The sequence below is a fragment of the Ruegeria sp. YTSC002 genome (assembly GCF_059609845.1).
Window position 1 is genome coordinate 171,197 of sequence record NZ_JBXWML010000002.1, and the last position, 56,218, is coordinate 227,414.

Annotated in this window: 56 protein-coding genes (2 of these 56 cut by a window edge); 26 read left to right on the plus strand and 30 right to left on the minus strand. The window is 58.2% G+C overall.

What is annotated here, in order from left to right:
- The 4 genes from AC2FFD_RS05980 to AC2FFD_RS05995 all read right to left on the minus strand — a co-directional run.
- Positions 1–531, minus strand: the 5' portion of a protein-coding gene (locus AC2FFD_RS05980; RefSeq protein ID WP_170345382.1) for an MBL fold metallo-hydrolase. 354 nt of this gene lie to the left of the window's left edge; only the first 531 of its 885 coding nucleotides appear in the window; the start codon lies at positions 529–531; the stop codon falls past the left edge of the window.
- Positions 532–630: 99 nt separating this feature from the next.
- Positions 631–987 carry a hypothetical protein gene (locus tag AC2FFD_RS05985; RefSeq protein WP_496872457.1) on the minus strand — a complete coding sequence of 119 codons (357 nt, stop codon included), beginning with the start codon at positions 985–987 and terminating at the stop codon, positions 631–633.
- 151 nt (positions 988–1,138) lie between these two features.
- Positions 1,139–1,804: a Crp/Fnr family transcriptional regulator gene (locus tag AC2FFD_RS05990; RefSeq protein WP_170345252.1), complete on the minus strand. Its 666-nt coding sequence runs from the start codon at positions 1,802–1,804 to the stop codon at positions 1,139–1,141.
- Positions 1,801–2,271 (minus strand): Rrf2 family transcriptional regulator, encoded by a 471-nt coding sequence (locus tag AC2FFD_RS05995; RefSeq protein ID WP_170345251.1) that lies wholly within the window; start codon positions 2,269–2,271, stop codon positions 1,801–1,803. Before AC2FFD_RS05995 ends, AC2FFD_RS05990 begins: the two co-directional genes overlap by 4 nt.
- Before the next feature lie 133 nt (positions 2,272–2,404).
- On the opposite strand from AC2FFD_RS05995, the gene AC2FFD_RS06000 reads away from it, so the two are divergent.
- Positions 2,405–2,827, plus strand: a complete 423-nt coding sequence (locus tag AC2FFD_RS06000; protein WP_496872459.1) for a redoxin domain-containing protein — start codon at positions 2,405–2,407, stop codon at positions 2,825–2,827.
- A 107-nt stretch (positions 2,828–2,934) separates the two neighbouring features.
- Here the strand turns inward: AC2FFD_RS06000 and AC2FFD_RS06005 are convergent, their stop codons facing one another.
- From AC2FFD_RS06005 to AC2FFD_RS06025, 5 genes are all read right to left on the minus strand, one after another.
- Entirely contained in the window at positions 2,935–3,186 is a 252-nt protein-coding gene (locus AC2FFD_RS06005) for a hypothetical protein (RefSeq protein WP_170345250.1), read from the minus strand.
- Positions 3,183–3,773, minus strand: a complete 591-nt coding sequence (locus AC2FFD_RS06010) for a TetR/AcrR family transcriptional regulator (RefSeq protein ID WP_496872461.1) — start codon at positions 3,771–3,773, stop codon at positions 3,183–3,185. The genes AC2FFD_RS06005 and AC2FFD_RS06010 overlap by 4 nt, the downstream gene beginning before the upstream one ends.
- 4 nt (positions 3,774–3,777) lie before the next feature.
- Positions 3,778–4,350, minus strand: a complete 573-nt coding sequence (locus AC2FFD_RS06015; protein WP_496872462.1) for a DUF2141 domain-containing protein — start codon at positions 4,348–4,350, stop codon at positions 3,778–3,780.
- 29 nt (positions 4,351–4,379) lie between these two features.
- Positions 4,380–4,958 (minus strand): lyase family protein, encoded by a 579-nt coding sequence (locus AC2FFD_RS06020; protein ID WP_496872464.1) that lies wholly within the window; start codon positions 4,956–4,958, stop codon positions 4,380–4,382.
- 296 nt (positions 4,959–5,254) lie between these two features.
- Positions 5,255–5,842: a TetR/AcrR family transcriptional regulator gene (locus AC2FFD_RS06025; RefSeq protein ID WP_496872465.1), complete on the minus strand. Its 588-nt coding sequence runs from the start codon at positions 5,840–5,842 to the stop codon at positions 5,255–5,257.
- Between the two features lie 87 nt (positions 5,843–5,929).
- Here AC2FFD_RS06025 and AC2FFD_RS06030 point away from each other — a divergent pair, with 87 nt between their 5' ends.
- From AC2FFD_RS06030 to AC2FFD_RS06045, 4 genes are read left to right on the plus strand one after another with little or no spacing between them, the layout of a single operon-like run.
- Positions 5,930–7,036, plus strand: coding sequence for an NmrA family NAD(P)-binding protein (locus AC2FFD_RS06030; RefSeq protein WP_496872467.1), 1,107 nt, complete (start codon positions 5,930–5,932; stop codon positions 7,034–7,036).
- Positions 7,037–7,083: 47 nt separating this feature from the next.
- On the plus strand, positions 7,084–7,656 hold the full coding sequence (locus tag AC2FFD_RS06035; RefSeq protein ID WP_496872470.1) for a carbonic anhydrase: 573 nt from the start codon (positions 7,084–7,086) through the stop codon (positions 7,654–7,656).
- Between the two features lie 52 nt (positions 7,657–7,708).
- Entirely contained in the window at positions 7,709–8,197 is a 489-nt protein-coding gene (locus AC2FFD_RS06040) for a DUF8737 domain-containing protein (protein ID WP_425079263.1), read from the plus strand.
- 10 nt (positions 8,198–8,207) lie between these two features.
- Positions 8,208–8,402 (plus strand): helix-turn-helix domain-containing protein, encoded by a 195-nt coding sequence (locus tag AC2FFD_RS06045; protein WP_374041630.1) that lies wholly within the window; start codon positions 8,208–8,210, stop codon positions 8,400–8,402.
- 162 nt (positions 8,403–8,564) lie between these two features.
- Here AC2FFD_RS06045 and AC2FFD_RS06050 read toward each other — a convergent pair whose 3' ends face one another.
- From AC2FFD_RS06050 to AC2FFD_RS06085, 8 genes are all read right to left on the minus strand, one after another.
- A complete protein-coding gene (locus AC2FFD_RS06050) occupies positions 8,565–9,554 on the minus strand; it encodes a HupE/UreJ family protein (protein ID WP_496872472.1) in 990 nt (329 codons plus the stop codon).
- Entirely contained in the window at positions 9,551–10,381 is an 831-nt protein-coding gene (locus AC2FFD_RS06055) for a peptidyl-prolyl cis-trans isomerase (RefSeq protein ID WP_496872474.1), read from the minus strand. The genes AC2FFD_RS06050 and AC2FFD_RS06055 overlap by 4 nt, the downstream gene beginning before the upstream one ends.
- 160 nt (positions 10,382–10,541) lie before the next feature.
- Entirely contained in the window at positions 10,542–12,464 is a 1,923-nt protein-coding gene (locus AC2FFD_RS06060) for a DUF3604 domain-containing protein (protein WP_170345239.1), read from the minus strand.
- Between the two features lie 196 nt (positions 12,465–12,660).
- Complete coding sequence (locus AC2FFD_RS06065) at positions 12,661–13,809, minus strand: energy transducer TonB family protein (protein ID WP_496872475.1); 1,149 nt, start codon at positions 13,807–13,809, stop codon at positions 12,661–12,663.
- Complete coding sequence (locus AC2FFD_RS06070) at positions 13,806–14,183, minus strand: ExbD/TolR family protein (RefSeq protein ID WP_496872476.1); 378 nt, start codon at positions 14,181–14,183, stop codon at positions 13,806–13,808. The genes AC2FFD_RS06065 and AC2FFD_RS06070 overlap by 4 nt, the downstream gene beginning before the upstream one ends.
- 4 nt (positions 14,184–14,187) lie before the next feature.
- The gene (locus AC2FFD_RS06075) at positions 14,188–14,514 is read right to left on the minus strand and encodes an ExbD/TolR family protein (RefSeq protein WP_170345236.1); all 327 of its coding nucleotides are present in this window, start codon (positions 14,512–14,514) and stop codon (positions 14,188–14,190) included.
- Positions 14,515–14,545: 31 nt separating this feature from the next.
- A complete protein-coding gene (locus AC2FFD_RS06080) occupies positions 14,546–15,211 on the minus strand; it encodes a MotA/TolQ/ExbB proton channel family protein (RefSeq protein WP_170345235.1) in 666 nt (221 codons plus the stop codon).
- Positions 15,208–15,642 carry a hypothetical protein gene (locus AC2FFD_RS06085; protein ID WP_170345234.1) on the minus strand — a complete coding sequence of 145 codons (435 nt, stop codon included), beginning with the start codon at positions 15,640–15,642 and terminating at the stop codon, positions 15,208–15,210. Before AC2FFD_RS06085 ends, AC2FFD_RS06080 begins: the two co-directional genes overlap by 4 nt.
- Before the next feature lie 528 nt (positions 15,643–16,170).
- Between AC2FFD_RS06085 and AC2FFD_RS06090 the strand changes: the two genes are divergently transcribed.
- Positions 16,171–17,121 (plus strand): FecR family protein, encoded by a 951-nt coding sequence (locus AC2FFD_RS06090; RefSeq protein ID WP_257601081.1) that lies wholly within the window; start codon positions 16,171–16,173, stop codon positions 17,119–17,121.
- A gap of 57 nt (positions 17,122–17,178) precedes the next feature.
- Positions 17,179–19,410: a CHASE2 domain-containing protein gene (locus tag AC2FFD_RS06095; RefSeq protein WP_496872479.1), complete on the plus strand. Its 2,232-nt coding sequence runs from the start codon at positions 17,179–17,181 to the stop codon at positions 19,408–19,410.
- Positions 19,411–19,469: 59 nt separating this feature from the next.
- Here AC2FFD_RS06095 and AC2FFD_RS06100 read toward each other — a convergent pair whose 3' ends face one another.
- The 6 genes from AC2FFD_RS06100 to AC2FFD_RS06125 all read right to left on the minus strand — a co-directional run bounded on the left by AC2FFD_RS06100 (position 19,470) and on the right by AC2FFD_RS06125 (position 25,495).
- The gene (locus tag AC2FFD_RS06100; RefSeq protein WP_496872480.1) at positions 19,470–20,465 is read right to left on the minus strand and encodes an ABC transporter ATP-binding protein; all 996 of its coding nucleotides are present in this window, start codon (positions 20,463–20,465) and stop codon (positions 19,470–19,472) included.
- Complete coding sequence (locus AC2FFD_RS06105) at positions 20,462–21,496, minus strand: Gfo/Idh/MocA family protein (RefSeq protein ID WP_496872481.1); 1,035 nt, start codon at positions 21,494–21,496, stop codon at positions 20,462–20,464. The genes AC2FFD_RS06100 and AC2FFD_RS06105 overlap by 4 nt, the downstream gene beginning before the upstream one ends.
- Entirely contained in the window at positions 21,493–22,332 is an 840-nt protein-coding gene (locus AC2FFD_RS06110) for a carbohydrate ABC transporter permease (RefSeq protein ID WP_170345231.1), read from the minus strand. The genes AC2FFD_RS06105 and AC2FFD_RS06110 overlap by 4 nt, the downstream gene beginning before the upstream one ends.
- A 10-nt stretch (positions 22,333–22,342) precedes the next feature.
- Entirely contained in the window at positions 22,343–23,257 is a 915-nt protein-coding gene (locus tag AC2FFD_RS06115) for a carbohydrate ABC transporter permease (RefSeq protein WP_171169949.1), read from the minus strand.
- Positions 23,258–23,324: 67 nt separating this feature from the next.
- Entirely contained in the window at positions 23,325–24,575 is a 1,251-nt protein-coding gene (locus AC2FFD_RS06120; protein WP_257601085.1) for an ABC transporter substrate-binding protein, read from the minus strand.
- Positions 24,572–25,495, minus strand: coding sequence for an N-acetylmuramic acid 6-phosphate etherase (locus tag AC2FFD_RS06125; protein ID WP_496872487.1), 924 nt, complete (start codon positions 25,493–25,495; stop codon positions 24,572–24,574). The genes AC2FFD_RS06120 and AC2FFD_RS06125 overlap by 4 nt, the downstream gene beginning before the upstream one ends.
- A 158-nt stretch (positions 25,496–25,653) precedes the next feature.
- Here AC2FFD_RS06125 and AC2FFD_RS06130 point away from each other — a divergent pair, with 158 nt between their 5' ends.
- The 5 genes from AC2FFD_RS06130 (at position 25,654) to AC2FFD_RS06150 (ending at position 30,508) form a co-directional block, all read left to right on the plus strand.
- Positions 25,654–26,541, plus strand: coding sequence for a glucosamine kinase nucleotide-binding domain-containing protein (locus AC2FFD_RS06130; RefSeq protein WP_496872488.1), 888 nt, complete (start codon positions 25,654–25,656; stop codon positions 26,539–26,541).
- Positions 26,528–27,283, plus strand: coding sequence for a GntR family transcriptional regulator (locus AC2FFD_RS06135; protein WP_170345226.1), 756 nt, complete (start codon positions 26,528–26,530; stop codon positions 27,281–27,283). Before AC2FFD_RS06130 ends, AC2FFD_RS06135 begins: the two co-directional genes overlap by 14 nt.
- A 12-nt stretch (positions 27,284–27,295) precedes the next feature.
- A complete protein-coding gene (locus AC2FFD_RS06140) occupies positions 27,296–28,324 on the plus strand; it encodes an SIS domain-containing protein (protein WP_496872491.1) in 1,029 nt (342 codons plus the stop codon).
- Positions 28,321–29,454 carry an N-acetylglucosamine-6-phosphate deacetylase gene (gene nagA / locus AC2FFD_RS06145; RefSeq protein ID WP_496872492.1) on the plus strand — a complete coding sequence of 378 codons (1,134 nt, stop codon included), beginning with the start codon at positions 28,321–28,323 and terminating at the stop codon, positions 29,452–29,454. Before AC2FFD_RS06140 ends, nagA begins: the two co-directional genes overlap by 4 nt.
- A 181-nt stretch (positions 29,455–29,635) precedes the next feature.
- Complete coding sequence (locus AC2FFD_RS06150; protein ID WP_425079249.1) at positions 29,636–30,508, plus strand: bifunctional allantoicase/(S)-ureidoglycine aminohydrolase; 873 nt, start codon at positions 29,636–29,638, stop codon at positions 30,506–30,508.
- Here AC2FFD_RS06150 and bhcR read toward each other — a convergent pair.
- Positions 30,486–31,334, minus strand: coding sequence for an HTH-type transcriptional regulator BhcR (bhcR, locus tag AC2FFD_RS06155; RefSeq protein ID WP_496872494.1), 849 nt, complete (start codon positions 31,332–31,334; stop codon positions 30,486–30,488). The two genes, AC2FFD_RS06150 and bhcR, sit on opposite strands and share 23 nt — an antisense overlap.
- Positions 31,335–31,503: 169 nt before the next feature.
- Between bhcR and bhcA the strand changes: the two genes are divergently transcribed.
- From bhcA to bhcD, 4 genes are all read left to right on the plus strand, one after another.
- Positions 31,504–32,694 carry an L-aspartate--glyoxylate aminotransferase BhcA gene (bhcA, locus tag AC2FFD_RS06160; RefSeq protein ID WP_496872495.1) on the plus strand — a complete coding sequence of 397 codons (1,191 nt, stop codon included), beginning with the start codon at positions 31,504–31,506 and terminating at the stop codon, positions 32,692–32,694.
- Positions 32,694–33,662 carry a beta-hydroxyaspartate dehydratase BhcB gene (gene bhcB / locus AC2FFD_RS06165; RefSeq protein ID WP_496872747.1) on the plus strand — a complete coding sequence of 323 codons (969 nt, stop codon included), beginning with the start codon at positions 32,694–32,696 and terminating at the stop codon, positions 33,660–33,662. The genes bhcA and bhcB overlap by 1 nt, the downstream gene beginning before the upstream one ends.
- A gap of 27 nt (positions 33,663–33,689) precedes the next feature.
- The gene (gene bhcC, locus AC2FFD_RS06170; RefSeq protein WP_496872497.1) at positions 33,690–34,853 is read left to right on the plus strand and encodes a 3-hydroxy-D-aspartate aldolase BhcC; all 1,164 of its coding nucleotides are present in this window, start codon (positions 33,690–33,692) and stop codon (positions 34,851–34,853) included.
- Between the two features lie 116 nt (positions 34,854–34,969).
- A complete protein-coding gene (bhcD, locus tag AC2FFD_RS06175) occupies positions 34,970–35,935 on the plus strand; it encodes an iminosuccinate reductase BhcD (protein WP_496872499.1) in 966 nt (321 codons plus the stop codon).
- 165 nt (positions 35,936–36,100) lie between these two features.
- Here the strand turns inward: bhcD and AC2FFD_RS06180 are convergent, their stop codons facing one another.
- The 3 genes from AC2FFD_RS06180 to puuE are packed head-to-tail and all read right to left on the minus strand — an operon-like array spanning position 36,101 to position 39,473.
- Positions 36,101–37,525 (minus strand): uracil-xanthine permease family protein, encoded by a 1,425-nt coding sequence (locus AC2FFD_RS06180; protein ID WP_496872501.1) that lies wholly within the window; start codon positions 37,523–37,525, stop codon positions 36,101–36,103.
- A gap of 53 nt (positions 37,526–37,578) precedes the next feature.
- On the minus strand, positions 37,579–38,064 hold the full coding sequence (locus AC2FFD_RS06185; protein ID WP_496872502.1) for an ureidoglycolate lyase: 486 nt from the start codon (positions 38,062–38,064) through the stop codon (positions 37,579–37,581).
- The gene (puuE, locus tag AC2FFD_RS06190) at positions 38,061–39,473 is read right to left on the minus strand and encodes an allantoinase PuuE (protein WP_368040348.1); all 1,413 of its coding nucleotides are present in this window, start codon (positions 39,471–39,473) and stop codon (positions 38,061–38,063) included. The genes AC2FFD_RS06185 and puuE overlap by 4 nt, the downstream gene beginning before the upstream one ends.
- 146 nt (positions 39,474–39,619) lie before the next feature.
- On the opposite strand from puuE, the gene uraH reads away from it, so the two are divergent.
- A complete protein-coding gene (gene uraH / locus AC2FFD_RS06195) occupies positions 39,620–39,973 on the plus strand; it encodes a hydroxyisourate hydrolase (RefSeq protein ID WP_170345216.1) in 354 nt (117 codons plus the stop codon).
- 5 nt (positions 39,974–39,978) lie between these two features.
- Here uraH and AC2FFD_RS06200 read toward each other — a convergent pair whose 3' ends face one another.
- Positions 39,979–40,899: a LysR family transcriptional regulator gene (locus tag AC2FFD_RS06200; protein WP_170345215.1), complete on the minus strand. Its 921-nt coding sequence runs from the start codon at positions 40,897–40,899 to the stop codon at positions 39,979–39,981.
- A gap of 101 nt (positions 40,900–41,000) precedes the next feature.
- Here AC2FFD_RS06200 and AC2FFD_RS06205 point away from each other — a divergent pair, with 101 nt between their 5' ends.
- Complete coding sequence (locus tag AC2FFD_RS06205) at positions 41,001–42,233, plus strand: urate hydroxylase PuuD (protein WP_170345214.1); 1,233 nt, start codon at positions 41,001–41,003, stop codon at positions 42,231–42,233.
- Positions 42,234–42,287: 54 nt separating this feature from the next.
- On the opposite strand, the gene AC2FFD_RS06210 is transcribed toward AC2FFD_RS06205, so the two are convergent.
- Entirely contained in the window at positions 42,288–43,190 is a 903-nt protein-coding gene (locus AC2FFD_RS06210) for a LysR family transcriptional regulator (RefSeq protein ID WP_257601100.1), read from the minus strand.
- 153 nt (positions 43,191–43,343) lie between these two features.
- On the opposite strand from AC2FFD_RS06210, the gene xdhA reads away from it, so the two are divergent.
- The 8 genes from xdhA (at position 43,344) to AC2FFD_RS06250 (ending at position 55,742) form a co-directional block, all read left to right on the plus strand.
- The gene (gene xdhA, locus AC2FFD_RS06215) at positions 43,344–44,807 is read left to right on the plus strand and encodes a xanthine dehydrogenase small subunit (RefSeq protein WP_496872503.1); all 1,464 of its coding nucleotides are present in this window, start codon (positions 43,344–43,346) and stop codon (positions 44,805–44,807) included.
- 15 nt (positions 44,808–44,822) lie between these two features.
- Positions 44,823–47,141 (plus strand): xanthine dehydrogenase molybdopterin binding subunit, encoded by a 2,319-nt coding sequence (xdhB, locus tag AC2FFD_RS06220; RefSeq protein ID WP_496872505.1) that lies wholly within the window; start codon positions 44,823–44,825, stop codon positions 47,139–47,141.
- Positions 47,142–47,144: 3 nt separating this feature from the next.
- A complete protein-coding gene (gene xdhC / locus AC2FFD_RS06225) occupies positions 47,145–48,023 on the plus strand; it encodes a xanthine dehydrogenase accessory protein XdhC (RefSeq protein WP_496872506.1) in 879 nt (292 codons plus the stop codon).
- Between the two features lie 43 nt (positions 48,024–48,066).
- Positions 48,067–49,668, plus strand: a complete 1,602-nt coding sequence (locus AC2FFD_RS06230; protein WP_496872508.1) for a xanthine/uracil/vitamin C permease — start codon at positions 48,067–48,069, stop codon at positions 49,666–49,668.
- Between the two features lie 527 nt (positions 49,669–50,195).
- Positions 50,196–52,292, plus strand: coding sequence for a hydantoinase/oxoprolinase family protein (locus AC2FFD_RS06235; RefSeq protein ID WP_496872509.1), 2,097 nt, complete (start codon positions 50,196–50,198; stop codon positions 52,290–52,292).
- Positions 52,292–53,944 carry a hydantoinase B/oxoprolinase family protein gene (locus AC2FFD_RS06240; protein ID WP_496872511.1) on the plus strand — a complete coding sequence of 551 codons (1,653 nt, stop codon included), beginning with the start codon at positions 52,292–52,294 and terminating at the stop codon, positions 53,942–53,944. The genes AC2FFD_RS06235 and AC2FFD_RS06240 overlap by 1 nt, the downstream gene beginning before the upstream one ends.
- The gene (locus tag AC2FFD_RS06245; RefSeq protein WP_496872513.1) at positions 53,941–55,008 is read left to right on the plus strand and encodes a pyridoxal phosphate-dependent aminotransferase; all 1,068 of its coding nucleotides are present in this window, start codon (positions 53,941–53,943) and stop codon (positions 55,006–55,008) included. Before AC2FFD_RS06240 ends, AC2FFD_RS06245 begins: the two co-directional genes overlap by 4 nt.
- The gene (locus tag AC2FFD_RS06250) at positions 55,005–55,742 is read left to right on the plus strand and encodes a maleate cis-trans isomerase family protein (RefSeq protein ID WP_480685023.1); all 738 of its coding nucleotides are present in this window, start codon (positions 55,005–55,007) and stop codon (positions 55,740–55,742) included. The genes AC2FFD_RS06245 and AC2FFD_RS06250 overlap by 4 nt, the downstream gene beginning before the upstream one ends.
- A 191-nt stretch (positions 55,743–55,933) precedes the next feature.
- Here AC2FFD_RS06250 and AC2FFD_RS06255 read toward each other — a convergent pair whose 3' ends face one another.
- A protein-coding gene (locus tag AC2FFD_RS06255; RefSeq protein WP_496872516.1) for an MmgE/PrpD family protein crosses the window boundary here: on the minus strand, positions 55,934–56,218 show its 3' portion. Its footprint extends 1,071 nt past the window's final position; only the last 285 of its 1,356 coding nucleotides appear in the window; its start codon lies beyond the right edge, outside the window; the stop codon is at positions 55,934–55,936.

Consider the following 56,218-nt stretch of genomic DNA (forward strand, 5'->3'; position numbering starts at 1 on the left):
ATCGGGCATGAACAGCGTGTCACCCACGAAAGCCGCATCGCCCATCACATGCACCATGCAGGCCGGCGTATGGCCCGGCGTGTGCATGGCAAAGGCGGTCATGTTGCCGATCTTGTAGGTCATGCCGTCGGTGAACAGCGCATCGAACTGGCTGCCGTCGCGCTGGAACTCGGTGCCTTCGTTGAAGATCTTGCCGAACACCTCCTGCACGATCTTGATGTTCTCGCCGATGCCGATCTTGCCGCCCAGCTTTTGCTGGATGTAGGGCGCCGCCGACAAATGATCCGCATGCGCATGGGTTTCGATGATCCATTCCAGCTTCAGACCCTGCTTTTCGATCTCGGCGATCAGCAGGTCGGCATGGTCGAACGTGATCCGGCCGGCCGCATAGTCGATGTCCATCACGCTGTCGATGATCGCGCAGGCGTTCGACGTCGGGTCCTTGACGATATAGCTGATCGTCGCCGTCGCCTCGTCATAGAACCCCTGAACCTCGGGCTTGACGCTCTGGTCAACAGGATAGTTCGCTATCGGCGTCGCAATCGCGTCCGCCATCTTCTGGTTGTGCGTGTCAATGGTCTTCTGATCGTTCATATTCGTGCCTCCTCTTGGGCGCGGGTCCAGCCTCTGTTAACCGCGCGTCATCATCATTTCGTGAACGGCCTCCATGACCCGGGGATCCGATGACCGGGTGACGGTACGGATGCCGTCCGGCAGGTTTTCGACATTTCGCGTGATGGTATCGAAGTTGCGGACCCTCGCCGCCGGTTCGGCGCTTTCCTCGGGCGTCGCATACCGGCCGCGCAATCCCGGCTTGTTCACGTCGTCATGGCCTTTCTCATCCGCTCCGTGGCGACGCTGCGTCGACGCGCCGGCCTTTCCAGGCTTGTGGCCGTATGCATGGGGCCACAGGAAACAGGCGCCGAGCGTACCGACCGCCGCAACGGCAACACCGCCGAGCTTCGGGACGTTTTTGCGGTCATCCATTTCACTCTCCTGGGTTTTGGTCCGTCCGCAACCGAGCTTCTGTTCAGGGCTTCGGCGCCTCGGGCGCGAATCTAAAGTTGAAGAGCAGATATAACTTTCATGACAACAGTTCAGTGACAAAGTCACGAAACCCGCAACCCTTTGGAAATTTTCAGGCGCTCTGCGCCTGTTTTTCCAATGCAGACTTGTCGGTCAAAGTGATCCGTCCGCGCGATTGGGTGATCATCTCGCGCTTCTGGAAATCCTGCAAAACCCGCGTGATGACTTCGCGCGCGGTACCCAGTTCGCTGGCAAGCTGTTGGTGGGTGGCCTGGATTTCATCGCCCCCCTCGGCCAAATCAAGAAGACGCTCGGCCAGGCGCACGTCCAGATGCCCGAAGGCCACATCATCGACCACCCGCAACAGATCGATCAATCGGCGCGAATAGGCCTCGAAGACAAACTGGCGAAAGGCATCCTCTTCCGAGGCCAGACGATCAAACGAGAGCTTCGGCAGAACCACGGCAACGACATCGGTCTCGGCGATACCTTCTGCATTGTAAGCTTCTTCGGCCAACATGCAGGCCGTGGTCAGCACACAGCTTTCACCGGCCTCGACCCGATACAGCACAATCTCGCGCCCGGAATCCGACCTTTGAGAGACCCGAACCCGGCCGTCATACAGAAAGAGAAGGCTGTCGGGCACATTGTCGGGCCCGAATACCTGGGTGCCCTTGGGGAAACGCAGGATTCGGGCGGCTGCCCGCAACCTTTCCCGTACCGGTTTGGGAAGACGGCTGGTGCCGTGGAAACGCTCGGTCCAGTCGGTGATCGTCATCTTGCCTTGCGCATGGGTGCCACGATGCCCTCCTCGATCGGCGCGATGCGGTTCAGCAACTCAGCCCGGTTTGCGGCGATGTCAGCCAACGTCAGATCATCGAGCACCGCCATGAACGCCCGGGTCGCTTTTTGAATCGCTTGGGACAGCTTGCATATTCCGATCAGCGGGCACGTGTTTTTTTCTGGATTGAAACACTCGACCACGTCCAGTGGCCCTTCGGTCAGGCGAATGACATCGCCGATGACGATGTCCTCGGCCGGTTTGGCCAGCCGGAACCCACCACCCCGACCCCGCGTGGTTTCCAGATAACCGGCACGGCCCAGTTCGTGCACGATCTTCACGATATGCGGCCGGGCCAGCCCGTGCACGCGCACGACATCGTCTACGCGGATGCGATTCGGCGCCTTGAGCGCCGCCAACTGCAACGAACGCAGGGCAAAATTGGAATAGGATGTGAGTTTCATGCACGTCTCTTTCAAAAAACTCTATTCAAGATGTAAGTTTTTTGCAAGTTCGGTGGTTTTATCACTGACCGGGATGCGGCGCGGAACGACCTGAGCCGATGAAACAGAACCCGAAAGACCGAAAGGAAGACCAATGACCCTGCTTCTTGGAGACGTTGTTCCCGATTTCCAAGCCGACACCACGACCGGCCCAATTTCCTTCCATCACTGGATCGGCGAGGACTGGGCGTTCTTTTTCAGCCTTCCTGCCGACTTTACCCCGGTCTGCACCACCGAAATGGGCCGCACTGCGCAGCTGGCCGACGAGTTTGCCGAACGTGGCGTGAAACCCATCGGTCTGAGCACCGACACCGTCACCGAACACCTGCGCTGGATCGAAGACGTCAACGACACGCAACACACGACCCTGACCTTTCCCATCGTGGCCGACCCCGACAAGAAGCTGCGCCTGACCATAACCTATCCCATGAGCGTCGGCCGCAGCACAGCCTGCACGGTGATGTATTGGCCCGGCTCGGTGATATCTTCCATGAACCCGGCATGGCGCCATGTATAGGAAAAGATGTCCCGCTGATCACGATCAAACCAGTCCTGACGGGTGTAAGCTTCGGCCGGCAACAGATGGAGCATGTTTGCCATTGGGTGCATTCCTCCTCAGGGAAGTTAGGCCAACGATGGAAAGAAGTCGCCCAGCAGCAGGAAAAAACCCAACACAATCCAGGTGACCTGGATACACCAGAACAGGACCGGCTCAGTCGCCCGGTAGACATCGGTCAACAAGAAAGCTTGTCCAGACGAAATGCCAATGACGGTCCAGTACAGAAACAACAGACCCCAGAGAAATTGATAGCCCAGCAGAATTGAAATCATCAGCAAGGCGAACATGGTGTAGTTTGCGATTTGGATGCGTTTCATGCTGGGTCTGCCAGATTTTCACATAGTGAAACTGCCATCGCCTTCGACCGGTTCACCCACTCTGTCGGCATTTCCAAAGCAGCAAGCGATGCCTTGTTGAAGTAAAGCGCCACTATGCCATGCGCTGCCTGTTGGGTGTCCATCTGTGGGGCCTTGGGATAGTTCCGCTGCAAAACCTCAGCAACCTGCGCTTCAAATCCAAGGATCGAAGCCCGGCAGTTTGCCCTGAGCTCGCCATCCTCACTGGCTCGAGCCGTGAGGGCCGCAAACGCCAGGACCAGATCAGGTGACGAGTCTGACTGATCGGAGAATAGGTGGTTCACCAAGACATGCGCGGGATCTGAGTCCGGCAAAGCGGCAACCAATTCGTTCGCGGCACTGTTGAACTGGTCCAACACGTAATCCTGCAAGGCCACGATCATCTCATCCCGGTTGCCAAGATGGTGACGGATCAGTGGGCGGGTCAGCCCCGCCTCTTTTGCAATCGCACTCAAGGTGGCACCATCCAGGCCCATCCGTGCGACACAGCGCACAAACGCCTCCATGACCTGACCATAGCGCTCATCGCGGTTTGAAGGGCGTCCCATTGTCCTAGTCCCAATACTTCAGCCGCAATGACGACTGAGCGGTGCCACCGGCTGAGACAGTAGCATCCTTGAATTCCGGAGGTCGGCCGTCGGTCGGGACCTGGCCTTTCATGTCCAGGTCACCATCCATGTCCTTATCGTAAACAGCGGCAAAAGCGTCGTCTCCCGGTGGCAAATCATGAAACGTGACGGCGGCCTGTGAGCTGGATGCCGGTATCTGAGCCGTCGTTGCCGCATTGGTTGCGCCCATTGCCTCAAATGCGTCAGCTTTACTGAAGCCGGCCACAAAGACCGCTCCGTTTTCGTTTCGCAGGCCTTCAACGGCAACGTGAAATGGAGCGTTATCCGAGGATTGGGCAAAAGAGCTGTTTGCAATAGCAAAACAAGCTGTCATCGACGTGTACTTCAACAACCGCATCCGATCACCATGAGCTGTGATGTTTATGGAGATGTAAGCGGACGGAGTTTTATTGTCAATAATGACAATAATAAGTTGATCTCTGCCAAACCAAATGCGAAACCCGCGGAATGACACTTTGAGCGCTTCTCGCCTGTGCCGCCATACAAAGAGCGTCATCCAGTGTTCAACTTGCGCTCTCAGCTACCTCATTGAAGTTTCTGTTCCATCCGGTCTTCGTTGACCCTCAATTCAGACAACATCCGCTTTGCCCATGACAAAGCGCCGGACGACAACAAAAACACCTCCGGGACGACAAGCCATTCGCCAACCCAGACACCGCCAGAGCGCTCATGTTGATGCAAGGTCAGTTCTCCGATCTGCTCCGATCTTTGGCGCCCAAGCCTTGCGACGGCTTCGGCAAATTCACTGGCCCGCTGGTTACGCTTGTGATGCATTGAAGATGACGCACCCTTGCCGTTTTCATGGCATTCGTACACCTCACCGATGTCGCTGGACGAAAGCAGATTGATGTTGTGGGCTATTTTGCAGATCGTCGCACACAGCGCGCCAAGTGCGGCAACGATATCGGCCACGCCGTCACGCGCGTTTTGCCAATGTGGTTCTGCAATACCCAGATCAAGCGCCTCTGCCATACGCATCTTGACCTCTGCTTCCGTTCCAACATCGTAGTTGGACAGATCGCCCAGAGGTCCTCCTACCTGCACCAAAAGTCCACGCTGTCCTGCTTCGCTTATCAGATCGTGGCTCTGCTTGGTTCCGGTCATGCGCCGCGTTTGATCCTCTGGATCAAACGCTTAACGCTTTGACCTATCTCATCTTATGGAATGGACGCCCCTTGCACCCAAGCCGATGGTCTTCGGCGGATGTAGCAAGCAGAAGGAGTTCACAGATTGCAGTTACTTGCGATTGATTTAGGCAAACATCTGATCTTTTTTGGTTAAGTGACGCCCAGATGCCGCGTCATCTGTGCATCGGTCAGCCAAAACAAATCACTCATGTCACCGCTCCCTTTGGTCGGCAGTGATTCAGAACTTCAATCCTAAATCAATGGGTCCTGACCCTAGAGCTTATCTTTTGGCCAATGATCTTGCAGCAGTTTTATAGCAGTGCGTCCTGCCTCCAGCGCTCGGTCCGCCTCCTTTTCGTTTTCCGTCAAACGGGCCAGGATAATCGTACCCATCAAGAGCGCCATTGCGGCTATGCCTTGATCCGAGCCGGTTTCCGGCGTGTCCTGCAAAAGGGCTGCCATGCGATCAGACGCCTGCGCGCCCGCGTGCCGGGCAGCACCCTTGGTCCGGGCAAGCTCGGTTCCCATTGCCGCAAGCGGGCATCCATGTCGACTGTCCTGCACATGAGATTGGGATAGGTACTTGGCTATGTAGTCCTGACGTTCCTTCCCTCGCCCTTCGCTGGATTCCTCGCGTTCCATTCCCGAAACGACATCATCGACTGCGTGCCGGAAGGATGCCGCGATCAAATCCTCTTTCGACTCGAAGTGCCGGTAGAAACCGCCATGTGTCATTCCGGCTGCCTTCATGACGTCAGCGACGCTTGTCGCTTCGACCCCGCGTTCGCGGAACAACTGTGCAGCAGCATCCAGTATCCTGTTGTGACTGCGCCTTTTTTCCGCTTCCGACATTCTCGGCATTTTCGCGCTCCCAGACAGGGTTGACAATTAGGATTATATGTATCATCTAAATTATAGATTGCAAGCATCATCTAAAGGAGTATGCCCGTGCCTGCCAAGCCCAAGATCCTCGTCACCAGCGCAAGCGGCAAGACCGGGCTGCAAGTCGCGCTTCAGCTCAGAGCCAAAGCCTATCCTGTCCGTGCGTTCATACGGCAGAGGGATCATCGCTCTGAAATTCTCGAACGCGCGGGCGTTGAACTATTCGTGGGCGACCAGTATTCCCTGAGCGACATGCGCTCGGCGATGAAAGGCGTGCAGCGGGCCTATCAATGCGCTCCGACGGCACCCAATGGGCTCCACTTCAACGCGGTCTTCACAGCTGCAGCTTACGAAGCAAAGGTCGAGCACGTCGTTACACTAAGCCAATGGCTTTCGAGTGCAGATCACCCATCACTGTTTACACGCGAAGTCTACCTGGGCGACATCCTGATCGGCATGCGCCCGGAGATGTCGGTGACAACGGTCAATGTCGGCTGGTTTGCTGAAAACTACCTGATGATGCTGGGCATGGCGGCCCATCTTGGGCAGTTCTCAATGCCGCTTGGCGACGGCGGCCTGAAGAAGAATGCTGCCCCCTCGAACGAAGACATTGCCCGTGTGGCGGTCGGTGCCTTGACGGACCCGGCACACCATGCAGGCAAAACCTACCGCCCCACGGGTCCAACGCTGCTGTCGCCCAACGAAATCGCCGAAGCAATGGGCCGCGCGCTGGGGCGGCGGGTACGCTATGTCGATATTTCCGAACGAATGATGGTCAAAGCCCTGAAGGCCCTGCGCCCAGCAAACTATTCGGAAGCGGCAGTCACCCAACTTGCAATCTATTCAGAGGAGTACAGGCGAGGCGCCTTCGCGGTAAACGCCCCGACCGAGGACGTGTTTCAAGTCTGCGGGCACGAGCCTGAAGCTTTTGAAAGCATCGTACGGCGCAAGATAGCAGATCAACCAGGCCTGGCACGCAGCCTGTCCGGCAGCATTGGTGCGATCGGCAGCTTTCTGAAGATCCTCACGACACGCGCCTTCGATCTTGATCACGCTCAGAAGCAGCGAGACTACGTGCAGCTCTCATCCGCTTCGTACTGCCAGGACGATGCGGACTGGACGGAAAAACACCAACCCAAGGACGTACAAGCCGCACCGATGCGCGTTGCCTAACGCAGCATACGACGAAGGTTTACCCTCCAAGACGAAAGGACCTTTTTATGAACGTTCAAGACGAACTCATCACTCGAAACAAAGAATTCTCTGCGGGCTTTGACAGTGCCGGCCTGCCGATCCTGCCAAAACTGCGAACAGTTGTTCTAACCTGCGGCGATGCCCGGGTCGATCCCGCGCACATCCTCGGACTGGAGCTTGGCGACGCGGTTGTGATCCGAAACAATGGCGGACGGGTTACACGCGCCGCAATCGAAGAAATCGCCACTCTCGCCTTTCTGGTGAGCGCTATGACGGAGGGCCGCGAACAGGGGTTCAACGTCATCCTGATGCAGCACACACAATGTGGAGCCGAGCGGCTGTCCTATCCGGACCTTCAGGACGCGCTGCAAAAAAAGCTTGGGATCGACGTATCCGAAAACGCAATCACGAACCACGAAAGCGACCTTTCGGCAGACATCAAGCGCCTGGCGGCAGCACCGGAGGTGCCTGACGCAATCACAGTCTCGGCCTTGCTTTATGATGTCGCCACTGGAACAGCCCACGAGATTGCTCCGGCCGTTTCGCTAGGGGCAATGCGGGCTGAGGCGAGCGTAAAACGAATTGCTGGTCGAGGGTGAACGTCTGCCCCCGAATTCACGTCAACAGACATATGTCGAAAGGACCGATCAGATGACCCCCACAGTGATATTCCTTCTTCAGTTCGCGATGAGTCTCTTTGTCGTTGCCCTCATTGCGGCGTGGTACGTTGCACCCTGGCTTGCACGGCTGCCGGCGGCGGCGGCGCTCTCAATCCTGCTGCTGCCGCATGCTTTCCGACACATCGGAATGAGCTTCATGGTACCAAATCTCAACAACGGAGGGTTGCCCGAGGCGTTTGCAACCAGCGCCAGCTACGGCGATTTGCTCTCGGCGTTTCTGGCAATCGCGGCGCTTATCGCTTTGCGATGGAGATCAATGGCCACCCTTCCGTTGGTGTGGGGTTTCAACATCCTTGGAACTGTCGATCTGGTGAACGCCTTGCGCCAAGCCGAGGCAATTGACCACTTTGGCCCCACTTGGTTCATTCCCACATTCTTTGTGCCCGTACTTTTGGTCACGCATGTGATGATCTTTGCACGGCTGTTGAAGGCCGAATGGCCCAATACGGCGTCGGCATGACAGAACAAATGTGCTTCTCACAAACGGCCCAAAGGCTTATTACACAAGGCTCCGCCTTAACAGGGTTCGCAGCCTGCTTGCAGAGCAAGGTAATGAAATGTCAATTTCTGACGCTGAAAACCGATATGGCTTTTGGCGTATCGGGCAGTTCTCACAAGATTACAGAAAGTGTTTCGGCGAATTGCCATCGGCCACTGTCGATTGAAAACCATAGGCTTTGTGCTGTTTGTAACCTTGGTCTTTCATGGAAGAAAACCCGAAACGGCGCAAAAGCTCAGCTGGCCAGGTGCGGGCCGTATGCCTTTTCAGGCACATGCGCCGTCATGATCCACAATGTCTTGCTCAACTCTCGCGACTTTGCCGCGGTTCAAAACCCGCTGACGCGTTCAATCAGCCAGTACATTGACACTGACCCGATCCCATACGCGGTCAAGACCGTTGCATTTCTACCAGCTGGAAGTGCAACCAGCCGCCAGGTCGCCAGAAGCAAAGTCAAAGCAGCAATAAAGCTCAACTGCCCGGCTTCGACACCGAGGTTGAAGGCCAGCAATGCCGCGGGAATGTCGTCAGATGGCAATCCAATGTCAGCCAAAGCCCCAGCAAATCCAAGGCCATGCAAAAGCCCGAACCCGAAACAGACGATCCAGGGTTTCTGCCTTGAAAGCCGGAACCGCCCGTCACCGCCTTTGACAATCTCCATCGCCAGAAACACGATGGACAGTGCGATAACGGCCTCGACCGGTGGTCCGGGAACATTCAAAACGCCAATCGTTGCCAGCGCCAGTGTTATTGAATGCGCAAGTGTAAACGCTGTTACTGCCCCCACAAGTTTCCACGGATCACGGACCAGAACAAACAGCGCAAAGACAAACAGAAGGTGATCCCAGCCTTCCAGTATGTGCTCGAAACCCAACTGGGAATACGCGGCAAACACTGACCATGTCGACTGTTCAGAAGGTAAGATTTGGACACTGGCGTCCGGGGTAAAACGAAGCGTTGCAGGTTGGGCATCGAGGGGATGCACACGCGCCAGTACGTCATTTCTCTGAGTCTCAAGGCCTTCAATGGCAATGGGTTGACCTGCGACATCCACCTGGCACTCGACGACCCAGGACGAAACCCACCCTCGACCGTCGGAAACGGGATCAGGGCCACGCGCAGGTGTGCAGCCATCTGGCAATATGGCGTCAATCGCCATCGGTTGGCCATTCACATCAGGCTTTCGCCAATGAACGCTCCAGGTGTCAGAGGCAATTTGACGAATTTCCAGATATCCCGGATCAAGCGCGTGCGCAGTGGCGAAATTTGCAGGCCACAGGAACAGCAGCGCAAACAGGAAGCAGACCAAAACTCTCATTTGGCAGGGCCTGAAAGATCGGGGGCCACAATCTCGTAGTTTTCGGCAAGCGTGTCGTATTGCGCTTGCGCCAGAGCTTCACTTATTTCCCGACGCCAATCCCGCAGCACCGCGTCGTGGATTTCAGCCAAAGGAGGTGTTCGACTGGGCTCGACAGCGACGACCTGAACAAGGTGGATACCGTAACCCGACTGGATCGGCCCCGTCCACCGACCTGTTTCGACCTCTGTGATGCCTTTCGAAAACCCTCCTCCGAAGACCGACTCGATAACCCGCGTCGCGGACAAGGGCATTGACGCCGGCAGCAAGGTTGAACCGCCCAGATCGGAAACGTCTTGCTTGGCGCGCAGGGTGGCCAGCGCATTCTCGATTTCGGCCTCTCCGGGCTTTTCTCCAAGAAAGACCTGATGGAAGGCCACCATGACAGGCGTTGCATAGCGTTCCGCGTTTTCCTGAAGAAATGCCTCCAGGTCTTCGTCCTCCGGAACGATGGAAGTGGCAATGGCTTCGGTCAGATAATCCATTTTTTGGCTCAGCCGGGTCCTTATCAAGGGATCTCCGCGATCCAGACCAAGCTTTCTTGCCTCCCTGACCAGAACCTCTTCACGAATGGATGCATCGACCAACGCTTTCAGTTCCGCGTCGCTTGGCGGGCGTTTCCACTGTGTTTCGAACCGAGAAGACAATAATGCGACGTCATTTTCGTCGATTGTTATCACCTCAAAATCTTCAACGGTCTCGTTGCCCGGCGCAACAATATGGAACCAAATAAAAATAGCCGCTCCAATCAAGAAAAAATGGAACAGAGGTTCTTTCAGTATTCGCATGGAGTCTCCTGCGTAAAACGTGCTCAGGTTCTACATACAGATGCTGTCATCAACCGGTTGGGTTTTGCAAGAAAACGAGCAGTCCGGGTGTTCCGGAAACGTGGTGAATTCGCCGAGGTGGAAATCACCGCCCCGGCGCTCAATTCGTGGGTCGAGCGGATCACTCTGCCGGGGTGTACCAGATCGGGGACGAATAGGCGCGTTCCTGATGCGTAAGCACTGCATCCTCGGGCAATTCGATACCATACCTCAGCTTGTCGTACAGGATCCAACGCGGCGTTGGGATCTCGATGGCGCGGACGTAGTAAAACGCGCGTGCATTCGGATCGAAATCCGGGTCTGACCATACGGTGACAAGTTCGGCCGTTCCGATTGTGTTGGTCCAGCTGGCGGTGTCCACGTCCACAGTGTTCCCGACCGCAGGGACCTTGCCGTTTTGATCGACCTCACGGTTATCCGACCATGCCACGTCGTAGACCTTTTCCTGCAATTCACCTTCTGGGTCGAGCCATCCCTTTATCACTTGAACGCGGTCCAGATTGGCACCAACCGGGTCGCGCAGAGCGGCGATCAGGAAACTTGGCGCAGCCTCACCCTCGCGCGGGCGCAGGTCCGAACCCATTGGCACCCCTTTGGTATAGCCAACATTGGCCAGAAAACGGGTTTCAACATCGGCGTCACTGAAATCCCATCCGCCAAAGAACCGCAGACCAATCCTTGGCCCGGTCGTTGCATAGGTTTCGCGGCGCTTGAAGGCATCAAAGATCGCCGCGCGCGTATTCTCGGTGGCCCAGACCGCCGTGTATCCGGAGGCGACAAGCAAATCGCCGGGAATTTCACCAAGGTCATTTGCGATGAACGGATGCTTAATACGCGAGGCAGAGGGTTCAACGCTGACGGATTTTCCAAAGAAATTGTCTTCTTCGGCGGTGGTCAAAGACGTATGGCTGTCCGTCGCACCCCCCATGCCGAATTTATAGGGGTTCACGCCAAACTTTTCTTCCAGCATCAATCCGCGTTTCAATGCCTCTCGGGCGTATTCTCCGGCCAGCATGTCATCGGTTTTCAACTCGGTAATATCCAGATTGCCGACGTCCCAGTTCTCATAGTCCGCAAATTCGTCATTCGGGCTCAGGAAAGGGTGCGCTTCGCCGTCACCCTTGATCTGCGTGACCTCATAGTGGGGCTCCCATTTCGCGCGGGCAGCGACATATTCCTCGTCAACCTTGCCACCGTGATACGTGTCTTCGGTTGGGAACATCCACCCATTTGACAGGTTTCCGTTATGGGCAAAGGCAACTGCTCGCCCCCCCGTTTTTTCCTGATATTCTTCAAGCCAGGCGTATAGCGCCTTTGGATCCGTATCACCGTAGGGCGGCTGCGTGACCGGCGGCACCATCTGAAGCGCCCTGATTGGCCCATCGCGCAGCATGACATTGCGGTGCAAGTTGAACCCTTTCGGCACCGAGGTCCATTCAAAGCCGATGAAAGCGGTAAAGGTGCCGGGATCATTGTGCCGCTCGGCCGCCAGAACAATGCTTTCCCAGGTAAAGGCAAAAGCATCGGCACCGGGGCTGTACGACTCCAACAGGACTTCTGGCAGAGTCATTTGCGAAAAATTGGTGATGATGTCGAAAGCCGCTTTACCGGCTTCTTCCCCGCCGGCTTTGTACCCCTCGTACCACTCCAGCCCTTTCGGATCGGAAAGAACGCCCGGCTTGCCGGCCTGCAAATCCGGAGCAAACCCCATCAGGTCCGTGTGATCCGTGAGAACCATCCAATCCAACGGTCGTGACAGTCTTACTGGTTGACCCGTCGAAGAAATGACCTGCTCACCCTTTGCGAATCGCCACGCTTCGTCCGGTAGCAAGGTGTTGCCAAAAGCGCCCGCGTCCAACGAAAGTCCAGTGTGGAGGTGAGTGTCACCCCAAAGCGGACGCTCAGGAAATGTGCGTTGAGCATAAGGGGAATACGGTTGATCAGAAAACAATCCCTCGGCAGCTTCTTCGCTGGGTACGGCGTCGGCGACAGCAGCAGCAGGAACCAATACGAGTGAAATCAAACAAGAAGATATCCGAAACAAAGTGACCTCCCAAATCAGGTATACTCAGAGGTGTCGGCGGTTTCATCGCGCCAACATAATATTCACTTTTTCTTATATCACATTCTTTCGACCAAAGAGTTTTTTTTATGAAAGCTGCAAACCCGCGCAATCCGGAAACTCGGCGAAAGCCTCTGGGGCGATCGCAAATCGTGTCCTACAGGCAAGACCCGTCGGGTCATCTTATCTGATAGTAGAAGGAAAGCTTCCGGCTGACGCCCCCCGGCGGGCGCGGGAAAGGTGCGGCGGTTCGAACCTGTTCCTTGGCTGCGCGTTCTATTTCCGGCGAGCCGGAGCTTTCGACGACATCAACCCAGGCCAACGAACCATCCGGGTCAATCTGAAAAAACACACGCGCATAGCCACGACCGGCAACGTAAACGACCGGCGCCCGGTTCAGATGAACAAGAACCTGACCTGCATAGTTCGTGCTGTCCGAATTTCCCGGCCCCCGCCCGCCTGAACGGGTGCCGCCCCGGTTTTGCCGGAAGGCGTCGACACCCTCTCTTTGATACGTCGTCAGAGGTGATTCAATCGTCTGTTCCGGAAATCTCAGAGCGTCAAAGTTGCTTGACGGATCCAACGCACCCCGCAGGGTGGGTTGCGGGCGTCGGTCTGGAAGGCGAGGCCGCAATGACGTGGCTACGGCCTGTTCGGATCCGTCCACGCTTGCATCGGGTACGGTCAGTTCGGCGTCGTCATCCAGAGGTTCCGACGCTTCTTCTGGTATTACAGGTTCAAGTGGGGACGTGTTTTCCGGAACAATAGGAGCCACCTCGACCGGTAACGCGGCAATCTGTTGCTGTTCCTCGGACACCGGTTCTTCGGCAGAAGAAGGCTCAACCGGAGCAACCGCCTCTTCCTTCGGCACCTCGGGTGTTTCGGCCAACGCTTCGGGCCTTGCCGACACAGCGCCTTCAGCTTCGGCGGCTTCGCCTTCGTCCTCCAGGTTCTGGTCTACAGGGTCCACGACAACCTCATCCGGCGCCCTCGGCTGGATAATCGTTGAATCCCCGGTATCGGGCGTGAACGTCTCTTGCGGATTCGGCGAGGCCACGCGGGCATCACTTGTCGGAACTTCTGCCTCCTGCGGCTGGGTTGGCGGTTCCACCGGAGGGGTTGGCGGTTCATCCGGCGCAGGCGGTACGGGTTCGATCGTGGTATCGGCCAACTCTTCGAACGCGTTGCTGAGTTCGATCGTGTCGGTACCGGGTTCCCCGGAAGCCGGATCTGACAACTCTGGCACCGTGACAATCAGGCCGATCAGATGCACCAGTACGGAAACCGAAATTGCAATGATTGCAACAGAAATGGACCGCCTGATCATTCGAGGGCCTGTTCGGTCACCAGAAAAACGGTTGGCGCACCCAACCGGCGCAAATTGCTGGTGATCTCCATCAATCGAGAGGCCGACGCATCCCTGTCAGGTACGATCCGCACGGGTCCCGAGTCATGCGCGGCCATGAAAGCTTCGGCCTCGATCGGATTGCCCCGAAAACTCAGCGTTCCGTCCCGATGAAGAACAAGCGCATCCGGCGGCTCGCGGCCTTCAAGATCCGCAGTATTCACCAAATCCAGATCGGGATCCAACCGCGGTGCAATCGTACCCGCAATCAGAAAAAAGATCAGGATCAGAAAGACGACGTTGATCAGCGGAATGGTGGAATCACGATTTCGACCGGGCCGGATATAGCGGATCATTGCCTCACTCCAACACCCTGACCGTCAAACCTTCGCGCCCGCGCAACGGGACAAGCAGGTCCACAAGACGTTGCGCAGTTGTCCCGGGATCAAGGCTTACCAGCACCTGACCGGCTTTGACCTGATTGAACAATTCCTCAAGCGACAGGGGTTGGCCATTCAGGGCAACACGTGAGGGGCCAAGTTGCACGAAAAGGCGCTCGGGCGGCGTAGCATCAGCATTCCCGCCTGTGGCGGCGCTGCTCAACTCGATCTCGCTGAATCGAGAAAACGTTGAGGACAGCATGAAAAACAGTAAAAGCAGAAAGATCACGTCGATTAGGGGCGTCATCGACATGCGCCGCCGCACAAAAGGCGCAGTGTTACGCATGTTCTGGGGCGACCGGGACTTGTGCGGCCGCCTCTGTGCTTTGGATGGAATGACCGGGAACCAGAACCGTACGCAAAGCCTTGTCCGCAAAAACACGCTCTCGAGCGGTTCGACTTTCAAGCCAGGACAAAACCATCGATGTTGGCATCGCAACAGCCAGACCCACAGCGGTGGTGATCAGGGCCACCCAGATACCGCCGGCCAAAAGTGACGGATCAACCGATGATCCAGCGGTTTGCAAGCTTTGGAAAGCGCTGATCATTCCCAGAACCGTACCGAAAAGACCCAGCAACGGCGCCAGCTGCGCCACGGTGTCCAGCAAGCGAAAACCACGTTCCAGCCCGGCGAGTGCCAGACCCGCTTCGGCATCCAGCCGGTCATCGGCCCCGGGAACACCAGATGCGTTCATCGCCGCGCCCACAATAGGGGCAAGATAGCTGCTGCTGTCCGCCAGCCTGGCGCGTGCCGTACTGTGATCTCCTGCGTCCCAGGCTGCCAGAGCTTCAGACAGCACCCTGTGCCGCCCGACGCCGCAGGCGGCAAATTGCCAGAGCTTGTAGAGAGTGACTGCCAGCGTCAAAACCGACATGGCGATCAATATCGCCACCACCGGCCCGCCGAGTTCAAATATCTCACGAAGTGCGGCTAGAGGATTCATCCCAACAACCCCATTTCCACCCTGCTGCTCAGCGTCAGGGTGCTGTCGCATATGTCACTTTCGGAACCATCCACGACGCAGGAGTTCGCGCCGTTGATCAAGGCTTGCCCAACTGTGTCACATGTTCTGTTGGGAAGATCGAACTGGCGCACCCGGGGCCGGTCGGCGGGCAAATCGCGAAAATCGAACAGAGAAAGGTTCAACACACCACCTTCGGTGTCGAAAATGACGGTTTCGAACACGGCGCCGTCGATCGGCTGCCCGGTTTCATTCTTGACCAGAAACGTCAACCTGCACGCGCTGGCAACATCCTCGGCCGAGTTCAGTTCCACGAAGAGCCGGGCAGAGGATTCGGCCTGGGATTGTGCAGACGCTGTGGACAGCAAACAGCCAGAAAACATGGCCGCGACCATAATGCGACGAAACAGCATGAACAGACTCCGTGTTGCAGCGCTGGAACAATCGGGCAGCGACCGTCAGCTTGCCCAACTGCGTTTCTACCCGAGGGACATGTCACATTAAAGAGCCGCGTAGGGTGGCAAAGCAAAACGGCCTTCAGCGCGGATTGATATACGTACGTTCATGGCAAGACATACGTTGCGCAATTGGAATTTCAACTGCGCCCAAGGTTGCACTGCGCATCAGGACAACCAGCAAGTTGATGTCGGTTCAGTTTTGAAAAGTCGCTCTTTTTCCAAACAGATGCTTAACCCGCAGTAAACGTGCGAAACTGCGCCCGATCAAGCCTTCACAGAAGCGCGCCCAAAGCGACTTTTGAACGTCGTTTTCACATAATTCTTGCTAAGAGCGCGAAAAATAAGCATATTTGTCTACGTTTTTAATGCATATAAAAGATAATAATACGTTTTTTGAGAGGCAAGCGTCGAGCACAGCGCGGTTTCCGCGCGTCAAAACCCATTGGGGGAAGGGGTTCGAGTTTGTCGTTGTTAAAGATTGTAATGGTTCTTTGCGTTGCCGTGGCCATACCGTCGCAGACCATCGCCGACATTGGAAAAATCATCAGCGTCCAACAAGGCGCCCAAGTCGTACGCGCGGGAAAAGCACAACCTGTTTATTCAGGAATGGAGGTTGCGTCCGGCGACGCGCTCAGCACGGATCGGACCGGCGTGATTCAAATCGTTTTTGTGGATGACACCAAGATTGCCATCGGCCCCAACGCACGCATGGTGCTGGATGTGTCCATGCTGCGAAACAACCGCAAAGCCAAGAGCTTTGCCGTTCAGGCCTTGGGTGGCAGTTTTCGGTTTATTTCCGGGAAAAGCCGAAAGAGAGCTTACTCGATCAGGACTCCGTCGGCGACAATGGCCGTGCGCGGCACCACCTTCGACATGTGGATCGTGTCGGAAAAACAAAGCGCGATGCTTGTCCTGCAAGGTACGGTCCGCATGTGTGGCAGTCAGGGCGCGTGCAGATCCTCGGGACGTCAATGCAGCATGTTCGCAACAAGCGGAGACGGAGGTGTCGGACGGCCTGCCGATCAGGCCCAATACGATCAAGCGCTGAAAAGCGGGTTTCCATTCGTTCAGTCCCAGGACGGGCTGCTGCCCCCTTTGCAGGTACGGGTTGAAGGGTGTTCAGGTGATGGAGCGCCCATACGGCGTGTCGAGGTGGACCGGTCGGAAGCCGGTAGAGCGCCTCCTCAGCAACGCGAAGCGCAGAATACGGTCACTGAACCTTCGCCTTCGGCGAACAATGACCCGGAAAGAGAAGAGCCGGACCATGCAGAACCCGAACGGGAAGAACCAGAGCAGGAGGAGCCCGACAGAGAAGAACCAGAGCAGGAAGAACCTGAACGGGAAGAACCCGAACAAGAGGAACCCGAACGGGAAGAACCGGAACCTGAGGAACCCGAACGGGACGAACCAGAGCGGGAAGAAACTGATCCGTAATTGCTCGGGAATTGCTGCTGAACACGCAGTTCCAGTTCCATTTGTCTGGAGGATGGTGTGAGCGACAAGCTGCGGAAATCCAGGAACGGGCGATGGGCCTTCCGCCTCGTGGGGCTGGGTCTGATCCTTTTGGGTTGCTTCATCCGGGCGTGGGATCCGTACCCCGTTCGAATGACGCGTCTGATCTATTTCGACGTTTTGCAAAGACTGTCTCCGCGGGAGTTCAATCCCGAACTCCCCGTGCGTGTCGTGGATATCGATGAGGCTTCGCTTGCCAGCTTTGGACAATGGCCATGGCCCCGCACTTTGGTTGCGCAGTTGGTTCAAAATCTGGGTGGCCATGGCGCCGCGACGATTGCCTTCGACATGCTGTTTGCCGAACCCGACCGGTATTCGCCATCTCGCCTTCTGAACGATCCATCGCTGGCGGGCGTACTGACTGTGGAACGCCACGCCGAAAAGCTGGACAACGATGTCGTGCTTGGGATGGAAATGGCCAACTGGCCCGTGGTTCTGGGCGTGGCCGCGCGATTGTCAGCTGAAGGGGAACCCGTTACGGCCAAGGCCGGGCTCATTGAATTCGGGGAAAGCCCCGCCGAGGGGCTGATCTCGGTCCCGCATTGGACGCCAATCGCGCCACCGTTGGATCTGGTGGCGGCAGGTGTCGGCGGGGTCAATGTCTCGCCCATCGGTGGGACCGGCATCGTAAGACGTGCGCCGGTTCTATGGAACGGTCCGGACGGTCCGCTGCCAAGCCTTGCAGTTGAAGCCCTCAGAGTCGCCCTGGGTGAGACCAGTATTTTCGTGGAAGGCGCGCCTGACGAGGCTGGCATCATGCTGGCGGTCGAAATCGCCGGATACCGTTTGCCGACAACCGAGAATGGCGAGCTTTGGCTGAAATACCGACGGGGCAGCCCCGACCTTTACATTTCAGCCAGGGATGTTCTGGAAGATTCCGAAAACCCCGGGCTGCGATCCGAAATCGAAGGCAGAATAATCCTGATCGGAACCTCCGCTGCCGGTTTGTTCGATATTCATCAGACGGCACTGGGCGAAAGCGTCCCCGGTGTTTCAATTCATGCCCAGATGATCGAACAGATTCTGACCGGTGATATGCTCAGCCGGTCTGACGTGACTGCGGCGCAGGAACTGCTTGCCTTTGCGTTTCTGGGGCTTGTGGTGATTGCCGTCATGTCCAGCTTTGGTGCCATCGCATCCTTCATCGCCGGTGGCATTGCCGCCGCAGCCGTTCTGGCCATCAGCTGGCTGGTTTTTCAGAACCAATCCATCCTGTTCGACGCCACTTTTCCCCTGATTGGAGGCATCGCAAATTTCGGTCTGCTGGCGGGGTATCTTTTCGTATCGACCGAGCGCGAAAAGCGCCAAATTCGAAAAGTCTTTTCGCATTACGTGGCCCCGGAAATCCTTGATGAAATGGAGAATTCGGGTCACCAGCTTCAATTGGGCGGTGAAAGTCAGGAAATCACCGTGATGTTTTCGGATATCCGGGGATTTACCGCTCTGTCCGAGTCCGCGTCGGCAACGGAACTTGTATCCTTGCTGAATGCGCTGTTTTCCAAGCTTGGGGATCAGATCCTGCATGAGCGTGGTACGATCGACAAGTTCATAGGTGACGCCATCATGGCCTTCTGGAACGCACCTTTGCCCGTTGCCGACCATCCATGCCGCGCAGCGCTTGCCGCGCTCAGGATGCGAGGTGCTTTGGCACAATTCAACGCATCCGACATCATGCGGAACCGAAAGCCGATAGCGCTGGCAACCGGAATCGCCACGGGGCAGGCCTGCGTCGGCAACATAGGATCGCAAAAACGGTTCAACTATACGGTTATCGGAGATGTCGTGAATGTTTCGGCTCGGATCGAACAATGCTGTCGAACGGTCGAGTATGACATTGTCGTCTCAGACGGGGTGTATCAAGCCGGTCGAGATGACCTGGCATTTTTGCAGGCCGGCCATGTTGACCTGAAAGGCAAAACCAACCCAGAGCCCGTTTTTGTTCTGGTGGGAGATTCCACTTTGCGGAAGACCGACGCGTTCCAGGAGCTCGTTGCACGGCATGGTGAGTTGATCGCAGCGTTGAGAACCCGAAAACCTCAGGGCGACATCGTGCGCATGTGTCAGCATTGCGAAAAACTTGCCGCAGATATCGAACCGGGATTGCGCCAGTTCTATCGCGCTTTGGCGGGTCGCGCGGCCGATTTCCGCGCGGTCTCGTCATCCGGGCCGGTCATGTTCACCCGAAATACCAGAATAGCCGGTGGTGTTTAGGCGGCACTGCATGGAAAAGCCGGCTGACTTAGGCCCCCAAAGCCCTGCGTCAGTGAGTGTCACGCGAGACGCGCACCCTGGGCGTCGAAGCGATAGACCCTGCCTGGAGAATATCCAAATCGGATGCTCTGACCGGCTTCAACCTGATGCTGCCCGAACAGGCGCGCGGTGATCTGGTGATCCTGCATCATGGCAATTACGTTGGTGTCACCGCCCAAATGTTCGACATGGGTGACGTTTGCGACAACCGGGCCATCATCAGACAAAAACAGGTCTTCCGGCCGGATTCCCGTTGTAATGTCTGCGCTTTCGCCGATCATGCTGGCGGGAAAGAAATTCATCGACGGCGCCCCAAGGAAACCGGCCACGAACTGGTTGGCGGGGTTGTTGTAAAGCTCCATCGGGCTGCCGACCTGTTCCACACGCCCGTCGCGCAGGACGACGATCTTGTCGGCAAGAGTCATTGCCTCGGTCTGGTCGTGGGTCACGTAGATCATCGAAGCGTCAAGCTGCCGGTGCAGGTTCGCGATTTCCAACCGTGTATTCATACGCAGGGCCGCATCGAGATTGGACAGAGGCTCGTCGAACAGGAACAGCTTCGGTTCCCGGACGATGGCACGACCGATGGCGACGCGCTGGCGCTGGCCACCGGACAATTCGGAAGGATACCGGTCAAGGTAAGGTTCGAGGTTCAGCATCTTGCTGGCCCTGGCAACACGCTCTTCGATGACCTGCCTGCTCTGGCCTTCCTGTTTCAGCGCCAATGACATGTTCTTGCGCACGTTCAGGTGGGGGTAGAGAGCATAGCTCTGGAACACCATTGCGATACCGCGTTTTGAGGGCGGTGTGAGGTTCATGAGCTCACCGCCGATGCGTACCTCGCCTGACGTCACATCTTCGAGCCCCGCGATGACACGCAGAAGGGTGGATTTACCGCATCCCGAAGGGCCGACGAAGACGACGAATTCGCCCTCGTCAACCTCGATGTTGATATCCCTGAGGACCTCGACGGTGCCGAAGGACTTGTTCACGTTTTGCAGCGTCAGGGCGGTCATGTGCGTGCCTCTTTCAGCGAAATGGGTTGGCCGGTACGGATGCTTTCATCAGCGGCCAGGCAGATGGCCAGCGATTGCACCGCGTCGTTCATGTGGCGGGACAGATCGATATCTTCGGCGATGGCGCGCAGCATATAGGCTTGCTCGGCGTCGCAGAGTTGCTGATGGCCGGGTTCATCGGGCAGGTCGATCGTCTGATCACCTTCGGGGCGGTGAACCAGAAGACCGCCAACCTTAGTGTGACCGTCGATATCGGCCGATGCGCCCTTGTTCCCATCAGTGATCGAGACCGAGCCGTTGGGTGAGATGATATCTTTCACGAAGAACGCGGTTTCGGACATCATCGGGCCCCAGCCGGCCTCGTACCAGCCGATTGAGCCGTCTTCGAAGATCACCTGGAACTGGCCGTAGTTATACATGTCTTCGGCAATCTCATCACTCAGGCGCAGGCCCATACCATGCACGCGGACGGGATCGGAATCGGTGATCTGGCACATCACATCGACGTAATGCACGCCGCAATCGACGATAGGGGACGTCGTCTGCATCAAGGCCTTGTGCGTTTCCCATTCGGCCCCGCTGCTTTGCTGGTTCAGGTTCAGACGGAAGACATAAGGCCCGCCGAGTTCGCGCGCCTCCGCGATCAGGCGCATCCATGACGGGTGGTGCCGCAGAATATATCCGATCACCAGTTTCCGGCCGGTTTCCACTGCTTTTGCGACCACGCGTCTGGCGTCCGCAACCGTCGTGGCCAGTGGCTTTTCAACAAAGACATGCGCTCCTGCTTCCATTGCGGCGCAGGCGAAGTCTGCGTGGCTGTCGGAATAGGTTGCGACGACGACCAGATCGGGGTTTGTCTCGGCCAGTGCCGCCTGAAAATCCGTATAGGCCGGATAGCCTGACAGGTCGGGATGGTCCACTCGACCAGATCGGTTGACCAGTCCCACGATCCGTGCGTCGGGGTGACGATGATGGGCCAAGGCATGGCTCAGACCCATGTTGCCAAGACCAGCGATCAGAACCCGGGTCATTTGACAGCTCCTGAGGTGATGCCACGGATCAGCTGGCGCGAGAAGATCACGTAGAGCACCAGAACCGGCAGGATCGCCATGCTGAGCGCGGAAAGAACCGCGTTCCAATCGGTCACAAACTGGCCGATGAAGACCTGGCTGCCCAGCGTCAGGGTTTTGGTCTCTTCCGCGGGCGCCAGGATCAGCGGGAACCAGAGATCGTTCCAGATCGGGATCATGTTGAAAACAGCGACGGTCGCCATGGCGGGCCGGACCAGAGGCAGCACCAACCGAAAAAAGATCGTGTATTCCGAAAGCCCATCGATGCGCCCCGCATTCTTCAGGTCATCACTGACCTGGCGCATGAACTCGGACAGGATGAACACGGCCAACGGCAAGCCCTGTGCCGTGTAGACGAAGATCAGGGCCCAAAGCGTGTTCACAAGCCCCGTTGCGACCATCATCTCCAGGATCGCCACTGTGCCGATGCGGATCGGGATCATGATCCCAAGTGCCAGATAGAGCCCCATCAACATGTTGCCCTTGAACCGGTATTCGCTGAGGGCAAAGGCCGCCATGGCACCGAACAGCAGGATAAAGGTCAGTGAAACCACGGTGACGATCAGCGAGTTCTGAAAGTAGAGGAAGAAATCCCCCTGCTTCATCACCGTCTGGTAGCCGATCAGGGAAAAGCTTTCGGCATCAGGCAAGGCAAGCGGTTCGCGAAAGATGGCACGGCGCGTTTTGAAGCTGTTGATGATGATCACGAAAACCGGGAACAGGGCGATCAGAGTGTAAAGGATCAACGCTCCATGCATTGCGGCGGTATTCAGCGGATTCGTGCGCGCTTTGTTCATTGCAGAGCCCTCACAGCTGATACCGGCGCATCCGGGTCTGGATGCCGAAAAGGTAAATGCAAACACCTACAAGGATGATGGCGAACATGGCACCGGCAATGGCGGATCCCATATACGGATCACCCAATTGCAGTTGGAAGCCGAAGAATGTGCGGTACATGAAGGTGCCCAGGATGTCGGTCGAAAAATCCGGTCCCGCCAGCGCGCCCTGAGAGACATAGATCAGATCGAATGCGTTGAAATTGCCCACGAATGTGAGGATCGAGATGATCCCGATCGAGGGCAGGATCAGCGGCAGTTTTATTTTCCAGAAAGCCGAAGCTCCTGTGATCCCGTCAATCTCGCCGGCCTCAAGAATTTCTTCAGGGATCGACAGCAGGGCGGCATAGATAAGCATCATCGGGATGCCGACAAATTGCCAGACCGAGACAAGCGCCAGAGTCGTCAGCGCGTATTCTTCCTTGCCCAGCCACGGAGCAAACAGGGATTTCAGGCCAACAGCGTCCAGCATCGAGGGCGCAATCCCCCAAAGCGGAGACAGGATCAGTTTCCAGGCAAAACCCACAATCACGAAGCTCAGGATCGTCGGAATGAAAATGGCCGACCGGTACAGTGCGGCAAAGCGCAGCCTCGGGTGTGACAGGATCGCGGCCAGGGCGATTCCGATGGGGTTCTGCACCAGCATGTGGATCAGGAAGAACCAGAAGTTGTTGCCCAGCGCATTCCAGAATTGCGCGGACCACAGCGGATCAAGGAACAAGGTTCGGAAATTCTCCAACCCCACATACACACGCGCCTGATCGACTTCGGTGAACAGCGCAAGGCGGAGCGTGTTGAACAAGGGCAGGATCATCACCGCCGTGTAGACCAGCACCGCAGGTGCAAGGAAAACAGCGATGTGCCAGCGTATGCGGCGCGTCTGCATGGGATTCTCCGGGGAAAAGTGCCGGGCGCGGCGCGATGGGCCGCACCCGGAGTGAGTGGTTCAGGTGTTACTGATGCGGTGCGTACCAGCTGGCCAAACCATCTTGCAGTTTCTTGCCCAAAGCCTCGGGGCTTTCGGTGCCCTTGATGGCTGCAACGGATGCACCCCAGGTCTCGTTTTCAAGATTGGGTGTGCCGCGTGACAGGATCTGATAGGTCGAACGGATGGTGCTCTCGCACTCATCCCGCCACCCGACGATTTCCTTGGCAAGGGGATCTTCCAATTCAACCGGAGTGTTGGAAAGAGGGAAGAAACCGGGAACCGCATTGCCGAAGATGCTGGCGAATTCCGGGCTTGCAACCCAGGCCAGGAACGTACGGGCAGCCTCCTGGTTTTCGCTGGCGGCGTTCAGGCCAATGCCGATATCGGTATGGTCCGAGATATAGCAGGTGTCACCGGCATTCTGGACCGGCGGCTTGAAGGCGCCCATCTCAAAATCAGCCTGCGTGTTGAAACCTGCAATCTCCCAGCTGCCCGCCGGGTAAATTGCAGCGCGGCCCAATGTGAACAGGTTCTGGCTGTCGGGATAGGTCTGCGCCTCGTATCCGTCACCCAGATAATCGGCCCATTTCGCCAAAGTGGCAAAGGGCGCGACCCACTGAGGGTCGGTCAGTTTCTGTTCGCCTTTGATCAGAGCCAGGCGGCCTTCTTCACCTTTCCAGTAGTTCGGGCCGATGTTGTTGTAACCCATCGTTGCGGCTTCCCACTGGTCATTGGTGCCCATCGCCATCGGTATATAGGTGCCGTCTTCCTTGATCTTGTCCAACACTTCAAAGAATTCCGCCTCGGTGGTCGGAACCTCCAGACCCAATTCGTTGAACGCATCCTTGTTGTAGATGAAACCGTGGATCACCGATGCCATCGGAACACAAAAGCTGGCCGACCCGTCGTCTGTCTGCCACGCGGATTTGGCAACGTCCGAGAAGTTGTTCATCGCATCCAGATCGGACAGGTCGGTCAGATGGCCCGCTTCGTAAAGCGCCAGAGAAGCATCAAACGGGCGGCAGGTGATCAGATCACCGGCGGATCCGGCTTCCAGCTTCGAGTTCAGAACCGCATTGTACTCCGCCGGGGCTGAAGGCGAGAAAACAACTTTGATACCTGGATTAGCCGCCTCGAATGCAGGGATGATCTTTTCCTGCCAGAGAGCGAGGTCATCGTTGCGCCAGCTTTCGATTGTCAGCGTAGCATCTTGCGCATAGGCACTTGTGACCAGCGCCGTGCTCAACAGAGCCAGGCTCAGAACTTTGCGTTTCATTTGGTTTCTCCCAGGTTGCTATGTTCGTTTTCTTCATTCAGCCGGTTCATCGCATGACGCAGACGGCCATTCGTTTCAGCCAGTCGCTTTTGTGCATCCTCTGCCGATATGGCACCTGCGGCGACAAGTGCCGCGCATTTCAGGTTCCCATCCGCGGCCCTCAGGGCATCATCGGCACGTTCAGGTGATACGCCGGTTAGCTGGCAAACGATTCCGTTGGCGCGCGCGCGTAATTTGTCATTGTCCGCGCGCAGATTGATCATCATGCCGTCCTGAATATGCCCAAGCTCGATGGCCATCAGCGTCGACAACGTATTGAGGGCTATTTTCTGCGCAGTGCCGGCCCCCATCCGGGTGGAGCCCGAGATCAACTCCGGAGGGGTCGCAAGCAGAACGGCGTGGTCCGCCAGTTGCAACAATTGCGAGCCCGCGTTGTTTGCAATCCCGATCACGGGCGTCCCCCTGTCGCGCGCCAGTTTTGCGGCGGCAACGGTATATGGCGTGGTGCCGCTGGCCGAGACCGCAATGAGCGTATCATTGGCAACCATATCCGACACCTCTTGCGCCAGCCCATCAACAGCGTCTTCCACATCCCCTGGCATGTCTGCTTTGGTCGGCATTCCACCCGCCATGTGAATGCGGATCTGCTGCGACGGAATGGAAAAGGTTCCGCCAAGCTCCAGCGCGTCCGAGGCCGCCATGAGGCCGGAAGACCCCGCCGCAAGATACCGAAGTGTGCCGCCCGACCGGATCGTTTGGGCCATGGCCGTCGCCCCGCTGCAAATCGGGCCAAGCGCATCAAGCACTGCCGTCGCCGCTGATACCTGCGACCGCGCCAGCAAGCCGGCCACCTCTGCCAGCGGACGGGTATCAAGCCCATGCGCATCCTGATGCAATTGTTCTGTCGCCGGCGTAATCAAGTGATTCTCCCCCAAGAACTCTCGATATCATACCTTTTAAATACCATTAGTCTACCATTTATTTTTTCTCATAATTTTGGCCATTATAGCATAATATTCGCCGCTTTGGTCACAATTAGGACTTCAAAACGCATGAAAGGTATTATAAAGGTCTTTATATGGTAAAGTCATCAAAACCCATGTTTCTGGCCGCCGACGGGGGTGGAACGCGCTGCCGCGTCGCCGCTTTTGTTGATGGCGAAACACACCGGGTCGAAGTCGGTGCGGCAAACGTGTCCACGGATTTCGAGGCCGCCTGCATCGAACTGCGGCACGGCCTGGAAGCTCTGGCTGTTCAGACGGGCCGTTCGCCCGAGGAGCTTGCGCAAGCGCCCGCCTATCTGGGCCTGGCCGGGATAACAGGTGATGCGATTGCCCGGAAGCTTGCGGCGGCATTGCCATTTCGGCACGTCCGGATCGAAGATGATCGCGCAGCAGCTTTGCGCGGCGCATTGGGGGGCAATGACGGGTTTGTCGCACATTGCGGCACCGGTTCTTTTGTCGCAATGCAAAGGGTTGGCACGATGAAGTTTGCCGGCGGATGGGGCCCTGTTCTGGGCGATCAGGCTTCCGCGCAATGGGTTGGCAAACGGGCGCTGGCCAAGACGCTGGAACACACGGATGGTATGACCGGCCCTTCAGCATTGGCGCAGGATCTGCTGTCTCGATTCGGCGATGCCGCAGGAATTGTACGGGCCGCCGCTGACATGACGCCATCTGACTTTGGCGCCCTTGCCCCGCTTGTGACCGAGCTTTCCAATCGCGGGGACGACTTGGCCAGATCCATCCTTCGGGACGGTGCGGACTATCTGATCGACGAGATGAAGAAAATGGGCTGGAACGTTGACCTGCCCGTTTGTCTGACCGGGGGCATCGGCCCTCTTTATGCGCCATACCTGCCTGCGGACATGCAATCCGCTCTGGTCCAGCCTGCGGGCGATCCACTGTCCGGCGCACTTGCATTGGCACAGGCCTATCTGGAGGAAATCGAACATGAACATAGCTGATTTCCTGCGGCCCGAAGGATGGTTGGGGCAAAGCTCGGGCCCGCGCTATGTACAGCTCCGTCAGCGCCTCGAACAAGGGATCAAGGACGGTATCCTGCCCCCCAACAGTTCGCTGCCCCCTGAAAGAGAAATCGCCGAGATCACCGACCTGTCGCGTGTGACTGTGCGCAAGGCCATTCATGAATTGGTGCGCAAAGGTGCAATCGAACAACGGCAGGGGTCTGGGTCTTTTGTTCGCGAACCCGTGGCGAAGGTTGAACAGTCGCTGTCCCATCTGACGTCTTTCACTGAAGACATGGAGCGGCGCGGGCTCAAGACGACCTCGACATGGCTGGAACGGGGGGTTTTCCTGCCATCTCCGGAAGAAATGATGGCATTGGGCTTGTCGGCAAATGAACAGGTCGCACGTATCTACCGCCTGCGAGAGGCAGGAGGACGCCCGATGGCGTTGGAAAAAGCGGCCCTTCCGCTGGATATCCTGCCGAACCCCACCGAAGTGACGGGGTCGCTTTACTCTGTTCTTGAACAATCTGGCCTGCGACCGGTGCGCGCGATCCAGAAAATCTCGGCCATCAATCTCGAACCACCCGAGGCAGAGCTTCTGGATGTTGCGGAAGGTACGGCCGGGCTTCGGATTCAACGCACCTCGTATCTGCAAAGCGGGCGGGTCGCTGAATTGACCCGCTCGATCTACCGCGGTGATGCCTATGACTTCGTGGCTGAGCTGCGCCTGTCAAATTGAAAGCCTGGGAAAATGTCTGATACAACCACTCAAATGCGGCGCGAGATCGACGAGATTCCCGACGCCGTCGACCGCCTTCTGACCGAGGGCGCGGAATTGATCGCGCAAACCGCCACCGAGATCCGGGCCCGTGACCCGCAATTCCTGATCTCGGTGGCGCGCGGATCCTCGGATCATGCATGCAGCTTCTTGAAATACGCCTCGGAACTGCTGCTTGGTTTGCCGATGGCTTCGGTCGGACCGTCGGTAAAATCCATCTACGGTGTCGACATGCGCTGCGAGGATGCCATCTGCATCTCTGTCTCACAATCCGGTCAGAGCCCCGATATCGTGCAACTCACGCAGTCGCTCACATCCGGCGGAGCTTACTCGGTTGCGATCACGAACAACCCTGCCTCTGCCCTGGCCGAGGCGGCTGCGGCAACACTGCCCATTCACGCGGGCCCCGAACTGAGCGTGGCGGCGACAAAGACATTCGTGACGTCTCTGGTCGCCGGGTTGTGGCTGATTGCGCAGGTGAAGCGCGATGATCACCTGCTACGCGCAATCCATGGTCTGCCCGAAAGCTTGTCGACCGCAATCGCCTGCGACTGGAGCGCCGTGGCAGACGCGGTTGATGGTCGCTCTTTGTTTACTTTGGGGCGCGGCCTGTCTTTGGCCATTTCCAACGAAGCCGCGTTGAAATTCAAGGAAACCTGCCAGATCCACGCAGAAAGCTATTCGGCGGCCGAGGTTCTGCACGGCCCGGTTTCCATCGTGGATCAGGGCTTTCCCGTGCTTGCTTTGTCGTCCGGGGATGCAGCAGAGGACAATCTGGCCGAAGTTGCAGACGCACTGGCGTCCAAAGGCGCTGTGGTTTTCGCCACAACCGGCCGCGTGAAACACGCGACAGAACTGCCGCATGTCCGGACGTCCCATTGGATGACGGACCCGATACCGACAATTGCGTCGTTTTATGGAATGGTGGAGAAGGTGGCCACACAACGCGGGATCAACCCGGACACACCACGCCATCTGAAAAAAGTGACGGAAACGGTATGACCAGTTCTACCATCACCTTTGCCGGCGGCCCGATCTTCGATGGCACTGAATTGCGTGACGGATATGCCGCACGGTTCAGAAACGGTGTGCTGGATGCGTTGGTCCCCTTGGATCAGATCGCGCAGGACGACCAGATCGAGGACCTGCATGGCGACATCCTCAGCCCCGGCTATGCTGATTTGCAGGTGAACGGCGGCGGGGGCGTGATGTTCAACGATGATCCATCGGTTCACACGCTGACCCAAATCGCCCGTGCTCATCGCGCGCTGGGTGCCACTCGCATCCTGCCAACCCTGATCACGGACACGGCCGAGAAAACCCGGGCCGCGATTGATGCCGCCATCAAGGCCGTTCAGACGGGTGTTTCCGGTATTGCGGGCCTGCATCTGGAAGGTCCGCACCTGTCTGAGCGGCGCAAGGGCGCACATGATGCCGCCTTCATCCGCCCGATGCAGCAAACCAATCTGGAAATTCTGATCGACGCTGCAAAACACCTGCCTGCTTTGATGGTCACGCTGGCCCCCGAAAGCTCAACCCTGCAACAGGTTGAAGCACTGAAGCGCGCGGGGGTGATTGTTTCTCTGGGGCATACGGACGCGCCTTTTGAGACCTGCCTCGCATTCTCAAAGGCCGGGGCGCAGTGCGCAACGCATTTGTTCAATGCGATGAGCCAGCTTGGCAGCCGTGAACCGGGACTGGTCGGCGCGGCGCTATCCTGCGGATCGCTATCGGCGGGTTTGATCGCGGATGGTATCCACGTTCATCCCGATACGATGCGGATTGCCTGGGCTGCCAAGCGCGGACCAGGGCGGATTTTCCTTGTCAGCGATGCGATGGCGGTCGCCGGCACGTCACTGACGGAATTTCAGTTGGAAGGACGCCGCATCCGGCGGGAAAACGGCAGGCTGACGTTAGAGGATGGCACTCTGGCCGGGGCCGATTTGTGCCTGACAAACGCGGTGCGGGTTCTGACGGAACAAGCGGAAATCCCCTTTCAGGATGCACTCGCCGCAGCAACAAGCGTTCCGCTCGGGATGATTTCCGGGAAAAGCAAAGGACTGAAACCAGACCTGTCGCAGATGATACGGATTGCCCCGGATCTGTCCCGGGTCAGACCGGTGCAACCCTGACCCAAACGTCGTTGATCCGACTGGCTGCGCAGCGCGAGCGATGACAACGCTGCGTGCGTTTTCTGACGGCCAAATTCTGATTTTTCAAATCTTCGCGAATAGAGCTGTCACCTTTTTGCGGGTGGTCCGCACCGATCCTTCGGCGCATATTTCAGGCATATGACATTTTTCAGGAGCATGCATGACCGCCAAGTATTATTCGCCACACGGTGGGCATCCTGGTCAGGAGCAATTGCTGACTGACCGCGCCGTATTTACTGACGCGTATGCAGTGATCCCAAAGGGAACGATGCGGGATATCGTGACCAGTTTTCTGCCGTTTTGGGACGACACCCGCTTATGGGTGATATCACGCCCGCTCAGCGGCTTTGCCGAAACCTTTTCGCAATACATCATGGAAGTTCAGCCCGGCGGTGGCTCTGACCAGCCCGAGACCGATCCCGAAGCCGAAGGCGTTTTGTTCGTGGTCGAAGGCACAGCGACCTTGACGGCCGACGGCACAACCTATGAGCTGACGCCCGGCGGCTATGCCTACCTGCCCGCTGAATGCAATTGGACCTTACGAAACCGAGGCGGTGAGACCCTGCGCTTCCATTGGATTCGAAAGGCTTATGAAGCGGTGGAAGGGCTTGACCGCCCGGACGTTCTGGTTCTCAACGAAAATGAGATCACGCCGACGCCGATGCCCGGAACCGACGGAAAATGGGCCACGACGCGCTTTGTCGACCCAAGTGACTTGCGGCACGATATGCACGTGACCGTGGTGACTTTCGAGCCCGGCGCCGTCATTCCTTTCCTTGAAACACATGTGATGGAACATGGTCTGTATGTTCTTGAGGGAAAGGCCGTCTACAGGCTGAACAATGATTGGGTAGAGGTCGAGGCCGGCGATTACATGTGGTTGCGCGCATTCTGCCCGCAGGCCTGCTATGCAGGCGGGCCGGGTAAGTTCCGTTACCTGCTGTACAAAGACGTGAACCGACATATGGCATTGCGGCCGGGGCCAGCGGCTTATCCGCAGCACCGGCGCCTCAGGACAGCGGCGCAGAAATAGTCCCGCCGATGGCCAGAGTTAACTGATGCGCCGCCTCGATGACGGGGCGGCTTAGGCGCACGATTTCGGCTTCGCTGACGCGGCTTGTCGGTCCGGATACTGAAATCCCGGCAACCGCCTCTCGGTTGGTATCGAAAACCGGCGCAGCGATACAGCGCATTCCCGCATTCTTTTCTTCATTGTCTATCGAGAAGCCCTGTGCCCTGACCATGGCAAGATCTTCTTTCAGCGCGGTCGGGCTGGTAATCGACCGGTCCGTGAAGGCCCGCAGTTCCGTCTTGGCCAACAGCCGGTCCAGCCGATCTTCATCCATATATGCCAGCAGAGCTTTCCCGATGCCCGATGCGTGCATCGGAGACAGCGTGCCCGGAGGGAAAAACGCCCGGATGCTGGCATGGGTTTCCACCTGGCTCAGGAACAATACCATTCCTTCTTTCTCGACCCCCAGGTTTGCGGTCTCGCCGGTGGCCTCCATCAGCTTGCGCATCACGGGTCGGGCCCGGTCCACAAGGCTGGTGCGACGCAGGAAGCGCGAGCCGATCACGAACGCACGAGGACCGATGTGCCAGACCTGCTCGTCATGATCAAACTCGACAAGGCCCCTGCCCTCTAGTGTAACGAGAATTCGGTAAACTGTGGCGGGCGACTGGCCCATTTCGTCGGACAGCGCGGTCAACGCCTTGCCCTGCGCTTCACTCAGATACTCAAAAACTTCCATCGCACGGTCGAGAGATTTGATCGTGTTTTGCGCTGTCTTGTCGTCCCATCCCCGTGGTCTTCCACGGGCTCTTCTGCGGACTTCGCGAGTATTGTCTTGAGAATCCATAAAAACCCTTTGATCATTCGTGAAAGCCTAATTCATCATATGAAAAATTTAAGGCACTGACAATTATAAATTAAATCCAAATTACCGAATTTTGAAAAGCATTTTCAAAAATGTATCGGGCTGAGCGAGGGACGCTTATTGTGTGGTCAACGACGGAAGGAGACCATCCATGAGCTTTCAAAACCCCGTTTTCATCCCGGGCCCGACCAACATCCCGGAAAGCCTGCGCAAGGCTTGCGACATGCCCACCATCGACCATCGCTCGCCGCTGTTCGGGCAAATCCTGCACCCCGCGCGCGCGGGTGTTCAGAAAGTCCTGAAAAGCAACAGCGCCGAAGTCTTCATCTTTCCGTCGACCGGAACAGGAGGCTGGGAGACCGCGCTGACCAACACCCTGTCGGCTGGTGACAAGGTTCTGGCGGCGCGCAACGGTATGTTCAGCCATCGCTGGATCGATATGTGCCAGCGTCACGGTCTGAATGTCGAGATCGTCGAAACCCCTTGGGGCGACGGGCTGCCAGCCGATCGTTTCGAAGAGATTCTGACCGCCGACACAAGCTACGAAATCAAGGCTGTTCTTGCCACGCACAACGAGACGGCAACCGGTGTGAAATCGGATATTGCCGCTATACGCAAGGCGCTGAATGCCGCCCGTCACCCTGCCATGCTGTTCGTCGATGGTGTTTCATCGATCGGGTCCATGGATTTCCGTTTTGACGAATGGGGTGTTGATGTGGCCGTCACGGGCTCGCAGAAAGGGTTCATGTTGCCTGCGGGCCTTGCCATCGTCGGGTTCAGCCAGCGGGCAATGGGTGCGACCAGCACAGGCACCCTGCCCCGCACCTTCTTTGACGTGCACGACATGGCGAAGGGTTATGCCAACAACGCCTATCCTTATACCCCTGCTGTTGGCTTGATGAATGGCCTCAACCAGGCCTGTGATATGTTGCTGAGTGAAGGTTTGGAAAACGTCTTTGCCCGGCATCACCGTATTGCCGAAGGAGTACGTGCCGCGGTGGGCGCGTGGGGGCTGGAGCTTTGCGCAGCGAACCCGTCGGTATATTCTGACACCGTCAGCGCGATCCGCACGCCAAACGATTTCAACGCCACCGACATTGTCACACACGCGGCCGAAAAATACGGCGTTGCCTTCGGTGTCGGCCTTGGCGAAGTCGCGGGCAAGGTATTCCGCATCGGACATCTGGGAAGCCTGACGGATGTCATGGCCCTGTCCGGGATTGCCACCGCTGAAATGTGCATGGTCGACCTGGGCCTGAACATCCATCTGGGCTCGGGGGTGGCGGCTGCGCAGGAATACTATCGCGGTCATCCCGGTGCAGTTCAGAAGGACGCCGCATGATGAAGGACTTCAACATGTACATCCCGACCTACGAGGACATGCTGGCGGCACATGATCGGATCGAGCCCTTTATCCGCCGCACCCCGGTCCGCACATCAGACTATCTGAACGAGCTGAGCGGTGCACAGCTGTTCTTCAAATGTGAGAACTTTCAGGAACCGGGTGCCTTCAAGGTGCGCGGGGCAGCAAACGCCGTGTTTGGCCTTGACGACGAACAGGCCAGGAAAGGCGTTGCAACCCATTCTTCGGGCAACCACGCCTCGTGCCTGTCCTATGCGGCGATGAAGCGGGGCATACCGTGCAACGTCGTCATGCCGCGCACAGCGCCGCAGGCCAAGAAAGACACGGTGCGTCGCTATGGTGGGAAGATCACGGAATGTGAGCCCTCCACCTCGTCGCGCGAAGCGACCTTTGCCGAGGTTCAGGCCTCCACGGGCGGGGATTTTGTCCACCCCTACAATGATCCGCGCGTGATAGCCGGACAAGGCACCTGCTCGCGCGAGTTCATCGAGCAGACCGACGGTCTGGACGCGGTGGTCGCCCCCATCGGCGGCGGCGGCATGGTGTCCGGCACCTGTCTGACCCTGTCGACGCTCGCCCCGGAAACCGCGATCATCGCGGCGGAACCGGAACAGGCCGACGATGCCTATCGCAGCTTCAAGGCCGGCCACATCATAGCGGATGACGCACCCAAGACGATTGCCGACGGGCTGCTGGTTCCGCTGAAGGAGCTGACCTGGCATTTCGTGTCGAACCATGTCTCCGCGATCTACACGGCTTCCGAGCAAGAGATCATCGATGCGATGAAACTGACGTGGAAACACCTTCGGATCGTGATGGAACCATCTTCGGCCGTTCCGCTGGCTACGATCCTGAAAAACCCGGACGCTTTCAAAGGCAAGCGGGTCGGCGTGATCATAACCGGGGGTAATGTCGATCTGGACAGGCTGCCCTGGCTGAACGCGTAACATCAATCCCGACATAGGAATACGGAAATGAAAGATATGACCAATCTCGACAATTTCGAAGTAGGCTTTGACATTCCGGCCAAGCCCGGAATGGATGAAGCAGATATCCAGACCCCCTCTCTTGTGCTCGATCTCGACGCGCTTGAACGCAACATCAAGAAGATGGGCGACTATGCCAAGGCGCACGGTATGCGCCACCGCGTGCATGGAAAGATGCACAAATCTGTAGACGTGGCCAAGTTGCAGGAGAAAATCGGAGGCGCCGCTGGCGTTTGCTGCCAGAAAGTTTCAGAGGCCGAAGTGTTCGTGCGCGGCGGTATCAAGGACGTTCTGGTGTCGAACCAGGTGCGCGACCCCGCCAAGATCGACCGTCTTGCCAGCCTGCCAAAGCTGGGCAGCCGCATCATCGTTTGCGTTGACGATCTGGACAATGTCGCGGATCTTTCCGGCGCGGCAGTGGATCATGGGACACAGCTGGAAGTCTTCATCGAGATCGACTGCGGCGCTGGCCGTTGCGGCGTGACAACGACCCCGGAAGTGATCGAGATTGCCAAAGCGGTCAAAGCGGCTGACAACCTGAAATTCACCGGCATACAGGCCTATCAGGGCGCAATGCAGCACCTCGACAGCTATGAAGCGCGCAAGGAAAAGCTCGACACCGCCATCGCCATGGTAAAAGACGCCGTCGAGGGCCTCAAAGCCGAAGGCATCGAGTGCGAATTGGTCTCGGGCGGTGGCACCGGTTCATACTACTTCGAGTCCAACTCGGGCGTGTACAACGAACTGCAATGCGGGTCCTACGCCTTCATGGATGCCGATTACGGCCGGATCCTGGACAAGGACGGCAACCGGATCGATCAGGGCGAGTGGGAAAACGCCTTCTTCATCCTGACCAGCGTCATGAGCCACGCCAAGGCGGACAAGGCGATTGTCGATGCGGGCCTCAAGGCGCAGTCGGTGGACAGCGGCCTGCCGGTAGTCTTTGGCCGCGACGATGTCGAATACATCAAGTGTTCGGACGAACACGGCGTCGTCATGGATACGAAAGGTGTGCTGAAGGTCAACGACAAGCTCAGGCTGGTTCCGGGACACTGCGACCCAACCGCAAATGTACACGATTGGTATGTCGGTGTTCGCAACGGCAAGGTCGAGACCGTCTGGCCCGTATCCGCCCGCGGACGCGCTTATTGATCTGAACTTGCTCTGTTTGGGAGGGCTGGCTCGGAAGCAGCCAGACAGCCGCCCGCGTGTATGCTCTCCTTCCGGCGGTGGCACGCGGGCGCACGAATGTTTGATTGGAGAATGAAATGCTGATCGTACCCGAGCGTGAGATCGCTGACCTTATGACCCGACAAGCGGCTTTTGACGCGGTCGAACAGGTCTTTGCTGCAATGGCGTCCGGTGACGCCTACAACTTCCCTGTCGTGCGTGAAGCCATCGGGCATGAAGATGCACTTTATGGGTTCAAGGGCGGATTTGACCGCGCCGGCCTGACGCTTGGCCTGAAGGCGGGCGGCTATTGGCCAAACAATCTGGAAAAACGCGGGCTGATCAACCACCAGTCCACCGTTTTTCTTTTCGACCCCGACACTGGCAAACCATCTGCGATGGTCGGCGGCAACCTTCTGACGGCCCTTCGAACGGCGGCAGCATCTTCGGTATCGATAAAGCATCTCGCACGTAGCGACGCCAGGGTCATAGGCATGATAGGCGCTGGCCACCAGGCAGCTTTTCAGCTTCGCGCGGCATTGGAGCAACGCGATTTTGAAAAGGTCATAGGCTGGAACTATCACCCGGAAATGCTGCCGAATATCGAAAAAGTCGCCAATGAAGCCGGCGTTCCGTTCCAGGCGGTCGAGCTTGACGAAATGACTGAGGCGGATGTGATTATTTCGATCACGTCGGCCTTTGCGCCCTCGCTGATGGCGAACCATGTCAGCCCCGGAACTCATATCGCCTGCATGGGCACGGACACAAAAGGTAAACAGGAAGTTGAAGCGTCCCTTCTGGCCAAGGCGAGCGTGTTCACGGACGAAGTCGCGCAATCCGTCAGCATCGGCGAAGCGCAGCACGCGGTGGCCGAAGGCCTGATCCAAGAAGGCGATGTGGCGCAGCTTGGCGCGGTCATCAACGGCACCGATCCGGGCCGGATATCGGACAACCAGATCACGCTGTTCGATGGCACGGGGGTGGGCCTGCAAGATCTTGCGGTCGCCGCGTCCGTGGTTGACCTCGCCGTTCGGAACGGGGTCGCGATCGAGGTCGATTTCTGAAAACAGACGGCAACACCCCTGGGCGTTGTCGTCGGTGGTTCTTTTGGGCGGAGAGCTTTTGACAGCAGATCTCCATTTGAATGGTGACCGAACAATGAAAAGCGGCGCGCCAAGGCACGCCGCTTTCGTTTTTCCCAAGACGATCAGTCTATCAGGTCGAACGCATCAGACGTGGTCATCTTGCTCGATGGAGCCAAGGCCATGACCGGCCATGCCGCCCGAGACCTCTTCCGTCGCTTCGTCCGAAAGTTCTTCGGGAAGCACCAGATTCAATACGATGGCGATGACGGCGGCAGGCAGGATTCCTGATGTCGCCAGAACCTTCAACGTGCCGGGCAAGTATTGCAACGCGTTGGGTTCCAGCTGCAAACCCAGCCCAAGACTCAGGGCGATTGCAAAGATCACCATGTTGCGCCGGTTCCAGTTCACGTCCGACAGCATCGAGACCCCTGCCGCAACAACCATGCCGAACATCACGATCACGCCGCCGCCAAGAACCTCAATCGGAATGGACGAGATTATCGCCCCGATCTTGGGAATAAGCCCGCAAACGATCAGGAAAACCGCGCCGATGGTCACGACCATGCGGCTCATGACTCCGGTCATGGCAATCAACCCGACATTCTGGCTGAATGACGTGTTCGGCAAGGCTCCAAACAGGCCAGAGATCGCAGTACCAAGACCATCGGCAAATGTCGCGCCCTGTATTTCCCTGTCGGTGGCTTCGCGGCCAGCGCCGCCTTTGGTGATACCGGATACGTCCCCAACGGTTTCAACAGCGGAAACAAAGGACATTGCACAGAAACCGATGATGGCCGCGACCGAGAATTCAAGGCCAAAATGCAGGGGGTTCGGCAGCGCGAAGGATGTCGCGTTGCCGACATTGCCTAAGTTCACCTGGCCAAGCAGAAAGGCCACGGCGTATCCGACCAGCAGACCGATCAGAACAGCCGACACGGACAGCATGCCCCGTGCAAAGAATTTCAGGCCAAGCGTGACCACGATAACGGTTCCCGCCATGAACCAGTTCAGACCCGAGCCATATTCCTCGGTACCTATGGCAGGCACACCGCCGGCGGCATATTGAATGCCGACTTTGACAAGGGCCAGGCCGATCATGGTTACCACAAGGCCCGTAACCAGCGGCGGAAGAGCAAAGCGAATGCGCCCTATGAACAACCCGAGGAATGCGTGGAACAAGCCACCGACAACAACACCGCCCATCAGGACGGCAATGGCGTCAACGCCCTTTCCAACCACCAGCGGAATCATGATCGGGATGAAGGCAAACGATGTTCCCTGCACGATGGGCAACCGGGCACCAACAGGCCCCACACCAATAGACTGAAACAACGTGGCGACGCCCGCAAAGAACATCGACATCTGGATCATATAGATCATCTGCGGGAAATCGGGGCTGTTCGAGCCAAAGCCGAAACCAGCCGCGCCGCAAACGATAATGGCTGGCGTGACGTTGGACACGAACATCGCCAGCACATGCTGAATTCCCAGCGGCACCGCCTTTAACAGCGGCGGAGTGTAATTCGGATCGCGGAGTTGCTCCGGCGTTCCGATGGATGCATCTGACATTTTGTTTTTCCTCCCTTGAGGTTCGCAGCCGGCTCCTCTTCCGGCAACGCGCCTCATTCTGTGATCTCAAAAGCCTCCTCGAACCAATGCTCTTCGAGGTTGGGCCCGGCTCCAATTCGGTCGACCACCGCAAAAAGCCCGGGCGCATGAAGCGGGGTCAGAACGCCATGCCAGGTGTTGCGATGGTAATTCACACCCTGTCCGGGCGCTGTTTTGAAGGCGATGGGCTGTCCCGGCGTGCCGTTCTCATCCGGGGCCACAACCACGACAAATGGTTTGTCCGACAAAGGCAAAAAGGCCTGGCTGCCATCAGGATGGCGTTCAACCATTTCCAATTTGATCGGCAGACTGAAGGCTTCGGACTGAAACACGCTGATACCCGCGCGCCCATCGTGGAAATCCAACACGGCCCGGTCGTGATAGCGCGCGCATTTACCCTGATTGATAAGCTTGTCCACCTGGCCCGTCGCCTCGATGACATCGCCGAAAGGTGCAAATGCCTCTGGCGTCAAGGGGCGGAGCTTCAAGGCAGCCGTCATTGTGCGAACTTCTCGATCAGGCGCAATTCGGCAATACGCTCAACCTGACGGCAGGCTTCGGCGAATTCGCTGTCGCGGTCATTGTCGATGCGACGGCGAAAGGCTTCCAGAATGCTGGCCTTGGTGTTGTCTTTGACGGCAATGATGAAAGGAAAGCCAAATTTGGTCGTGTAGGCTTCGTTCAACGCCGTGAACGTTGCGCGTTCTTCATCGGTCAGCATGTCCAGACCCGCACCGGCCTGTTCCGCAGTGCTTTCCTTGGTCAGGCGGCCGGCGGCGGCCAGCTTGCCCGCCAGGTCCGGGTGGGCTGTCAGAACGCCGAGGCGCTGCTTGGGCGAGGCGGAACGGAATACACGCGCCAGCGCGTTGTGGACGCCAGCGGCATTGTCATGCGTCGGGCCCAGTTCCAGTTCATACGCACCTTCGGCAATCCACGGGCTGTGCTCGAACACGCCACCGAATTCCGACACAAAGGTTGGTCGATCCATTTCGGACGGGGTCAGACCTTGCACCGGCGGGTGTTCCCTGGCCCAGTGATCGGCAATCTGCTCGCGCGTTGCGAACCAGACACCGTCGTGTTTCCTGAAGTAATCAAGGGCGCGTTTCAGCGCCATCGCACGACCCGGGCGACCGATCAGACGGCAGTGCAGCCCGATCGAGAGCATCTTGGGCGCGCCCGCCTCACCCTCGGCATAGAGCATGTCAAAGCTGTCTTTCAGATAGCTTTCAAATTGTTCCCCATTGGTGAACCCAGCCTGGATTGCAAAGCGCATATCGTTGCAATCAAGTGTATAGGGCATGATCAGCTGATCCTTGCCTCCTGCCTTGGTCCAGTATGGCAGATCGTCGGCATAACTGTCGGCGATATAGGCAAAGTCGCCTTCCTTGGCGGCCAGTTCGACCGTATTCATCGAACAGCGGCCCGTATACCAACCCCGTGGCGGCTGACCCGTAACCTCTGTGTGCAGGCGGATTGCTTCGCGGATCTGGGCGCGCTCTTCTTCTGCGCCCATGTCCTTGTGTTCAATCCACTTCAAACCGTGGCTGGCGATCTCCCATCCGGCATGCTTCATCGCCGCGACCTGTGCAGGTGCACGGGCCAAGGCGGTTGCAACGCCATAGACTGTAACAGGCAGATCTTGCAGAAGATGATGCACGCGCCAGAACCCCGCGCGGCTGCCGTATTCATAGATCGATTCCATGTTCCAGTGCCGTTGCCCCGGCCAAGGGGCGGCTCCGGTGATCTCGGACAGAAACGCTTCGGATGCGGCATCGCCGTGCAGAACGTTGTTTTCACCGCCCTCTTCGTAATTTAGCACGATCTGAATTGCGATTTTGGCGTCGTTCGGCCAGTTTGCTTTGGGAACTTGCCCACCGTAACCGGTCATGTCTCGTGGATAAGGCTTCACATCGGTTTCCTTCTTCTTGAATTGATCAATACCCCAGATAATCAAAGATGTTTTTCAAAAAATGCAGAAAGCAGCTTCCCACAGACTGCCTTTGCCCCTGGATGCGAAAACAGACTAGTAACTGTATAACTTGAGGAGTAGCGCAAATGACCGGTTACCTTACAACACATGTTCTGGATACGGCGCGGGGGTGTCCCGCCGAAGGATTGAAGATCGAACTGTTCCGCATTGAAGGTGCAAACCGCCAGTTGCTGAAAACTCTGGTCACCAATGACGACGGCCGGACCAACGAACAAATTCTGCCCGAAGCAGAGTTTTCAACAGGCGACTACGAACTGATCTTCCACGCCGGAGATTACCTTGATGCCTCCGGCACACCACCTGAAAACCCACGCTTTCTGAACGTCATCCCGATCCGCTTTGGAATGTCCGAGCATTCGCATTACCACGTGCCTCTGCTGCTTTCGCCCTTCGGGTACTCGACCTATCGCGGCAGCTGAGCGACCTATCGGGCGGTATTCGCCGCCGCAATCGACGACCCGATGCGTTCGATTATGAATTCCATGAAAAGCCGCGTTTTGGGGTCCTGCATGCGGCGGTGCGTAAACAGACATGCCATCTGAATCGGTTCTGGCGGCGTCTTTTCTGCCACCGGAACCAGAGTTCCGGCCTTGAGATGCTGAGCGATCTCAAAAATAGGTTTCAACGCGATGCCATGTCCGCCAAGGGCCCAGTCTGTCAGCACGTCACCATCGTCTGACTCGTAGCGCCCGGAAACCCGGAACCGTTTTGGCCCCGTATCGGTCCTCAAAAGCCATTGAAACTCGGTCGCGCCCGGGAACCGCAAATTGAGACATTCGTGCTCATCAGCGATCAACGCGTCGCCGCTTTCGGGCATCCCACGTTTTTTGATGTATGTCGGAGATGCACAAAGCACTCTTTCGACATCCGCGATCTTGCGTATACGCAGGTTGCTGTCCTCTGGCTGACCAAGAAAAAAGGCCAGGTCCAGACCTTCGGTTGTCAGATCAACCTTTCGGTCCGTCAGCCTCAGCCTGACGTTCACCTCGGGGTACTCGGCAAGAAACTTCGGGACCTGCGGCGCTATCAACCGACGCCCAACCCCCAAGGGTGCAGCGACATAGAGTGACCCTTTCAGGTTCTCGGTAAGATTGACGATCTGAGCTTCGGCACTTTCGACTGCTTCAAGGATCTCTGCCGCACCACGATAGAAAGACTTTCCCTGCTCGGTAGGCGTCAGGCTGCGTGTCGTGCGTTGGAACAAGCGCACGCCAAGATGCTCTTCCAATTGCGATATACGCGCCGACGTAACAGCTGGCGAAACCCTCAGATCACGGCCCGCAGCAGACATGCTGCCCAGTTCGTAGACCCGGACAAAGGTTCTGATGTTATCAAGGTAGGACATTTTTTTGCATTTTTTGATACTGCTTGGTCTTTACCAGCAATACCAGAACAAAACACACTCGCATAGAGTAACCGGAAGCAAAGAATCTTAGGAGCAAAGCCATGTATGACTTGGCCGTAATGTGGGAGTGGATTGCCTTTTCCGTCCGCTGGCTGCATGTGATCACCGCGATGGCGTGGATTGGGGCGTCATTCTACTTTATCGCGCTGGATCTCATGTTAAAGCCAAACCCTGCCTTGCCGGACGGGGCCTACGGCGAAGAATGGGAAGTACACGGAGGCGGTTTCTACCACACCGTCAAGTATCTGGTTGCACCCTCGCGCATGCCCGAGCACCTGACCTGGCACAAATGGCAAAGTTATACGACCTGGCTGTCGGGCGCGGCGTTGCTCATGATCATATACTGGGTCGGGGGCGAATTGTTCCTGCTTGATCCGACCAAAGTGGACCTGGCGCTGTGGCAGGGGATTCTGATTTCCGGCGGATCGCTGACCATCGGTTGGTTGCTCTACGACCAGATGTGCAAATCTAAGCTGAGCGATCACCCGACCGTTCTGATGCTGCTGTTGTTCGTGATCCTCGTGATCATGTCCTGGGGTTACAACCAGATCTTCACCGGTCGTGCCGCGCTTTTGCATCTCGGCGCCTTCACTGCGACGATCATGACGGCCAACGTGTTCTTCCAGATCATGCCGAACCAACGGATCGTGGTCGAAGACCTCAAGGCCGGTCGGACGCCTGATGCCAAATACGGCAAGATCGCCAAGGTACGATCCACGCATAACAACTATCTGACTTTGCCGGTCGTGTTCCTGATGTTGTCGAACCACTATCCGCTTGCTTTCGGCACCCAGTATTCCTGGATCATCGCCAGCCTGATCTTTCTGACCGGTGTCACCATCCGCCACTACTTCAACACGATGCATGCAACCGGGAAAGGCCCGCACTGGACATGGGGCGTGACGGTTCTGCTAATGGTCGTGATCGCCTGGTTGTCTTCGGTGAGAAACACCGAGACATGGGAGGACGCCGAAGCGCGCGACCTGACGCCATACGAGCAGAAATATGCCTCAGCCGCAGGCTTCGAAGACGCCTATGACACGGTCCTGGGCAATTGCTCGATGTGCCACGCCCGCGAGCCGGTGTACGGCACCATGAAATGGGCCCCGAAAAAGGTTTATCTTGAGACACCCGGCGATGTCGCCCGCAACGCCGACCAGATCTATCTGCAAGCCGGCATCAGCCACGCTATGCCACCACCATCAGCAGTGCAAATGGATGAAGAAGCACGCCAAACCATCATCGCATGGGTGCGTGAAGTCAGAGACCAATAGACGCCTGCGCGCAAAACGAAGATAGTTAACCGGGTCGTGATGCCCGGTTTTTCTTTATGCGAAAAAGCGTTTGCTGTGCTGCGCGACGTGTTCGACAAACAGGCGCACCTTGGGGTCTTGCAGCTTTTTGTGCGGATAAAGACACCCGAAAATCGTTGGCAACGGAGGCGTCTCGGGTAGGACCTCGACCAGTCGTCCATCCTCGAGAAACTCCCGCACGTCAAAGCGCGGCTTGTTGACGATCCCACGACCAGCCAAGGCCCAGTCCGTCAGCACATCACCATCATCCGCGTCGTATTTGCCGCCAACTTCAAGCTTTCGCGGCCCCATGTCAGTGCGGAGCGTCCAGTAGTATTCCGGAGACCTTGGATAGCGCAGCAACAGGCAGTTATGGGGCATGTGCAACAAATCATCCGGTGTTTTGGGCGTCCCAAACCGCGACAGGTAATCAGGTGAGGCGCACAGAACACGATCACAATCCGCGAACTTCCGCAGTTTCATTGTTGAATCGCCGGGTTCACCAATGAAAAAGGCGATATCCAGACCGTCGGCCAGAATGTCCACCTTGCGATCGGACAGACGCATGCGAATCTCTGTTTCCGGGTAGCGATCAGAAAACTCCGGCACCAGCGGCGCAACGATTCTGCGCCCGACACCCAAAGGCGCGGTGATGCGGATCGCCCCCCGAGGCGCGTCGGAAAAGCTGGCGACACGCGCTTCGGCGTGATCAAGCGCCAGCAGGACCGCCTTGGCTTCATCATAGAAGACCGTCCCCACTTCGGTTGGTGTCATCGACCGGGTGGTTCGGTTGAACAGCCGTACACCCAGATGGTTTTCAAGCTCTTTCAACCGTTTGCTGGCCACCGCCGGGGTCAGCCGAAGATCACGCCCACCAGAGGTGATGCTGCCCAGCTCCATCACTCGGACAAAAACACGCAGACTTTCGATGTAAGACATGGATCCTCCCGGTAGCGAAAGAATGCGGTATGGTCTCAACTTTTTCAACGATCTGTTGAAAGTATTTGCCGTTTGCGGCGATTTTCTGACTCAATCTTTACACCTATGGTTCCACTGACCACCCTCCGGAAGGCAGGGCAGAGGGAGAATTCCATGACGCATCGCACCCACATCCAATTTGTCCTCAATGGCAAGGATGTCTCCGTCCCAGACGTGTCGGCAAGCCAGACACTTCTTGATTTCCTGCGCCTGGAACGTCGACTGACAGGAACGAAGGAAGGCTGCGCCGAAGGCGATTGCGGCGCGTGCACCGTGCTTGTCGGACGGCTTGGGCGCACGGGCCTGCGCTATGCTCCGGTCAATGCCTGTATCCGGTTTCTTGCCTCTGTCGACGGCTGTCATGTCGTGACGGTTGAACATTTGTCCGGGCCTCAAGGCCGGCTGCACCCGGTTCAGCAAGCCATGGTCGATCACCATGGCAGCCAGTGCGGGTTCTGCACACCCGGCTTCGTCATGGCTCTCTATGTGCTTTGGATGCAAACTCCGGAACCGACCGAAGTACAGGTTGAAACCGCATTGCAGGGCAACCTGTGCCGCTGCACAGGGTATGAGCCGATCATCCGAGCGGCCATTGCCGTCAGCCGCTACGGCACCCCGGCATCTGATCATCTGAACACCGAACGCGAAACCATGACCGCGCGCCTGGCGGCCCTGAAGGACGGGCGGCGCGTGGTGTCCGGACCCGACAACAACCTGAGCATTCTCCCGTCCAGCGTCGATGATCTTGCCGAATGCCTGCAAGCTTATCCAAACGCAACGATCGTGGCGGGGGCCACCGATGTTGGCCTTTGGGTTACCAAGTTCCTGCGCGACATTGGCCCCGCCATCTTCACCGGTCATCTCGAAGACCTGAAAACAGTCGAAAGACAGGGGTCTCTCCTCCTGATCGGTGCCGGCGCCAGCTACACCGATTGCCAGGACCTCCTGTCTGAACACCTGCCACACCTGTCCTCCTACTGGGATCGCATCGCAGGGTGGCAGGTGCGGAATATGGGAACCGTCGGCGGTAATATCGCCAATGGCTCTCCCATCGGGGACACGCCACCGGTTCTTATTGCGCTTGGCGCGGAAATCACTCTGCGGCGCGGTTCCGAAAGCCGAACGCTGCCTCTGGCTGACTTCTTCATCGATTATGGCAAGCAGGACCGCCGGCCAGACGAATTCGTCGAAAGCATCCGCGTGCCCCTGCCCGGACCCAATGATCTGGACGCGGCCTACAAGATTTCCAAGCGCCGTGACGAGGATATCTCCTCCGTGGCCGCCGGGCTGCACATGAGCGTCACAGACGGGATCATCAGCAATGTGCGCATCGCGTTCGGCGGCATGGCCGCCACGCCAAAGCGCGCATCGACGGCCGAGGCGGCGCTGAACGGTCAGCCATGGGCACGCGAAAGTTTCGAAGCCGCTGCTGAAGCGCTGGCCGAAGACTTCTCGCCTCTCACAGATTGGCGCGCATCGTCGGACTATCGGATGCTGACCGCCCAAAACCTGCTGCGCCGGTTCTTCCTTGAAAACGACCGCGAAACCGACACCCCCGTTCAACTGGCTTGTGCCTGATCAGGAGACGACAACATGAAAGACAACGTTTCCATCATTGGATCGGCCCATACCAACGTAAACCACGACAGCGCGGTCAAGCACGTCACCGGGCAGGCCGACTACACCGACGACATTGCGTTACCGGAAGGCGCGCTGCACGCGTATCTCGGCGTGTCAGACGTCGCACACGCCAAGCTTCTGGGTATCGATTTCAGCGACGTTCTGGCAATGCCCGGCGTGGTCGGCGTGCTGACCGCTGATGACGTGCCTGGCGCCAATGATATCAGCCCGACCCACCTGAACGATGAAGCTGTTTTCCCGACCGACGCCATTCAATTCCACGGCCAGCCGTTGTTTGCCGTGATCGCCGAGACCCGTGACATCGCGCGCCGCGCTGCGGAACGGGCAAAGATCGACTATGAAACCCTGCCCCATGCGCTGGATCCGATTACCGCGCAGAAAGCAGGATACCCGCATGTCACAGCGCCCCTCAAGCTGGAGCGCGGAGACGTCGCACCAGCGCAGGCGGCCGCGCCCAACCGGATCAAAGGCCGCATGAGCGTTGGCGGTCAGGATCACATGTACCTTGAAGGTCACATCGCCTTTGCGATTCCGGGCGAAGACGACGATGTGGTGGTGCATTGCTCGACCCAGCACCCGTCCGAGGCGCAGCACATGGTGGCGCATGTCCTTGGGGTGCCGTCCAATGCCGTCGTGGTCAACGTCCGTCGCATGGGTGGGGGGTTTGGCGGCAAGGAAAGCCAGATGAACCTGTTCTGCGCAGTCGCGGCCATGGCTGCAAAAAAATGGAACCGCGCCGTCAAAATCCGCCCCGACCGGGATCAGGACATGACCGCAACCGGCAAACGCCATGACTTCGTGATCGACTATGATGTCGCTTTTGACGATGAAGGCCGCATTCAGGCGGTGGAAGGCAGCTTTGCCGCGCGCTGTGGCTTTTCGGCAGACCTGTCGGGCCCTGTCACCGACCGGGCGCTATTTCACGCCGACAACGCTTATTTCTATCCGAATGTGCGCCTGAACAGCCATCCGATGAAAACCAACACCGTGTCGAATACCGCGTTTCGCGGGTTCGGCGGCCCGCAGGGCGTGATCGCGGCAGAGCGGATGATCGAAGAGATCGCCTATGCCACGGGGCAGGACCCGTTGGATGTGCGCAAGGCGAATTTCTACGGCACCACGGACCGCAACGTGACCCCGTACCACCAGGAAGTCGAAGACAGCATTCTCGACCGGCTGGTCGGAGAGCTGGAAGAGACCTCGGAATACCGCCAGCGCCGACAGGACATCATCGCGTTCAACAAGACATCACCGATCCTGAAAAAAGGCATTGCGCTGACGCCGGTCAAGTTCGGCATTTCCTTCACCGCGACCTGGTACAATCAGGCCGGCGCGCTGGTGCATGTCTACAATGACGGGTCGATCCACCTGAACCACGGTGGCACTGAAATGGGCCAGGGCCTGAATACCAAGGTTGCTCAGGTCGTGGCCGAGGCCTTCCAGGTCGATTTCAACCGGATCAAGATCACCAAGACGACGACTGAAAAAGTTCCCAACACCTCGGCCACTGCTGCGTCCAGCGGGACCGACCTGAATGGCATGGCGGCCTTGAACGCGGTCGATCAGATCAAGGAACGTCTGGTGAAGTTCGCAGCCGAGACCTGGAGCGTCTCGCCAGAGGAAGTGACCTTCCACGCCAATCAGGTTCATATCGGCCAAGACGTTCTGGCCTTCGATGCATTCATCAAACAGGCCTATCTGGCGCGCGTACAGCTTTCGGCGGCAGGGTTCTACAAGACACCAAAAATCCACTGGGACCGAGCCAAGGGGCAAGGCCGCCCGTTCTATTACTTCGCCTATGGCGCGTCCTGTTCAGAAGTCACGATTGACACACTGACCGGTGAATACCGCGTGGATCGCACGGATGTTCTGCATGACGTCGGGCGTTCGTTGAACCCAATGTTGGACAAAGGTCAGGTCGAAGGCGCCTTTATTCAGGGCATGGGATGGCTGACCACTGAAGAGCTTTGGTGGGACGATACCGGCCGCCTGCGTACCCATGCCCCATCAACATACAAAATCCCACTCGCGTCAGACCGCCCGCGCATCTTCAATGTGAACCTAGCCGATTGGTCGGAAAACCGGGAACTGACCATCAAACGCTCCAAGGCTGTTGGCGAGCCGCCGTTCATGCTGGGAATTTCGGTGTTCGAGGCCCTGTCGATGGCCGTGGCCTCGGTCGCGGATTACCGGGAATGCCCGCGCCTCGACGCACCAGCCACGCCCGAACGTGTCCTGATGGCGGTCGCGCGGCTGCAAGCCGGGCCCTGAGCCATGGTTGCCCCGGGTTCCCTGAACGAATTTCTGTCCGCGCAGCATTGCGTTATCCGCGTTGCGTTGACGCGTGTCCGCGGGTCTTCGCCGCGCAATGAGGGAACAGAGATGTTCGTGGCACCCGGATCGTTGTGGGGAACCATTGGCGGTGGACAGTTGGAATTCCTCGCCATCAACGCCGCGCGGGACATGCTGCGTGACGGTGCGTTGCATCAGGATCTGGACGTGCCACTTGGCCCCGAGATCGGGCAATGCTGCGGCGGACGGGTCGAACTGAACCTGTCCCGTATGCGTGCGTCCGACAAATGGGCCGCGACGGAACGCGCGGCCCGGAACGAAGATGCTTTGCCTCATGTCTATGTCATGGGGGCGGGCCACGTGGGGCGTGCCCTCGCCAATCAGTTTCAGCATCTGCCGGTGCGCTGCATCCTCGTCGATACCAGACCCGAAGAGATCGCGCTTTGCGCCGCAGATGTCGAAACCCGGGTCAGCGCGATTCCCGAAGCCGAAATCTGGCGCGCGCCCGCAGGCAGCGCCTTTGTCGTTCTGACCCATGATCACGGGCTGGATTTTCTGCTGACGACCGCCGCGCTGGAACGAAATGACGCCGCTTATGTGGGGATGATCGGTTCCGCCACAAAGCGGATAAAGCTCAGGAACTGGGCGCAGAAACACTGTGACGGACAGTCCATCGAACATTTGAAATGCCCCATCGGGGCTAGCGGTAGCCGCGACAAGCGGCCCAGCGTCATCGCCGCCTTCGTGGCGGCCGAAGTGATGGCTGAATTGACCTCTGAAACTGCCGCGACCGCCCTAACCGGGGCAAACCAGGCACCCCTGCGGGGCCACCATCACGACCGGAAAGGGAGATCGGCCTGACACCTGTCGGGCCAAACCGGTCACATCAGAGGAGGAGACCGTCATGGACGGGAGGACCTATGAATACAAGCTGTTTACCCGCAGCGATTTCAGCGCTTTCTGGGCGCTGTTTACCGACAACCTTGTCAACCTGCTGATCCTGTCCGGGGTCTGCCAATTCGTGTTTCAAATGCCTGCGGACATCGTCTTTGGCCGCATCGTTCCCGGTGCCGCCATCGCGATTTTGGCCGGTGTCGCTGTCTACACTTACCTCGCCAAATGGGCGGCAAACGCGCAGGGCAAAGACGTAACCGCGTTGCCCTACGGCATCTCGACGCCGGTTATGTTCGTCTACCTGTTCGGGGTGATCGGACCCATCTACTGGGCGACAAATGATCCAATGCTTGCCTGGCAAGTGGGTATCGGCGCCGGGTTCATGGGCGGCATCGTCGCGGCTCTGGGCGCCGTGGTTGGGCCGTATCTCAAGCGGATCACGCCACGCGCGGGGATGCTGGGGACGCTGTGCGGCATTGCCCTGGTCTTCATCGGCTCTGTGCCGCTGGCCGAAGTGTTCGAGAACCCCATCATCGGCTTTACGTCGCTGCTGTTCATCCTCTGGGGGTTGATCGGCCGTTTCCGCCTGCCGGGCAATGTTCCGGCCGGCCTTGTCGCGATTGCTGCCGGTACCGTGATCGCCCTTCTACTTGGCGAGTCCAAAATTGATGTCAGCGGCATCAGGTTCTACCCACCGATCCCGTATTTCGGTGATCTGATCGCCGGTGTGCAATACCTGTTCGCCAACCCTGAGCTGTTCCTGGTGCTGATCCCCGTGCAAATCTACAACTTCATCGAAACGATGAACAACGTGGAATCCGCCGAAGCGGCAGGCGACCATTACCCTGTCGGGCTCTGCCAGGTGACGGACGGCGCGGGCACGATGCTGGGCGCTCTGTTTGGTTCGCCATTCCCGACAACCGTTTACATCGGCCATCCGGCCTATAAACGGCTGGATGCCCATGCGGGGTATATTGTCGGTGTGGCCGTTGTAATTGCCGCCGCCGCCTTTCTGGGGTTCCTGTCCTTCCTCGCGGGGCTGATCCCGATCGCCGCAGCCGCACCGGTACTGGTCTTTGTCTCAGTCAGCCTGATCACTAACACCGCCTGGGCCGTTAAACCGATGCACATGGCTGCGGTATCCTTTGCGATCCTGCCCCATATCTCGGCCTTTCTAATGGTCAAATGGGGATCGTTGATGAACGCGCTGCGCAGCAGCGGTGTCGAAGGGCTGCCATCCTTGGGAGATCCCAATCTGACCTCGGCCCTTCTCATGGAGGGGGCCCATTACGAGGGACACCTTGCCCTGAGCCAGGGGGCGATCATCACCGGACTGGTCTGGGGCGCCATCGTGGCCGATGTTATTGACGGACGTTTCCGGATGGCCGGCGCGTTTGCTGTCGCAGGTGGGCTGATGTCTTCGATCGGCATCATCCATTCCTACACGCTACAGATGCCTCAGTTCGACGGGATAACCATCGGCTATCTGATCATCGGCGCGTTCCTCTATGTCTACCCGATGTTCGCCCCGAAAGAGGATCTCGAACATCGTATCATCGTACCGGACGAACCCGATCTCATCGATGACGATTCACCCGCCCAACAGGCCTGATCGACAGCGGGGCAGTCGCATGGCTGCCCCGAAAACCTTCCCTTCCCGTTCAGTCGTGGTCGTTCAGGAGGCAAAGTTTGCTCTGCGACCGCTTGCTGATCTTTCTCTCGCCTATCTCCCGGTGACGGCATGTGGTTCGCAAGGGTCTTGCAGCGGATCACCCTTGCGAACCCCGCGGCTGCGCCGCCTGGGCATCCTCCATCACGAATACGGTCGCAGCATCGGCTGGGGTTACACTAAATAGACGACCACAGGTGATGTGCGAGCGGTCAAGACCCTCACCCGCAAGCCCCGCAATCGGCCGTCAACCAATCAGGCGTGACGTATTTTGTCGTTTGCAGGCATTTTTGTCGCTTTCCGGCTTGTTGCGGCATGCTGGTGTGAACAAGAATACCTGCTTATGAAGAGTTGTTTTCCAAATCCTATGGACCGCCGTGCCACCGGCTGTGACCTTGTGATCCCAGCCTGATCTCAGGGCCCCTGGCCCATGTGCTTTACGCTGTGACTACGGATATTCGGACAACCTCATGACAACTCAAGCGCTGCGCCTGGCCATCGATATTGGCGGCACGTTCACGGATACGGTTCTTGTCTCTGGGGAAGAGACGATTCTTGCCTCGACCAAAACCCTGACCACGCATCACAACCCCGCCGACGGCGCCATGCAAGGCGCAGCGCGCGTAATGCAGCAGACAGGTCACCATCTGAGCGAAGTCACCGGTTTCATTCACGGCACCACGCTGGCCACCAACGCGCTGATCGAAAAACGCGGTGCGGTCGTGGCAACCGTGACCACCGAAGGGTTCAGGGACATTCTGGAAATCGCCTACGAGCGGCGCTACTCGCAATACGACATCAATCTGGAAAAGCCTGATCTGCTGGTGCCGCGTGAGCGCGCGCTGACGGTCCGTGAACGCGTTTCGGTTGATGGCAAGGTATTGATTCCGCTGGAAGACGCAGCCGTCGACGCGCTGCTGAAGGACATCGACGCCAGCGGAGCGGAAGCCGTCGCCATCTGCCTGATGCACGCATATGCAAACCCCAAGCACGAGCGCAGGCTGCGCGATACGCTGGCGGACAGGCGCCCCGATCTGACCGTCTCGATTTCGTCGCACGTCAGCCCCGAAGCGCGCGAATTCGACCGGCTGTGCACGACAGTCGCCAACGCCTATATCCAGCCTCTGATGGCAACGTATCTGGCCCGGTTTGTCGAACAATTCGAGGCCCGGGGCGTCACCTGTCCGATCCTGATGATGACCGCGGGTGGTGGAATGTGCACCATGCGAACCGCCGCGCGGTTTCCGATCCGGCTGGTGGAATCCGGCCCTGCCGGCGGTGCCATTCTGGCCGCCCGCGTCGCCGCCCGCGCCGGTCTGGACCAGGTACTGTCCTTTGACGTCGGCGGCACCACCGCCAAACTGTGCCTGATCGACAACGCCCGTCCGCAGACCTCACGCCAGTTCGAGATTGCCCGCGCCGCCCGGTTTATCAAAGGATCCGGCATGCCGGTGCGTATACCGGTCATCGAAATGATCGAGATCGGCGCCGGAGGCGGTTCGATTGCCGGGGTTGACCGGTTGGGACGGCTGACCGTGGGGCCAAAATCAGCGGGATCCGAGCCCGGCCCCGTCGCCTTCATGCGCGGCGGAACCCGGCCTACGGTGACCGACAGTGATATCACGCTGGGCTATATCGTACCGGACACGTTTGCCGAGGGGCATATTCAGCTTGATCCCGAAGGCTCGAAACAGGCGCTGAGCCGGTTGATCGGGTCAAAGCTGGATCTGGGTGCCGTAGGCGCCGCCGATGGCGTCAGCCGCATCGTCGACGAAAGCATGGCCAGCGCGGGTCGGATGCATGCGGTGGAATCCGGCAAGGACCTAGGCCCACGAACAATGATTGCGTTTGGGGGCAACGGGCCATTGCACGCCAGCCGGGTGGCGCGGTCCGCCGGGGTCAGCCGCATCGTGATCCCGCCCGATCCCGGCGTCGGATCGGCTGTCGGTTTCCTGTTCGCTCCGGTGTCTTTCGAGATCGTCCGCTCGCGCTATTCGTTGCTGGGCAGCATGGAGCTGAACGGGATCAACACGCTGTTCGAAGCCATGATTTCCGAGGCAAGAGAGGTCGTCTTGCAAGGGGCCGGCGATGTCCCGACCCAGACGCTGCGCACTGCCTTCATGCGCTACCACGGACAGGGACACGAGATCGAGATCTCCCTTCCTGACCGCCCCCTGACCGCCGAAGATATCGTGCCGCTGACCGCTGCATTCGAACAGGAATACCGCAAGCAATTCTCGCGCCCGGTGCCGGGAATGCAGATCGAGATTCTCAACTGGGCAGTACGTGTCGCGACCTGTGACAGCGTCGTGCCCGCGGTTCCTGAAACGCCCCGGTTGAAGACAATCTCGGTGCCGGAAACCCGTCCGATCACGTGTGACGTGGACGGAGTATCAAAGCCAGCGGCCTTCGTTGCCCGGTCGGATCTGAAGCCCGGCGACCACCTTCACGGCCCCGCATTGATCACCGAGCCGCAGACAACCACGCTCGTGTCCGCCGACTTCTCGGCACATGTGGATGCCCTTGGAAACCTCGTCCTCGTTCAGGACCAGAAAGGAGGCGCATGATGTCGTCCGATCTTTCGCCCGCCCGAATGCAGGTGATGTGGAATCGTCTGCTGGCCGTGGTCGAAGAACAGGGCCAAACCCTGATCCGCGCCGCCTTCAGCCCGATTGTCCGCGAATGTGGTGACATCTCTGCCGGGATTTTTGATGCCGATGGCCGGATGCTGGCGCAGGCCGTGACCGGCACGCCGGGGCACATCAACACCATGGCCGAGGCGGTGCAGCACCTGCGCCGGGCTTTCCCGGTTCAGACCATGAAGCCGGGCGACATCTACATGACGAATGACCCATGGCTGGCCTCGGGGCACCTGAACGATTTTCTGCTGATGATGCCCGCGTTCAAGGATGGCAAGGTGGTGGGCTTCACCTCCTGCACCTCGCATCTCGTTGATCTGGGTGGGTTGGGCATGGGTCCCGAAGGATCCGACATTTATGACGAGGGCCTGCTGATCCCACCCTGCAAGATGGTTGAAGAGGGCACTCCCAACGCTTTGCTGCTGGACATCATCCGCGCCAACAGCCGCGAACCCATCGCCAATGATGGCGACATCTATGCACTGATCGCCTGCTGCGAAGCCGGGGTTGCAAGGCTGCTGTCGATGATGGAGGAATTTGGCCTCGACGATCTGGACACGCTCGGCGCCTACATCATCGACACGTCGCGCCGCGGTACACTGGAGGCCATCGCCGACGTGCCCGAAGGTGTCTACAAGAATGTTCTGAAGATGGACGGTTATGAGAATGAGCTGGAATTGCACGCCACCCTGACCGTCAGGAAGGATGGCATGCATGTGGATTTCTCGGGCACCTCGGGCTGTTCACGCAAGGGCATCAACGTGCCGCTGAACTATGCCACCGCCTACACGGTGTTTGCTTTGCGCTGCATTGTCGGCGCGGACATTCCCAACAATGCCGGATCACTGGAGCCATTTACCGTTGACGGGCCCAAAGGCTGCATCCTGAATGCGCAGCGCCCGGTGCCAGTTGCGATGCGGCACACGCTGGGTCAGGTCACGCCCGATCTGGTTCTGGGCTGCCTGCATCAGGCCCTGCCCAATGCGGTCCCGGCCGAAGGCGCAAGCTGCATGTTCGACCTGCCCATGCGCCATGCCCCTGAAGTCGCACGAGAAGGCGGTCGCGAATTCGCTGTGGAACCCGTGCACAATGGCGGAACCGGTGCGCGGCCTCATGCCGACGGCCTGTCGGCCACGGCCTACCCGTCCGGCGTGTTCGGCAGTCAGGTCGAAATCACCGAAAGCGTCGCACCAGTGACGATCTGGCGCCGCGAACTGCGCCCCGATTCCGGCGGCGCGGGCAAGTATCGCGGCGGTCTGGGGCAAAGGATCGAGATGACCTCGTCCAACGGTGCACCCTTTATCGTCTTCCTGTCGGTCGAACGGCTGAAATACCCTGCGCTTGGTCGTATGGGCGGCAAACCCGGCGCGCCCGGTCGCATCCGGTTCAGGGACGGTGCAAGCGATATTCCGGGCAAGGGCGAATTGCGGGTTGAACCAGGTGATTACCTGATCTTCGATACGCCGGGTGGTGGCGGCTTTGGCGACCCCACCGAACGCGACCCGGATGCGCTGGCGCTGGACATCAAACGCGGGTTGGTAAGTGCGCAAGGCGCCAGGATTTACAGAGGTGACGCATGATCCGACCGGTTCCTTACGTTCACGCCATGGGCGCTTATGCGCTGGCTGATCCGAGCGGCGCAGGCACGATTTCACTGGCGCAGAACGAAAGCGCCTTTCCCGCAAGCCCCGCCGCCGTTGCGGTTGGGCAGGCGGCACTGGCGGATCTGGCCCTTTATCCCGATCCGGAATGGTCCGAAATGCGCTCGGCCATTACCGAGGTGCACAAGCTTGACCCGGCGCGCATATTATGTGGCGCAGGCTCTATGGAACTGATTGGCTGTTTGATCCGCGCCTTTGCCGGGCCGGGCGATCAGGTGCTGGGCACACAATATGGCTATGCCTTTGTTGCCTCGGCTACAGCACAGGCGCAGGCCGAATATGTGATGGCGCCCGAGGTCGATTTGACCGTATCGGTCGACGCGCTTCTGGCCGCTGTCACACCTGCCACCCGCATCGTGTTCGTCTGCAATCCGGGCAACCCCACCGGCACGCTGATCCCGAACGACGAAATTGTCCGCCTCCGATCAGATCTGCCCGGCGAGACACTGCTGGTAGTGGACCAGGCCTATGCGGAATTTGCCGATGCCACGAACGATCCCGCGCAAATCTTTGCGATGGTGGATCGGGGCGACACGGTGATCACGCGTACATTTTCCAAAGCCTACGGGCTGGCTGGGGCGCGGGCCGGCTGGGGCTGTTTCCCAAGCGAAATCTCGGGCGAGGTCCGCAAGCTTTTGAATCCCAACAATATCTCGATTGCCTCGCAGGCAGCGGCGGCGGCGGCGATGCGCGATCAGGCCCATATGTGCAACGTGGTCGCACAGACAGCCGAAATTCGGGACCGGTTTGCGCAGGAATGCCGCGAACTGGGCCTGAGCGTGCCGGAAAGCCACACCAATTTCGTGCTGATCCGCTTTGCTTCGACCGCGCAGGCACAGCGCGCCGACACGGCCCTGCGGGCGGAGGGCCTGATGATGCGCGGCATGGGCGGCTATGGTTTGTCGGACTGTTTGCGCGCCACGATCTGTGCGCCCGAGGTGATGGACAAGGCCCGCGACGTCTTGAAAGGAACGCTGACATGACCGAGACCCGCACAGCCGCAAAGATCGGTGTTCTGGTGCCCTTCACCAACACCAATCTGGAACCGGATATGGAGATGCTGCGACCGCCAAACACCACCATCCATTTCCAGCGCATCGGCGGTTATGACGTGGATGAAATTCCCGGCTCGGATCAAATGGCAGGTTTGGGCGCTTCGGATATCTCCCACGATCTGCGGATGATCTCGGGGGTGCGGCCCGATGTGGTGCTGTACGGCTGCACCTCGGCCACCCTGACCCATGGGCCGTCTTTCGACGCTGAGCTGGCGCAACAGATCAAATCGGAATCCGGTGCGCTGTCGCTGACCGCGGCCGGATCATTGATCGCCGCAATCAAAACGCTGGAGGCCACAAAGGTCGGCTTTTCCTCGCCCTATCTGGGCGAAATAAACGTACAGGCGATGGATTTCATGGCCCAGAACGGAATCGAGACCGTTCGATGCGCCGATGTGGGCCGCAAACTGGGCAATTACGGTCAGGGCGAGCTGACCCCGGATGAAGTCTATGATCTGGCCTGTCAGGCCGATCACCCGCAGGCGCAGGCCATAGTTCTCAGCTGTACCGACATGCGCGCGGTCGAGGCGATCGACCGGATAGAAGCAACGTTGGGCAAGCCGGTGGTCACCTCGAATCAAGCGATGATGTTCTGCCTTATGCGGGCGCTGAACCTGCCGCGTCATGACGCGCTGCCGGGGCGATTGTTCGACCTGCTCTGACCGGATCAGGGCGCAAGGCGACAATGTAAAAAAGAAAGGTCACCTCGAACGGGTCTTGGATCACCCAGACTTGTTCGCAGCTCCAATTCAACCTGTGCAGCGGGCAGCAAGACCGGCGTCATCGCCGCCAACAGGATCAAGGGTGTCGACGCGCTGGTCGGAATGCGTTTCAACGGCATCTTCAGCAGGTTTTACGGCTGGTCGGCGGGGGCGTAGATCAACGCGCCAAGGTCTGAGAATTTCGAGCCTGGCGCGCCCAGCCCCAGAACCGCATCACGAATGGCGCCAGCACGGGATGCACCCAGTGATGGCGTCGCAAATTCCATGAATTTGTCGATCACTTCTGACTCATCCATTGGTGCCTCGGGTCCGCCGCGTGCGTGTACGTCGCCCGACTCAAGTATCCGCCCATCGGTCAGGGTGATGCTGACATCGGCAAACCGGCTTTTGGGGAACCGGTCGGAATGGCGTGCGGC

What these genes read in the sequence shown, in the direction of transcription:
- xdhA (WP_496872503.1), top strand. Translation starts at nt 43,344, where the DNA reads ATGACGCATCGCACCCACATCCAATTTGTCCTCAATGGCAAGGATGTC.
- AC2FFD_RS06230 (WP_496872508.1), top strand. Translation starts at nt 48,067, where the DNA reads ATGGACGGGAGGACCTATGAATACAAGCTGTTTACCCGCAGCGATTTC.
- AC2FFD_RS06075 (WP_170345236.1), bottom strand. Translation starts at nt 14,514, where the DNA reads ATGACGCCCCTAATCGACGTGATCTTTCTGCTTTTACTGTTTTTCATG.
- AC2FFD_RS06205 (WP_170345214.1), top strand. Translation starts at nt 41,001, where the DNA reads ATGTATGACTTGGCCGTAATGTGGGAGTGGATTGCCTTTTCCGTCCGC.
- AC2FFD_RS06210 (WP_257601100.1), bottom strand. Translation starts at nt 43,190, where the DNA reads ATGTCTTACATCGAAAGTCTGCGTGTTTTTGTCCGAGTGATGGAGCTG.
- AC2FFD_RS06235 (WP_496872509.1), top strand. Translation starts at nt 50,196, where the DNA reads ATGACAACTCAAGCGCTGCGCCTGGCCATCGATATTGGCGGCACGTTC.
- AC2FFD_RS06090 (WP_257601081.1), top strand. Translation starts at nt 16,171, where the DNA reads ATGGTTCTTTGCGTTGCCGTGGCCATACCGTCGCAGACCATCGCCGAC.
- AC2FFD_RS06020 (WP_496872464.1), bottom strand. Translation starts at nt 4,958, where the DNA reads ATGACCGGAACCAAGCAGAGCCACGATCTGATAAGCGAAGCAGGACAG.
- AC2FFD_RS05990 (WP_170345252.1), bottom strand. Translation starts at nt 1,804, where the DNA reads ATGACGATCACCGACTGGACCGAGCGTTTCCACGGCACCAGCCGTCTT.
- bhcC (WP_496872497.1), top strand. Translation starts at nt 33,690, where the DNA reads ATGAAAGATATGACCAATCTCGACAATTTCGAAGTAGGCTTTGACATT.
- AC2FFD_RS05995 (WP_170345251.1), bottom strand. Translation starts at nt 2,271, where the DNA reads ATGAAACTCACATCCTATTCCAATTTTGCCCTGCGTTCGTTGCAGTTG.
- AC2FFD_RS06040 (WP_425079263.1), top strand. Translation starts at nt 7,709, where the DNA reads ATGACCCCCACAGTGATATTCCTTCTTCAGTTCGCGATGAGTCTCTTT.
- AC2FFD_RS06035 (WP_496872470.1), top strand. Translation starts at nt 7,084, where the DNA reads ATGAACGTTCAAGACGAACTCATCACTCGAAACAAAGAATTCTCTGCG.
- AC2FFD_RS06050 (WP_496872472.1), bottom strand. Translation starts at nt 9,554, where the DNA reads ATGAGAGTTTTGGTCTGCTTCCTGTTTGCGCTGCTGTTCCTGTGGCCT.
- AC2FFD_RS06115 (WP_171169949.1), bottom strand. Translation starts at nt 23,257, where the DNA reads ATGCAGACGCGCCGCATACGCTGGCACATCGCTGTTTTCCTTGCACCT.
- AC2FFD_RS06110 (WP_170345231.1), bottom strand. Translation starts at nt 22,332, where the DNA reads ATGAACAAAGCGCGCACGAATCCGCTGAATACCGCCGCAATGCATGGA.
- AC2FFD_RS06120 (WP_257601085.1), bottom strand. Translation starts at nt 24,575, where the DNA reads ATGAAACGCAAAGTTCTGAGCCTGGCTCTGTTGAGCACGGCGCTGGTC.
- AC2FFD_RS06200 (WP_170345215.1), bottom strand. Translation starts at nt 40,899, where the DNA reads ATGTCCTACCTTGATAACATCAGAACCTTTGTCCGGGTCTACGAACTG.
- AC2FFD_RS06005 (WP_170345250.1), bottom strand. Translation starts at nt 3,186, where the DNA reads ATGAAACGCATCCAAATCGCAAACTACACCATGTTCGCCTTGCTGATG.
- AC2FFD_RS06135 (WP_170345226.1), top strand. Translation starts at nt 26,528, where the DNA reads ATGAACATAGCTGATTTCCTGCGGCCCGAAGGATGGTTGGGGCAAAGC.
- AC2FFD_RS06105 (WP_496872481.1), bottom strand. Translation starts at nt 21,496, where the DNA reads ATGACCCGGGTTCTGATCGCTGGTCTTGGCAACATGGGTCTGAGCCAT.
- AC2FFD_RS06000 (WP_496872459.1), top strand. Translation starts at nt 2,405, where the DNA reads ATGACCCTGCTTCTTGGAGACGTTGTTCCCGATTTCCAAGCCGACACC.
- xdhB (WP_496872505.1), top strand. Translation starts at nt 44,823, where the DNA reads ATGAAAGACAACGTTTCCATCATTGGATCGGCCCATACCAACGTAAAC.
- bhcR (WP_496872494.1), bottom strand. Translation starts at nt 31,334, where the DNA reads ATGGATTCTCAAGACAATACTCGCGAAGTCCGCAGAAGAGCCCGTGGA.
- AC2FFD_RS06010 (WP_496872461.1), bottom strand. Translation starts at nt 3,773, where the DNA reads ATGGGACGCCCTTCAAACCGCGATGAGCGCTATGGTCAGGTCATGGAG.
- xdhC (WP_496872506.1), top strand. Translation starts at nt 47,145, where the DNA reads ATGGTTGCCCCGGGTTCCCTGAACGAATTTCTGTCCGCGCAGCATTGC.
- AC2FFD_RS06055 (WP_496872474.1), bottom strand. Translation starts at nt 10,381, where the DNA reads ATGCGAATACTGAAAGAACCTCTGTTCCATTTTTTCTTGATTGGAGCG.
- AC2FFD_RS06150 (WP_425079249.1), top strand. Translation starts at nt 29,636, where the DNA reads ATGACCGCCAAGTATTATTCGCCACACGGTGGGCATCCTGGTCAGGAG.
- AC2FFD_RS06080 (WP_170345235.1), bottom strand. Translation starts at nt 15,211, where the DNA reads ATGAATCCTCTAGCCGCACTTCGTGAGATATTTGAACTCGGCGGGCCG.
- AC2FFD_RS06250 (WP_480685023.1), top strand. Translation starts at nt 55,005, where the DNA reads ATGACCGAGACCCGCACAGCCGCAAAGATCGGTGTTCTGGTGCCCTTC.
- AC2FFD_RS06140 (WP_496872491.1), top strand. Translation starts at nt 27,296, where the DNA reads ATGTCTGATACAACCACTCAAATGCGGCGCGAGATCGACGAGATTCCC.
- AC2FFD_RS05985 (WP_496872457.1), bottom strand. Translation starts at nt 987, where the DNA reads ATGGATGACCGCAAAAACGTCCCGAAGCTCGGCGGTGTTGCCGTTGCG.
- AC2FFD_RS06025 (WP_496872465.1), bottom strand. Translation starts at nt 5,842, where the DNA reads ATGCCGAGAATGTCGGAAGCGGAAAAAAGGCGCAGTCACAACAGGATA.
- AC2FFD_RS06185 (WP_496872502.1), bottom strand. Translation starts at nt 38,064, where the DNA reads ATGACGGCTGCCTTGAAGCTCCGCCCCTTGACGCCAGAGGCATTTGCA.
- AC2FFD_RS06245 (WP_496872513.1), top strand. Translation starts at nt 53,941, where the DNA reads ATGATCCGACCGGTTCCTTACGTTCACGCCATGGGCGCTTATGCGCTG.
- bhcB (WP_496872747.1), top strand. Translation starts at nt 32,694, where the DNA reads ATGAAGGACTTCAACATGTACATCCCGACCTACGAGGACATGCTGGCG.
- AC2FFD_RS06240 (WP_496872511.1), top strand. Translation starts at nt 52,292, where the DNA reads ATGTCGTCCGATCTTTCGCCCGCCCGAATGCAGGTGATGTGGAATCGT.
- AC2FFD_RS06015 (WP_496872462.1), bottom strand. Translation starts at nt 4,350, where the DNA reads ATGACGCTCTTTGTATGGCGGCACAGGCGAGAAGCGCTCAAAGTGTCA.
- AC2FFD_RS06070 (WP_496872476.1), bottom strand. Translation starts at nt 14,183, where the DNA reads ATGATCCGCTATATCCGGCCCGGTCGAAATCGTGATTCCACCATTCCG.
- bhcD (WP_496872499.1), top strand. Translation starts at nt 34,970, where the DNA reads ATGCTGATCGTACCCGAGCGTGAGATCGCTGACCTTATGACCCGACAA.
- AC2FFD_RS06130 (WP_496872488.1), top strand. Translation starts at nt 25,654, where the DNA reads ATGGTAAAGTCATCAAAACCCATGTTTCTGGCCGCCGACGGGGGTGGA.
- uraH (WP_170345216.1), top strand. Translation starts at nt 39,620, where the DNA reads ATGACCGGTTACCTTACAACACATGTTCTGGATACGGCGCGGGGGTGT.
- AC2FFD_RS06085 (WP_170345234.1), bottom strand. Translation starts at nt 15,642, where the DNA reads ATGCTGTTTCGTCGCATTATGGTCGCGGCCATGTTTTCTGGCTGTTTG.
- nagA (WP_496872492.1), top strand. Translation starts at nt 28,321, where the DNA reads ATGACCAGTTCTACCATCACCTTTGCCGGCGGCCCGATCTTCGATGGC.
- AC2FFD_RS06065 (WP_496872475.1), bottom strand. Translation starts at nt 13,809, where the DNA reads ATGATCAGGCGGTCCATTTCTGTTGCAATCATTGCAATTTCGGTTTCC.
- AC2FFD_RS06100 (WP_496872480.1), bottom strand. Translation starts at nt 20,465, where the DNA reads ATGACCGCCCTGACGCTGCAAAACGTGAACAAGTCCTTCGGCACCGTC.
- AC2FFD_RS06180 (WP_496872501.1), bottom strand. Translation starts at nt 37,525, where the DNA reads ATGTCAGATGCATCCATCGGAACGCCGGAGCAACTCCGCGATCCGAAT.
- bhcA (WP_496872495.1), top strand. Translation starts at nt 31,504, where the DNA reads ATGAGCTTTCAAAACCCCGTTTTCATCCCGGGCCCGACCAACATCCCG.